This is a genomic window from Cryobacterium shii (assembly GCF_004402595.1).
Classification (GTDB): domain Bacteria; phylum Actinomycetota; class Actinomycetes; order Actinomycetales; family Microbacteriaceae; genus Cryobacterium; species Cryobacterium shii.
In genome coordinates this window covers 113793-169020 of the sequence record NZ_SOFY01000014.1, presented here as the reverse complement: position 1 = coordinate 169020, position 55228 = coordinate 113793, and the positions used below count along the sequence as shown (strand labels likewise).

The 55228-nt window shown below is 69.8% G+C and carries 58 protein-coding genes (2 of these 58 only partly in view); 24 read left to right on the top strand and 34 right to left on the bottom strand.

Annotated features, from left to right (window positions below):
- On the bottom strand, positions 1-469 hold the 5' portion of the coding sequence (locus E3O49_RS18420) for a LysR substrate-binding domain-containing protein (protein ID WP_134366391.1). Its footprint begins 428 nt before the window's first position; the window shows 469 of its 897 coding nt (coding positions 1-469); it begins with the start codon at positions 467-469; the stop codon falls past the left edge of the window.
- 115 nt (positions 470-584) lie between these two features.
- Here E3O49_RS18420 and alsS point away from each other — a divergent pair, with 115 nt between their 5' ends.
- The gene (gene alsS / locus E3O49_RS18415; RefSeq protein WP_134402382.1) at positions 585-2309 is read left to right on the top strand and encodes an acetolactate synthase AlsS; all 1725 of its coding nucleotides are present in this window, start codon (positions 585-587) and stop codon (positions 2307-2309) included.
- The gene (gene budA, locus E3O49_RS18410) at positions 2306-3037 is read left to right on the top strand and encodes an acetolactate decarboxylase (RefSeq protein WP_134366393.1); all 732 of its coding nucleotides are present in this window, start codon (positions 2306-2308) and stop codon (positions 3035-3037) included. The genes alsS and budA overlap by 4 nt, the downstream gene beginning before the upstream one ends.
- 10 nt (positions 3038-3047) lie before the next feature.
- On the opposite strand, the gene E3O49_RS18405 is transcribed toward budA, so the two are convergent.
- From E3O49_RS18405 to E3O49_RS18350, 12 genes are all read right to left on the bottom strand, one after another.
- Complete coding sequence (locus tag E3O49_RS18405; protein WP_134366394.1) at positions 3048-3278, bottom strand: ferredoxin; 231 nt, start codon at positions 3276-3278, stop codon at positions 3048-3050.
- Positions 3275-4501 carry an NADH-ubiquinone oxidoreductase-F iron-sulfur binding region domain-containing protein gene (locus E3O49_RS18400; RefSeq protein ID WP_134366395.1) on the bottom strand — a complete coding sequence of 409 codons (1227 nt, stop codon included), beginning with the start codon at positions 4499-4501 and terminating at the stop codon, positions 3275-3277. The genes E3O49_RS18405 and E3O49_RS18400 overlap by 4 nt, the downstream gene beginning before the upstream one ends.
- Positions 4498-5115 (bottom strand): ferric reductase-like transmembrane domain-containing protein, encoded by a 618-nt coding sequence (locus E3O49_RS18395; RefSeq protein WP_134451044.1) that lies wholly within the window; start codon positions 5113-5115, stop codon positions 4498-4500. Before E3O49_RS18395 ends, E3O49_RS18400 begins: the two co-directional genes overlap by 4 nt.
- The gene (locus E3O49_RS18390) at positions 5112-6083 is read right to left on the bottom strand and encodes an FAD:protein FMN transferase (RefSeq protein WP_134366397.1); all 972 of its coding nucleotides are present in this window, start codon (positions 6081-6083) and stop codon (positions 5112-5114) included. The genes E3O49_RS18395 and E3O49_RS18390 overlap by 4 nt, the downstream gene beginning before the upstream one ends.
- A gap of 1 nt (position 6084) precedes the next feature.
- Positions 6085-6411, bottom strand: coding sequence for a hypothetical protein (locus tag E3O49_RS18385; protein ID WP_134451042.1), 327 nt, complete (start codon positions 6409-6411; stop codon positions 6085-6087).
- 78 nt (positions 6412-6489) lie between these two features.
- Complete coding sequence (locus tag E3O49_RS18380; RefSeq protein ID WP_134366399.1) at positions 6490-7569, bottom strand: LLM class flavin-dependent oxidoreductase; 1080 nt, start codon at positions 7567-7569, stop codon at positions 6490-6492.
- A gap of 151 nt (positions 7570-7720) precedes the next feature.
- The gene (gene rpsO, locus E3O49_RS18375; RefSeq protein ID WP_134366400.1) at positions 7721-7990 is read right to left on the bottom strand and encodes a 30S ribosomal protein S15; all 270 of its coding nucleotides are present in this window, start codon (positions 7988-7990) and stop codon (positions 7721-7723) included.
- A 193-nt stretch (positions 7991-8183) separates the two neighbouring features.
- A complete protein-coding gene (locus tag E3O49_RS18370) occupies positions 8184-8852 on the bottom strand; it encodes a maleylpyruvate isomerase N-terminal domain-containing protein (RefSeq protein WP_244285248.1) in 669 nt (222 codons plus the stop codon).
- A 183-nt stretch (positions 8853-9035) separates the two neighbouring features.
- Complete coding sequence (gene dhaL, locus E3O49_RS18365) at positions 9036-9683, bottom strand: dihydroxyacetone kinase subunit DhaL (RefSeq protein WP_134451040.1); 648 nt, start codon at positions 9681-9683, stop codon at positions 9036-9038.
- The gene (locus E3O49_RS18360; RefSeq protein ID WP_134451038.1) at positions 9680-10504 is read right to left on the bottom strand and encodes an HAD-IA family hydrolase; all 825 of its coding nucleotides are present in this window, start codon (positions 10502-10504) and stop codon (positions 9680-9682) included. The genes dhaL and E3O49_RS18360 overlap by 4 nt, the downstream gene beginning before the upstream one ends.
- A complete protein-coding gene (locus E3O49_RS18355) occupies positions 10504-11634 on the bottom strand; it encodes an AI-2E family transporter (RefSeq protein WP_134402380.1) in 1131 nt (376 codons plus the stop codon). Before E3O49_RS18355 ends, E3O49_RS18360 begins: the two co-directional genes overlap by 1 nt.
- 78 nt (positions 11635-11712) lie before the next feature.
- On the bottom strand, positions 11713-12603 hold the full coding sequence (locus E3O49_RS18350; protein WP_134366404.1) for an LLM class flavin-dependent oxidoreductase: 891 nt from the start codon (positions 12601-12603) through the stop codon (positions 11713-11715).
- Positions 12604-12794: 191 nt separating this feature from the next.
- Between E3O49_RS18350 and E3O49_RS18345 the strand changes: the two genes are divergently transcribed.
- The 7 genes from E3O49_RS18345 (at position 12795) to E3O49_RS18315 (ending at position 16703) form a co-directional block, all read left to right on the top strand.
- Positions 12795-13970 carry a M4 family metallopeptidase gene (locus tag E3O49_RS18345; RefSeq protein ID WP_134366405.1) on the top strand — a complete coding sequence of 392 codons (1176 nt, stop codon included), beginning with the start codon at positions 12795-12797 and terminating at the stop codon, positions 13968-13970.
- Between the two features lie 27 nt (positions 13971-13997).
- On the top strand, positions 13998-14267 hold the full coding sequence (locus E3O49_RS18340) for a protealysin inhibitor emfourin (protein ID WP_134366406.1): 270 nt from the start codon (positions 13998-14000) through the stop codon (positions 14265-14267).
- 145 nt (positions 14268-14412) lie between these two features.
- Positions 14413-15291: a hypothetical protein gene (locus E3O49_RS18335; RefSeq protein ID WP_134366407.1), complete on the top strand. Its 879-nt coding sequence runs from the start codon at positions 14413-14415 to the stop codon at positions 15289-15291.
- Positions 15292-15424: 133 nt separating this feature from the next.
- Positions 15425-15850, top strand: a complete 426-nt coding sequence (locus E3O49_RS18330; protein ID WP_134366408.1) for a pyridoxamine 5'-phosphate oxidase family protein — start codon at positions 15425-15427, stop codon at positions 15848-15850.
- 4 nt (positions 15851-15854) lie between these two features.
- Positions 15855-16022 (top strand): SDR family NAD(P)-dependent oxidoreductase, encoded by a 168-nt coding sequence (locus E3O49_RS18325; protein ID WP_241975777.1) that lies wholly within the window; start codon positions 15855-15857, stop codon positions 16020-16022.
- The gene (locus tag E3O49_RS18320; protein WP_241978659.1) at positions 16019-16474 is read left to right on the top strand and encodes an SDR family NAD(P)-dependent oxidoreductase; all 456 of its coding nucleotides are present in this window, start codon (positions 16019-16021) and stop codon (positions 16472-16474) included. The genes E3O49_RS18325 and E3O49_RS18320 overlap by 4 nt, the downstream gene beginning before the upstream one ends.
- On the top strand, positions 16416-16703 hold the full coding sequence (locus E3O49_RS18315) for a hypothetical protein (RefSeq protein WP_241978660.1): 288 nt from the start codon (positions 16416-16418) through the stop codon (positions 16701-16703). The genes E3O49_RS18320 and E3O49_RS18315 overlap by 59 nt, the downstream gene beginning before the upstream one ends.
- 104 nt (positions 16704-16807) lie before the next feature.
- On the opposite strand, the gene E3O49_RS18310 is transcribed toward E3O49_RS18315, so the two are convergent.
- Positions 16808-17158 (bottom strand): hypothetical protein, encoded by a 351-nt coding sequence (locus tag E3O49_RS18310; protein ID WP_134366409.1) that lies wholly within the window; start codon positions 17156-17158, stop codon positions 16808-16810.
- A 439-nt stretch (positions 17159-17597) separates the two neighbouring features.
- Between E3O49_RS18310 and E3O49_RS18305 the strand changes: the two genes are divergently transcribed.
- Complete coding sequence (locus tag E3O49_RS18305; protein WP_134366410.1) at positions 17598-18623, top strand: MinD/ParA family ATP-binding protein; 1026 nt, start codon at positions 17598-17600, stop codon at positions 18621-18623.
- An 80-nt stretch (positions 18624-18703) separates the two neighbouring features.
- On the opposite strand, the gene E3O49_RS18300 is transcribed toward E3O49_RS18305, so the two are convergent.
- Positions 18704-19117, bottom strand: a complete 414-nt coding sequence (locus E3O49_RS18300) for a hypothetical protein (protein ID WP_134366411.1) — start codon at positions 19115-19117, stop codon at positions 18704-18706.
- 56 nt (positions 19118-19173) lie between these two features.
- Between E3O49_RS18300 and E3O49_RS18295 the strand changes: the two genes are divergently transcribed.
- Complete coding sequence (locus E3O49_RS18295) at positions 19174-19455, top strand: DUF167 domain-containing protein (RefSeq protein ID WP_241975776.1); 282 nt, start codon at positions 19174-19176, stop codon at positions 19453-19455.
- 71 nt (positions 19456-19526) lie between these two features.
- Here the strand turns inward: E3O49_RS18295 and E3O49_RS18290 are convergent, their stop codons facing one another.
- The 3 genes from E3O49_RS18290 to E3O49_RS18280 all read right to left on the bottom strand — a co-directional run bounded on the left by E3O49_RS18290 (position 19527) and on the right by E3O49_RS18280 (position 22704).
- The gene (locus E3O49_RS18290; protein ID WP_134366412.1) at positions 19527-19898 is read right to left on the bottom strand and encodes an FKBP-type peptidyl-prolyl cis-trans isomerase; all 372 of its coding nucleotides are present in this window, start codon (positions 19896-19898) and stop codon (positions 19527-19529) included.
- 191 nt (positions 19899-20089) lie between these two features.
- Positions 20090-21292: a PrsW family intramembrane metalloprotease gene (locus tag E3O49_RS18285; RefSeq protein ID WP_134366413.1), complete on the bottom strand. Its 1203-nt coding sequence runs from the start codon at positions 21290-21292 to the stop codon at positions 20090-20092.
- Between the two features lie 5 nt (positions 21293-21297).
- Positions 21298-22704 (bottom strand): FAD-binding oxidoreductase, encoded by a 1407-nt coding sequence (locus E3O49_RS18280; protein WP_134434519.1) that lies wholly within the window; start codon positions 22702-22704, stop codon positions 21298-21300.
- Positions 22705-22915: 211 nt separating this feature from the next.
- On the opposite strand from E3O49_RS18280, the gene E3O49_RS18275 reads away from it, so the two are divergent.
- From E3O49_RS18275 to E3O49_RS18260, 4 genes are all read left to right on the top strand, one after another.
- Positions 22916-24493, top strand: a complete 1578-nt coding sequence (locus tag E3O49_RS18275; protein ID WP_134434525.1) for a DNA-3-methyladenine glycosylase 2 family protein — start codon at positions 22916-22918, stop codon at positions 24491-24493.
- Positions 24494-24502: 9 nt separating this feature from the next.
- The gene (locus E3O49_RS18270; protein ID WP_241978661.1) at positions 24503-25378 is read left to right on the top strand and encodes a fumarylacetoacetate hydrolase family protein; all 876 of its coding nucleotides are present in this window, start codon (positions 24503-24505) and stop codon (positions 25376-25378) included.
- A gap of 78 nt (positions 25379-25456) precedes the next feature.
- The gene (locus E3O49_RS18265; protein WP_244285247.1) at positions 25457-25735 is read left to right on the top strand and encodes a glycosyltransferase; all 279 of its coding nucleotides are present in this window, start codon (positions 25457-25459) and stop codon (positions 25733-25735) included.
- Positions 25736-25822: 87 nt separating this feature from the next.
- Positions 25823-26194, top strand: a complete 372-nt coding sequence (locus E3O49_RS18260) for a hypothetical protein (RefSeq protein ID WP_244285246.1) — start codon at positions 25823-25825, stop codon at positions 26192-26194.
- 22 nt (positions 26195-26216) lie between these two features.
- On the opposite strand, the gene E3O49_RS18255 is transcribed toward E3O49_RS18260, so the two are convergent.
- Together E3O49_RS18255 and E3O49_RS18250 are read right to left on the bottom strand one after the other, a co-directional pair.
- Positions 26217-27143, bottom strand: coding sequence for an alpha/beta fold hydrolase (locus tag E3O49_RS18255; protein WP_134451034.1), 927 nt, complete (start codon positions 27141-27143; stop codon positions 26217-26219).
- Between the two features lie 83 nt (positions 27144-27226).
- Positions 27227-28771: an amino acid permease gene (locus E3O49_RS18250; protein WP_134367540.1), complete on the bottom strand. Its 1545-nt coding sequence runs from the start codon at positions 28769-28771 to the stop codon at positions 27227-27229.
- Between the two features lie 223 nt (positions 28772-28994).
- Between E3O49_RS18250 and E3O49_RS18245 the strand changes: the two genes are divergently transcribed.
- From E3O49_RS18245 to E3O49_RS18225, 5 genes are all read left to right on the top strand, one after another.
- Positions 28995-30362: a glutamine synthetase family protein gene (locus E3O49_RS18245; RefSeq protein WP_134367542.1), complete on the top strand. Its 1368-nt coding sequence runs from the start codon at positions 28995-28997 to the stop codon at positions 30360-30362.
- Positions 30349-31119, top strand: coding sequence for a gamma-glutamyl-gamma-aminobutyrate hydrolase family protein (locus E3O49_RS18240; RefSeq protein ID WP_134402949.1), 771 nt, complete (start codon positions 30349-30351; stop codon positions 31117-31119). The genes E3O49_RS18245 and E3O49_RS18240 overlap by 14 nt, the downstream gene beginning before the upstream one ends.
- A complete protein-coding gene (locus E3O49_RS18235) occupies positions 31116-32477 on the top strand; it encodes an aldehyde dehydrogenase family protein (protein ID WP_134367546.1) in 1362 nt (453 codons plus the stop codon). The genes E3O49_RS18240 and E3O49_RS18235 overlap by 4 nt, the downstream gene beginning before the upstream one ends.
- Positions 32478-32552: 75 nt before the next feature.
- Positions 32553-33344 (top strand): 3-oxoacyl-ACP reductase, encoded by a 792-nt coding sequence (locus E3O49_RS18230; protein ID WP_166787103.1) that lies wholly within the window; start codon positions 32553-32555, stop codon positions 33342-33344.
- Between the two features lie 66 nt (positions 33345-33410).
- A complete protein-coding gene (locus E3O49_RS18225) occupies positions 33411-34154 on the top strand; it encodes a FadR/GntR family transcriptional regulator (protein ID WP_134367583.1) in 744 nt (247 codons plus the stop codon).
- 49 nt (positions 34155-34203) lie between these two features.
- Here the strand turns inward: E3O49_RS18225 and E3O49_RS18220 are convergent, their stop codons facing one another.
- Positions 34204-35541 carry an NCS2 family permease gene (locus E3O49_RS18220; RefSeq protein ID WP_370262221.1) on the bottom strand — a complete coding sequence of 446 codons (1338 nt, stop codon included), beginning with the start codon at positions 35539-35541 and terminating at the stop codon, positions 34204-34206.
- Positions 35542-35840: 299 nt separating this feature from the next.
- Positions 35841-37439 (bottom strand): carboxylesterase/lipase family protein, encoded by a 1599-nt coding sequence (locus E3O49_RS18215; RefSeq protein ID WP_134367550.1) that lies wholly within the window; start codon positions 37437-37439, stop codon positions 35841-35843.
- Between the two features lie 59 nt (positions 37440-37498).
- On the opposite strand from E3O49_RS18215, the gene E3O49_RS18210 reads away from it, so the two are divergent.
- The gene (locus tag E3O49_RS18210; protein WP_134367552.1) at positions 37499-38779 is read left to right on the top strand and encodes a uracil-xanthine permease family protein; all 1281 of its coding nucleotides are present in this window, start codon (positions 37499-37501) and stop codon (positions 38777-38779) included.
- Positions 38780-39555: 776 nt separating this feature from the next.
- On the opposite strand, the gene E3O49_RS18205 is transcribed toward E3O49_RS18210, so the two are convergent.
- The 3 genes from E3O49_RS18205 to E3O49_RS18195 form a co-directional block, all read right to left on the bottom strand.
- Positions 39556-39885, bottom strand: coding sequence for a peptidase (locus E3O49_RS18205; protein ID WP_134367554.1), 330 nt, complete (start codon positions 39883-39885; stop codon positions 39556-39558).
- Entirely contained in the window at positions 39882-41072 is a 1191-nt protein-coding gene (locus E3O49_RS18200; RefSeq protein WP_134367556.1) for an inorganic phosphate transporter, read from the bottom strand. The genes E3O49_RS18205 and E3O49_RS18200 overlap by 4 nt, the downstream gene beginning before the upstream one ends.
- Before the next feature lie 84 nt (positions 41073-41156).
- Positions 41157-41648 carry an 8-oxo-dGTP diphosphatase gene (locus E3O49_RS18195; protein ID WP_134367558.1) on the bottom strand — a complete coding sequence of 164 codons (492 nt, stop codon included), beginning with the start codon at positions 41646-41648 and terminating at the stop codon, positions 41157-41159.
- 25 nt (positions 41649-41673) lie between these two features.
- On the opposite strand from E3O49_RS18195, the gene E3O49_RS18190 reads away from it, so the two are divergent.
- Positions 41674-41928, top strand: coding sequence for a mycoredoxin (locus tag E3O49_RS18190; protein ID WP_134367559.1), 255 nt, complete (start codon positions 41674-41676; stop codon positions 41926-41928).
- A gap of 89 nt (positions 41929-42017) precedes the next feature.
- Here the strand turns inward: E3O49_RS18190 and E3O49_RS18185 are convergent, their stop codons facing one another.
- The 4 genes from E3O49_RS18185 to E3O49_RS18170 all read right to left on the bottom strand — a co-directional run bounded on the left by E3O49_RS18185 (position 42018) and on the right by E3O49_RS18170 (position 47780).
- A complete protein-coding gene (locus E3O49_RS18185) occupies positions 42018-43046 on the bottom strand; it encodes a 6-phosphofructokinase (RefSeq protein WP_134367561.1) in 1029 nt (342 codons plus the stop codon).
- Positions 43047-43154: 108 nt separating this feature from the next.
- The gene (locus tag E3O49_RS18180) at positions 43155-45335 is read right to left on the bottom strand and encodes a DEAD/DEAH box helicase (protein ID WP_134367563.1); all 2181 of its coding nucleotides are present in this window, start codon (positions 45333-45335) and stop codon (positions 43155-43157) included.
- Between the two features lie 235 nt (positions 45336-45570).
- Positions 45571-45903 carry a DUF6804 family protein gene (locus E3O49_RS18175; protein ID WP_134402947.1) on the bottom strand — a complete coding sequence of 111 codons (333 nt, stop codon included), beginning with the start codon at positions 45901-45903 and terminating at the stop codon, positions 45571-45573.
- A complete protein-coding gene (locus tag E3O49_RS18170) occupies positions 45903-47780 on the bottom strand; it encodes a DUF2207 family protein (RefSeq protein ID WP_134367567.1) in 1878 nt (625 codons plus the stop codon). The genes E3O49_RS18175 and E3O49_RS18170 overlap by 1 nt, the downstream gene beginning before the upstream one ends.
- A gap of 85 nt (positions 47781-47865) precedes the next feature.
- Here E3O49_RS18170 and E3O49_RS18165 point away from each other — a divergent pair, with 85 nt between their 5' ends.
- Positions 47866-48141 carry a metal-sensitive transcriptional regulator gene (locus tag E3O49_RS18165; RefSeq protein WP_134367569.1) on the top strand — a complete coding sequence of 92 codons (276 nt, stop codon included), beginning with the start codon at positions 47866-47868 and terminating at the stop codon, positions 48139-48141.
- Between the two features lie 34 nt (positions 48142-48175).
- On the opposite strand, the gene E3O49_RS18160 is transcribed toward E3O49_RS18165, so the two are convergent.
- Together E3O49_RS18160 and E3O49_RS18155 are read right to left on the bottom strand one after the other, a co-directional pair.
- Entirely contained in the window at positions 48176-48736 is a 561-nt protein-coding gene (locus tag E3O49_RS18160; protein WP_241976008.1) for a GDSL-type esterase/lipase family protein, read from the bottom strand.
- Positions 48737-48805: 69 nt separating this feature from the next.
- Complete coding sequence (locus E3O49_RS18155) at positions 48806-50362, bottom strand: SDR family oxidoreductase (RefSeq protein WP_134367573.1); 1557 nt, start codon at positions 50360-50362, stop codon at positions 48806-48808.
- Between the two features lie 134 nt (positions 50363-50496).
- Here E3O49_RS18155 and E3O49_RS18150 point away from each other — a divergent pair, with 134 nt between their 5' ends.
- Entirely contained in the window at positions 50497-51402 is a 906-nt protein-coding gene (locus E3O49_RS18150; RefSeq protein ID WP_134402945.1) for a hypothetical protein, read from the top strand.
- A gap of 33 nt (positions 51403-51435) precedes the next feature.
- Here E3O49_RS18150 and E3O49_RS18145 read toward each other — a convergent pair whose 3' ends face one another.
- From E3O49_RS18145 to E3O49_RS18135, 3 genes are all read right to left on the bottom strand, one after another.
- Complete coding sequence (locus E3O49_RS18145) at positions 51436-52149, bottom strand: nucleoside/nucleotide kinase family protein (RefSeq protein WP_134451032.1); 714 nt, start codon at positions 52147-52149, stop codon at positions 51436-51438.
- A 28-nt stretch (positions 52150-52177) separates the two neighbouring features.
- Positions 52178-52909, bottom strand: a complete 732-nt coding sequence (locus E3O49_RS18140) for an SGNH/GDSL hydrolase family protein (RefSeq protein WP_134367578.1) — start codon at positions 52907-52909, stop codon at positions 52178-52180.
- 776 nt (positions 52910-53685) lie between these two features.
- A protein-coding gene (locus E3O49_RS18135) for an ATP-dependent helicase (RefSeq protein WP_134365254.1) crosses the window boundary here: on the bottom strand, positions 53686-55228 show its 3' portion. The gene runs 173 nt beyond the window's last position; the window shows 1543 of its 1716 coding nt (coding positions 174-1716); its start codon lies off the right edge, out of view — the gene reads right to left on this strand; the stop codon is at positions 53686-53688.

Below are 55228 nucleotides of genomic sequence, written 5' to 3'. Positions count from 1 at the left end.
GCGCGGGCGCGGGGCCGCTCAGCGCGAGAAAGGCCAGGTCGAGTTCTCCGCTGACCAGCTCGTCCACCAGTCCGGCCGAGCCCCGCCGGGCCGCTCGCAGCCGCACGTCCACGCCCCGGTGGCCGGTGCGGAAATGCCCGAGGAGCCGCGGCACGTTCACCAGCGTGACGGAGGTCATCAGGCCGATCACGATGGACCCGGTGATGGCGCGGGTGGTCTCCTGGGCGACGTCGCGCACCTCGTTCACCGCGTCGAGGGCGTCGCGCACCTTCGGCAGGAGCAGTTCGCCCGTCGAGGTGAGCCGGATCTGTCGGCGGCTGCGGTCGAACAGCTCGACCCCCAGTTCGCCCTCGAGCGCGCGAACCCCGGCGGACACGGCGGACTGGGCGATCGTGAGCCGCTCCGCGGCGCGGGTGAAGCTCAGCTCGCCCGCGACGGCACTGAAGAATTCGAACTGTCTGACGTCCACCGGTTAATCATCTCATTTTCAGATCGTTTGCATCACTCTTCGGCGTTGTTTCTTATCTGTTTGAGCGGGAGCATGGATAGGGAAGCCGGATCCGACGGCAAGCCGGGAGGCCAGAATGACGAACATCTCACCCGCGGTGGACAGCACCGCCAGCACCCGGGCGGCCGGCACGGCCGACCTGGCCCGCCGCTCCGCCGACCGCGTCGTGGAGTGTCTGAAGGCCTACGGCGTGAAGTGGGTGTTCGGCGTCCCCGGCGCCAAGATCGACCCCGTGTACGACGCCCTCCTCGACGACGGCCCCGAGGTGATCGTCTGCCGCCACGAGCAGAATGCGGCCTTCATGGCCGCCGCCGTCGGGCGCCTGAGCGGGCAGCCCGGCGTCGTGCTCGTCACCAGCGGCCCCGGCACCGCCAACCTCGCTACCGGACTGCTGACCGCCACGACCGAAGGCGACCCCCTCGTCGCCCTCTGCGGCGCGGTGTCCCGCGCCGACCGCCTCAAGCGCACCCACCAGACGATGGACGCGGTCGGCATGCTCTCGGCCGTGACCAAGTCGGCCGGCGAGGTCAGCGTCGCCGACAACGTGCCGGAGGCCATCGCGAACGCGTTCCGGATCGCGACGCAGGAGCCCCGGGGCGCCGCCGCCGTCGTGCTGCCCTACGACGTCCTCACCGATTCGACCGCGGTGACGATGAAGAACCCGCACTGGGTACCGCGGCTGGGCGCCGCCGCTCCCGAGAGCGTGAAGCGGGCCGCCGCGCTGCTCAAGGATGCCCGGATCCCCGTCATCCTGGCCGGCGCGCGTTCGGGCTCCGACGAGGCCACCGCCGCGCTGCACCGGTTGCTGGGCGTCGCCGGGCTTCCCGTCGTCGAGACCTTCCAGGCTGCGGGCGTCATTTCGCACGAGCTCGAAGAGCACTACCTGGGACGGGTGGGCCTGTTCCGCAACCAGCCGGGCGACATCCTGCTGCACAAGGCCGACGTGATCCTGGCGATCGGCTACGACTTCGTCGAGTACGAGCCTTCGAAGTGGAACGAGGACCACCAGCGCGTGATCATCCACCTCGACGAGCTGGCGGCCGACCTCGACGACTACTACCGCCCGACGGTGGAGCTGCGCGGGGACGTGGCGGAGACGATCGACGCGCTCGCCCGGCAGATAGACGGCCTCGTGCTGCCCGCCGCCGCGGCATCCGTCGTCGCAGACCAGCGCGCACGACTGGCGCAGGCGGACCAGCCCACCGGGCTGCGCGACGAATCGGAGGGCGTGCACCCCGCCGACCTCACCCTGCTGATGCGCGAACTGCTGCCGGATGACACAACGGTGCTCTGCGACGTCGGCTCCCACTACATCTACATGGCCCGGCACTTCCGCACCTACCACCCCCGCACCCTGCTGTTCTCGAACGGCCAGCAGACGCTCGGCGTGGCCCTGCCCTGGGCGATCGCGGCGACGCTCGTGCGCCCGGGAACGCCGGTCGTGTCGGTCTCCGGCGACGGCGGCTTCCTCTACTCGGCGATGGAGCTCGAGACCGCCGTGCGGCTCGGATCGACGTTCACGCATGTCATCTTCAACGACGGCACCTACGACATGGTCGCGTTCCAGCAGCAGGGCAAGTACGGACGCACCTCCGGCGTGCAGCTGGGCGACTACGACGCGGTCGGCTACGCCGAGTCATTCGGCGCCCACGGCTACCGCGTCACCCATCTCGACGACTTCGCCGGCATCCTGGCCCAGGCCATGGCCGAGCCGGGACCGAGCATCATCGACGTCCACGTCGACTACCGTAATAACAGGGACGACCTGATGGCCGACCTCGAAAGCGATGTGCTGCAATGAGCAAATTCACCGTCTCCCGACACGAGATCTTCCAGACCAGCCTGATGAGCGCGCTGCTCGACGGCGTCTACGAAGACGAGATGACCGTTCGCGACCTGCTCGGTCACGGCAGTTTCGGAATCGGCACGTTCAACGGGCTCGACGGCGAAATGCTGATCATCGGCGGCACCTGCTACCAGCTTCGGGCCGACGGCGGCGTCTCCGTCGCCGACCTCGGCGCACACACGCCCTACGCGGTCGTCACGAATTTCGTTCCGCACATTGAGAGCGAGCTGCCCCCCGGCCTGTCGCGCGCCGAGGTGTCCACCTTCATCGACCGGATGACGGCCTCCCAGAACTACATGTACGCCCTGCGGATCGAGGGTGACTTCGAGTGGATCCGGATGCGGACGGTCGTCAAACAGCAGAAGCCGTACCGCCCGATGGTGGAGGCGACCGACGAGGACGCCATCATCGAACTGCACGACGTCACCGGTGTCGTGGCCGGATTCCGCACCCCGCTCTACGAGCAGGGCATCGGGGTGCCCGGCTGCCACGTCCACTTCATCAACGACGAGCGCACGGCGGGCGGCCACGTGCTGGACTTCAAGTTGCGCTCCGGGCGGGCCGCCCTCTGCCTCGGCACCGACCTGCGGCTGCAACTGCCCCTGACGGATGCCTTCCGCAACGCCGACCTCTCCCCCGACGACCTGGAATGGCAGCTGCAGAAGACCGAGCAGCACAAATAGGCAGACGTCTTTACGTCCCCAGCACCAGCCTCAGCGCCTGCCGCGGGCAGAGGGCGACCGCCTCGGAGGCGGCATCCAGTAGGCGTTCCTGAACCGGAACGTCCGACCCTGCGCCCCTGGTCCGGGCCAGCGGGTAGCCCCAGTCGTCCCGGGCAAGCAGTTCGGGCAGGATTTCGGTGCAGAGGCCGCGGCCGTCGCAGGCGGTCCAGTCGATGTGCAGCAGTGAGCGCGGCGCTGTCATGAGTGCTCCTTCCGGCAGGTGCCCGCCAGGTGGGCCCGCACGTCCGCGTCGAACACGGTCAGCGTGCTCAGCACGAAACGAGCGGTTCCGTCGGGGTAGTGGCACGACCCACGACCGGTGACGAGGTCGGCGAGCCGGCGCAGCTCGGCCGGCAGCGAGGGATCCCGTTCGCCGCGGGCCAGCCGCGACAGCACGCTCGCCATCGCCGACAACCCGTTGACGCAGGGTCCGCACTGACCGGCGGTCTCGCCGGCCAGGTAGGTCGCGATCGCACTGGCCACCGTCAGCGGACAGTGCCGAGCATCCTGCCCCATCAGGATTCCGGCGCCGGGGGTGGCCCCGAACCGCGCCAGGTCTTCTCGGTCGAGCCGCACGTTTCCGGCTGAGGCGGGAACCCACGCGCCGTGGAAACCGCCCACCAGCACGCCGGAGAGGCCGGCCGGATCGATCCCGGCGAACCGGAACACGTCGTTCAGCCCCGCTCCGCCGCCGATCTCGATCACCGTCGACGGCCTCCCGCCGCCGGTGACGGTGACCAGACGGGTCCCCGGGTCGGACGCAGTGCCGCGCGAGCGGAACCAGGCCGGACCGAAACGCGCGATCAGGGCGATGTGGGCGAGGGTTTCAACGTTGTGCAGCAGGGTCGGCCGGCCAGCCAGGCCGGACTCGGTGAGCAGGAACGGTCGATCCTGCGGCACCGGGCGACGGCCGGCCAGGGCGCTGACAACGGCCGATGCCTCGCCCGAGACGAAGCTGTCGGCGGCCTCCCGCAGTTCGATTTTCCGGGCATCGCGGCGTTCCCCCAGCGCCCGCGAGACCGCTCCCAGCACGGATGACCGCACGTAGAGATAGGTCGCCGTGCCGTTCAGGGACTCGGCTACGGCCAGCAGGCCGTCGATGACCAGGTGCGGCGCCACGGTGAGCAGCGTCGCATCCTTGGAGCTGAGCGGTTCGCCCTCCGCGGCGTTGCCGATCACCACGACCCGGCGCCCGCGGGCCCGTTCACGGCCCGGCACCGCGGCGAGCTTGCGCCAGGCTGGGAAGGCCCCGCCGCCCCTGCCCTCCAGCCCCGAGTCGTGCAGGGCCGACAGGAGAACCGCCGGGTTGCTGGTCGGCAGCGGCCCGAAAGTGGCGAGGTGGGTGGCGAAATCGGCAGCGGGAGCGGACGTCAGCCGGGTCGTGCCGACCGGCGCGGTGACCGAGGATGCCACGGCGCCGGTCATCGGTTTCGCTCCACTCGGTTCGGGTCGGTCCGTTTCGGGTCTGTCCGATTTTGGTCACCCTGGGTCAGGTCGGCCCGCACCGAACCGAGTGGAGCGAAACCGCCGGTGAGGCGCCAGAGGAGGGCCGAAAGCACGGCCACCGCGCAGACGACGGCGAAGGCGATGAACCAGCCCGCTCCGGCATCCGTGCCGTTGCCGATGCCGTGCAGGAGCGCGACCGGCCAGATCAGGTAGGTCAGCCAGTGCACGGCGCGGAAGACCCGCACGCCGACGGAGGCGCGCTCCGGGCTCGTCAGCACCACGGCGATCAGGAGGTCGACGGCGACGGTGCCGAGTCCCAGCCAGAACGGCTTGTAGGCGCCGAGGAAGGGCACGACGAAGTCGACCAGTCGCAGCTGGGCGTATGAGTCGCCGAGGAGCGTGACCAGGTGCACGGCCAGGAACGCGGTCGCCAGCAGTGCCACGTTGCGGTGCACCAGGGTCAGCGCGAAGCGGGGCAGGCCGAACAGGGGCCGGCCGGATCGGGTCAGGATGCCCAGCAGCACCGACATCGTGAACAGAGCCAGGGCGACCACGCCCGTGCCGCGGCCGAGAGCCCAGAGCGCCTCGTTCACGGCTTGCCCTCCTCGTCGGGCCAGCCGACGAGGGTGACCACGGCCCCGTCGGCGGAGACGAGCCGGGCCGGCACGCCCTGCTCACGCAGCCAGGCTTCCGCCGCGGCGCCGCGCACGATCGCGGCGGTGCTGAGGGTGTTCGCGCGGTGGCAGGTGGCCGCCGCCACCGTCGCGGTGCGCCAGACCGGTTCGGCCGGGAGTCCGGTGCGGGGGTTCAGGATGTGGTGTTGCGGCCGTCCGCCCCGCAGCCACCGCCGCTTCTGCGTGCTGGAGGTGGCCAGGGCCTGGCCGGCCGCGAGGGTGACCTGCGCGCTCGGCTCGAGCGGGGCATCCTGCACCAGCACCTGCCAGCCGCCGGCCGGCGCGGGGCCGGCGGTGGCGATGTCGCCGCCCAGGCTGACCAGCACCCCGCAACCGAGGCCGGCGCTGACCCGCGCCGCGACCAGGTCGGCGGCGACGGCCTTCGCGGTCGCTCCGAGATCGAGGGCCAGGTGCCGCGGAACGGTCAGCCGGTTCGCGACCAGCGTGACGCTCCTCCAGCCGGGGGCCCGGGACGCGATGGCCCGCACGGGGACGCCGTCGTCACCCAGGAGGAGCCGGATATCCCGGTCGTAGCCGACCGCGTCGAGTGCGTTGCCGAGGGTCAGGTCGACGTCACCGTCAGTGAACCGGGCGGAGGCGAGCGCCCGGCGGACCAGGCCGGCGAGCGTGTCGTTCACCTCGACGCCGTCCGGCAACCGATCGGCCAGGACGCGGATCTCCGAGTCGTCGCGGAACCGGCTGGAGGCCGCCTCGATGTCCGCGAGCACGTCATCCGCGATCGCGCGCGCCTCCTCGGCCCGCCCGCTCTGCCCGCTCTGCCCGGTCGGCCCGGCGTTGGTGAGCACGATGCGGGCGGTGGTGCTCCACAGCTCCCAGTCCAGCGTGGTGACGTGGGCCGTGGTGACGCCCGCTGTGATGGCGGGCATGTCAGGACCCGTTGGTGGTCGCGTTCGGGGACCGGCCGTTGCCCGGGGTGATCGGGGACACGTTCTGCTGGGGCTGCGGTGCCTGCTGCAGGGGCTGGGACGACCCTTCTTCCCCGTCGCCCCATTCCCCGTCATCCGAGCCCTGGGTGTCCGCGGCCGGGGCCTGCTGCGTCGTCGGTCCCGCGGCGGTCGCCCTGGTCGCCAGCGCATCCGCCCAGCTGTGGAGACCGAGCGCCGAGGCGGCGACCACGGCCAGAACGCCGATCGTTCCCGTGACGATCCGGCTGAGCCGCTTGCCGTGTTCGCGAGCATCCATGGTCTGTTCCACCCTCCGATTGTCTACAGTGACAACGCTGGCAGGGGTCGCTATGCGTTTCCTATGAAAAAACCCCGAGCTGACAGGGTGTTAGGGACCGGTGACGGGCGCGGGCGCGGCCTCGAGGAGCTCGGCGGCGAGGAGCTCCAGCGTGCGCTCCCGGGCGGGGGACGTGGCCGGGGCGGCCGTCCCGTGCGCGGAGGCGATGGGCTGCAGCATGACCTCGTCGACCCCGAACCGGGCCGCGAGGTCACGGATGCGCGCGGCGGCGGCCACCGGCTCGTCCAGGATCCAGGTGGCGGACATCCGCTCGATCATGCCCTGTTGCGCCGGCGCCATCGTCGTGGCGGCGGCCTCCTCGAGCGTCGCGAGCGGGCCGAGCGGCTGGCCGGAACGCAGCCGAGCCATCTGCTGCATCTGCGGCAGGGCGAGGGCACGGGCCTCGGCCGCGGTGTCGGCGACCACCACGTTGAGGGTGAGGATGGTGCGCGGCGCGGCCAGGGTGTCGCTCGGAGTGAAGCCGCGTCGGTAGAGGTCGAGGGCCTGGGTGGTGCCGTCGCCCGCGAAATGGTTGGCGAAGACGTAGGGCATGCCCTGCTTCGCGGCGAGCCGGGCCGAGTAGTCGCTGGAGCCGAGCAGCCAGATCTCGGGCATCGCGTCGGCGGCGGGGGTGGCGCGCAGGGCGTACTCCTGGCCGGAGGTGAGGCTCAGGGCGGCCCCTCCGGGCTGCAGCAGCGCAGCGATGTCGTCGATGTTGCGGGGGAAGGCGTCGACCTCGCTGACGGCGCCGCTGGAGCGCAGCAGCGCGGTGATCATCGGGTCGCTGCCGGGCGCACGGCCCAGGCCCAGGTCGATCCGGCCGGGGAAGGCGGCCTCGAGCAGGCCGAACTGCTCGGCGATCACGAGCGGGGAGTGGTTGGGCAGCATGACTCCCCCGGAGCCGACCCGGATGCGCTCCGTGCGGGCGGCGAGAATGCCGATCAGCACCGGCGGGTTCGTCGACGCGACGGCCTGCATATTGTGGTGCTCCGCCACCCAGTAGCGGGTGTAACCGAGCCGGTCGGCGCTCTGCGCGAGGGCGACGGATGCCGCGATCGCCTGGGCCGAGCTCTGGGCGGTGCGGACGGGAATCAGGTCGAGCACGGAGAGGCTCAGGGCGGAAGTAGTCATCGCTTCGGGAAACCCTTCCGGGCCCGGTCTTATTCCCCGGACTCATTCCCTGGCCTGCCCGGCGGGCGAACGCGGCGGGTACGCAGAACGGGCCGCCACCCTCAGGTGACGGCCCGTTCGCAAGAAGATCGCGTTGTCTTCGAAAAGTGCCTTAGCGGCGAAGTCCGAGGCTGCCGATCAGCGTGCGGTACCGAGTGATGTCGATGTCCGACAGGTAACCGAGCAAACGACGGCGCTGACCAACCATGAGAAGCAGGCCACGACGTGAGTGGTGGTCGTGCTTGTGCTCTTTCAGGTGCTCCGTGAGGTCCAGGATGCGCTGCGTGAGCATGGCAATCTGAACTTCGGGGGACCCGGTGTCGCCTGGGTGGGTAGCGTACTTTTCGATGATCGCCTTCTTTGCATTAGCTTCGAGTGCCATAGATGGGATCCCCTTTCTCTCACTGCGCGGTGCCCGGGGCCGAATGCCTGGGCTCTCTTGATCCGCGGCCGTCAAACGGCAACCCACCGAGTTTAGCAGAGTCACGGATGCCCCGGCGCAGCGGCCGTGAATGCTTCGGCCGTGAATGCTTCGGCCGTGAATGCTTCGGCCGTGAATGCTTCGGCCGTGAATGCTACAGCACCGTGAAACCGGCCGGCAGGCTCCCCCGCCCGGTGGCCGCGAGGAGCAGGTCCGCGGCGAGGCCCTTCCGCAGCGCCAGATCCCCCAGCAGGTGCAGGCTGACGGATGCCGCGGCATCCGGAACCTGCGCCGGCACCCCCAGGCTCGCCCGGAGGTCGCAGGTGTGCACGGTGAGCTCGAAGATGCGGGTGGGCAGGTAGTCGGCCAGGCGCATGGCGCCGACCGGGGTGGCGACGACGGCGTCCCCGGCGGTTTCGGCGACGAGTTGCAGCACACGGTCGGCGATCACCGACACCTGCCGGGCCGGGTCGGGGCCGAGGGCCGCGCCGGCGTCCCGGCCGGGCCGGGCGACCGTCGCCGGATCCCCCAGCGAGGCGAGGGCCAACGGGTAGTAGTCGACCGCCGACAAAACCGCGACGGCGGCGCCGGACGCGGCGGCGCCGGACGCGGCGGCGCCGGACGCGGCGGGGGCCTGGCCGAGGTAGGTCTCCACGGTCAGCAGGGCCCGGCTGGTGTGCCCGACGAGGTCCCGCACGGTCCACTCGCCGAGGCCCGGCCGCTCCCAGTCGTTGACGAGGGATGACGTGTCGACGAACCAGCGGGCGGCCTGCCGGAAGGCCTCGCGGGTGGCGGGCCAGGCGTGCATCGAGTCGTCGTTCATGTGCCCACCCTCCACCCGTACCCCACCCGCCGTCTACCGCGGCCGCGGCTCGCGGCGCAGGTTGTGGCCGCGGGCGCAGGTTCTAACGCGCGCCCGCTGCCCGAAGGTGCGCCGCGAGACCGACGGCTGGTCGCGACCGACGGCTGGTGTGTTCGGCGACTGGTGCGTTCGGTCGGTCGCCGGTCAGAGGTCGTCGCGCGAGGCCCATTCCCGGCTGAGCCGCTCCAGGATGACCGCGACGGCGACCGCTCCAGGATCGGGCGAGCCGATGCTGCGTTCGCCGGTGTAAATGGCCCGTCCCCGGCGGGCCTGCAGCAGGCTGGTGGCGTCCGCGCTGGCCCGGGCCACCCGGGCCATGCGGGCGAGGGCCGCGGCAGGGCCGCTTGCGGTGGCCAACTCGGACTCGAGGGCATCCGTGGCCGGCACGAGGGCGTCGAGGAGGGTCTTGTCGCCGAGGTCGGACTTGCCGCGGCTCTTGATTCCCTCCGCGGACGCGCGGAGGATGGCGACCACGTCGGCCCCCGTGAGTTCTTCCTTGCCCGACACCGCGGCGGCCGCGCGCAGGAACGCCGTGCCCCAGAGCGGACCGGAGGTTCCGCCGATGCGCCCGGAGATGACCAGCGCCACCCTTTTCAGGAACGCCGACGGGCTGGAACGGTCGAGGCCGTCCCAGTCGGAGAGCACGATCTCGAATTCGCGGGCCAGGGAGAACCCGAAGTCGCCATCGCCGACCACGGAGTCGTGGTCCCCGAATTCCCGCTCGTTGTCGACGGCCGTGCGGGCGATGCTCTGCACGCCGAACGCGGTGTCTGACAGGGCTGTGCGGGTCATCGGTTCTCCAGGGCGTCTGGGGCAGTCGCGTCGGGGGCGGGAATCTCGGGGGCCGCAAGGATGGCGGCGAAATCGGAAAGGTCGACGAAGAATTCCGGCGCCAGGTGCAGCGGGTCGCTGATCGTGACGGTGGTGGGGCCGCCGGGGTCGCCGAGCGAGGACACCACGAGGGCCGCCCCGGTGAAGTCCTCCCCCGCGGCGTAGCCGCTGACCGTGATCACGGTGCGCAGCCCGGCGGCGAGCTCGGCCTTCAGACCGTTCGCACTGTCCTCGACGACCAGCGCGTCGCCGGGTCCGATCCCGAGCTCCCGCAGGGCGCGCAGGTAGACGTCCGGGGCCGGTTTCCTGGCGCCGTCGACGTCACCGGCGAAAACCCGGAACTTTGCCGCAAGCTCGGGTCCGACCGCGTGGGTGAGCACGGTGCGCACGGACTCCTCCGCGGACGTGGACGCCACGGCAAGGGTCCAGCCGGCGTCCGCGGCCTGGGTGACGATCCGGCGGATGCCCGGGCGGGCCGGCAGTGCGCCGCGGTTCACCCGCTCGGTGTAGATCGCGGTCTTGCGCCGGTGCCATCTCGCGACGGTGGAGTCGAGTGCGGCGGGGTCGTCCTGCGGCAGCCCGAGCACGGCGGCGACCGACGGGGTCAGGATGCTGCGCATCCGTTCCTTACCGCCGCCGATCTTCATCTTCACCGCGTAGTCGGGGTCGTTCCACTGCACGGGAACCGAGAACTCCGCGAAGGCCTGGTTGAAGGCCGGCAGGTGGCCGTCGCGTTCGGTGTCGGCGAGCACGCCGTCGCAGTCGAAGATGAGCGCCGGCATCACCTCACGCCTTCCGCACGCCGGCGGTGGCGCCGGAAGGAGAATTTCTCCCGGCGGGTGATCGACTCGTCCGGCCCGTCCCAGACCTTGAAGATCGCCCAGGAGACGGCCACCAGCGGCACCGCGAGCACGGCCCCGGCGATGCCGCCGAGGACCGTGCCGCCGGTGAGGGCGATCAGGATCACCAGCGGATGCAGTTTCAAGGCCCCGGCCATCACCACCGGGTTGAGCAGGTCCCCCTCGAGCTGGTTGACCACGACCACGATCGCCACGACGATCAAGGCGACGATCGGGCCGTTGGCGACGAGGGCCACCAGCGCGGCGAGGATGCCGGCGATCGTCGCCCCGATCAGGGGGATGAAAGCGGTCAGGAACACGATCACGGCCAGGGGCAGGGCGAGCGGGACCTGCAGGATGGCCAGCCCCGCCCCGATCAATACGGCATCGAACAGGGCGATGACCGCGGTGCCGCGCACGTACTGACCGAGGACCTCGGGCGCGACCGCGCCGACCCGGCGCGCGCGCTCGAGGCGTTCCCCGGAGAGGAAACGCAGGAAGAAGCCCCAGATCAGGCCGCCGTCCTTGAGGAAGAAGAACAGGATGATCACGATCAGCAGGAATCCGGTGACCAGTTCGACGGCGGCGGACACCCCGGCGAGAGCGCCGGTACCGAATTCCGCGCTCGTGATGAAGCCGACCAGGGTGTCGCGCACGGCGGCGAACTGGGCGGCGTCCAGGGACAGCGGGCCCTCGACCAGCAGCCCCTGCAGCTCGTCGAGTCCTTCGCTGGCGGCCAGGGACAGTGCGGTCCACTGGTTGCGCACCGCGAAGACGATGAGCGTGACGATGCCGCCGAGGATGAGCACGCCCGACAGCAGAGTGATCCAGGTGGAGAGCATCGCCGAAACGCCGCGCCTGCGCAGCCAGCCGACCACCGGTACCAGCGCTGACGCCAGGATCAGCGCCACGAGCACCGGGATGACCACGAGCTTCACCTGCACCAGCGCGTAGACGATCCCGCCGGCCACCAGCACCACGAGGATGATCTGGCCGCTGCGGAGTCCCCACCGGCCGAGGCGGTCGGTCAGCAGGGAGCGCGGGGGCTGTGCGGGAACGTCGTCTGCGTGCATGCCGCCACCATAGGCACCTGTGCGTCGGCCGTAAAGGCGGCGGCAAAGGCGCTGCCGGCCGACCGCGTACTGAGCGGCCTACGAAGCGTGCCGGGCGAAGGAGGCCGCCACCCGTTCCAGCACGGCCTCCGACCCGGCGTAGATGCCGTCGGGCCGGGGCCAGTGACTGATCACGTCGGTGAACCCGAGCTCGCCGGCGCGACCCACGGCATCCTCGAACGCGCCGGCGCTGCTCAGGGAGTAGGCGCCGCCGCTGTCCAGGGACAGGTAGCGGTCGATGCCGGCCGGGTCGCGGCCCGCGGCGAGCGCCGTGTCGTCGAGCCGTGCCGACAGGGTTGCCACCGAAGCCCACCAGTCCTCGCCGACCGCGCCATCCGCCCCCGTCGTCACCCAGCCGGACCCGAACGTGGTGACCAGGCGCAGTCCCTTCGGCCCGTTGGCGGCGATGACGAAGGGCACCCGCGGCGACTGCGCCGGGGTGCCGACCATGCGTGCACCCACCGCCGTGGCCCAGTCGCCGCTGAAACTCAGGCCGCCCCTGCCCGGCTCCTCGTGGCGCAGCAGCAGGTCGAGGCCGGTGACGAATTCGGCGAACCGTTCGTGCCGTTGCCGGGGTGTGAGCTCGGGCTGGCCGAGCACGCCGGCGTCGAAGCCCGTGCCGCCTGAGCCGATGCCGAGCAGGAACCGCCCGCCCGCGATGTCGTCCAGGGTCGCGATCTCCTTGGCGAAGGTCACCGGATGCCGGAAGTTCGGCGACGACACGAAGGTGCCCAGACGGATGCGGGAGGTCACGACCGCCGCGGCCGTCAGCGTAGGGACGGTCGCGTGCCAGGGCTGGTCGGCGAGGGACCGCCAGGAGAGATGGTCGTAGGTCCAGGCGTGGTCGAAGCCGAGCGCCTCCGCGCCCTGCCACTTGCGGCGGGCCTCCGGCCAGGCGTCCTGCGGGAGAATCACGATTCCGAAGCGCATGCTGAGAGTCTACGGACGGCGGCCTCCGGCGCCTTCTCGCCCGGGCCGCCCGGTGCTATTAATGGTGCAGCTCGCGGTGCCGCCCGCCCCCCACGTTACGGTCGGCGCCGCGAGTTCGCCATTCGGGCCCCTCCGCGGCGGATGCAGCGGATGCGCTGGCCAGTGTCACCGTCTGGTGCCACACTCGTCCCATGACCGGATCACCGCACGCCCACACCCGTTGCGCGATCGTGCCGCCGTACCTGCTGGTGCGGCTGGCCCGCCTGGACGATCCCCGGTTCGCTGCCGCCGCCGAGGCCGCGCGGCAGTCGCTGATGCGGGACGCGCCGATCCGGGACCTGCGCGCGGGGGCGCATCCGTCTGTGCGATCGTCGGTGCATCCATCGGTGCAGCCTTCGGGCATCGGAACCGCGGTGCGCGGGCGGATCGACCGGGCCATCTCGGATGCGGCGGGCCTGGAGCGTCTGCCGGGCCGGCTGGTGCGCGGCGAGCGGCAGGGGCCGGTGGCGGACCCGGCGGTGCAGGAGGCCTGGGACGGGCTCGGCAGCACGCACGCCCTGTTCTGGACGGTGTTCGAGCGTGACTCCATCGACGATCGCGGGCTGCCGCTGGAGGCCACCGTGCACTACGGCCGCCGGTACGACAACGCGTTCTGGGACGGGGAGCGGATGGTCTTCGGTGACGGGGACGGGCAGGTCTTCAACCGGTTCACCGCGTCGCTGACCGTGATTGGGCACGAACTCGCCCACGGCGTCACCCAGTTCACCGCCAACCTCGCCTATCAGGGCCAGTCGGGCGCGATCAACGAGTCGGTGTCAGACGTGTTCGGTTCCCTGGTCGAGCAGTACGCGAGGGGCCAGTCGACCGCCGAGGCGTCCTGGCTGATCGGCGAGGGATTGTTCACCGACCAGGTGCAGGGTGTGGCCCTGCGCTCGATGAAAGCACCCGGCACCGCCTACAACGACGATGTCCTCGGCAAGGACCCCCAGCCGGCCAACATGTCTGGCTACGTGGAGACCGAGGACGACAACGGCGGGGTGCACCTGAACTCCGGTATCCCGAACCGGGCGTTCTTCCTGGTCGCTTCCGCTCTCGGCGGCAACGCCTGGGATGCCGCCGGCCGGATCTGGTTCGACACGCTCACCTCCGGCACGCTCGGGCGGGGCGTTGACTTCCGCGGGTTCGCTCGGGCGACCGCGCGGGCGGCGCTCAAGCGGTACGGCATCGGATCCCCGGAGCACGATGCCGTGATCGCCGCCTGGACCGCGGTGGGACTCGGTGCCGGCCTCGGCTCGGTATCGAGCGCCCGCACCGGCGCCGTCACCATCCCCGGCGGCACCGGGGATCCGGTCGCGCTGCCGGAGTAGCATCTCCCCCATGAAGGTGGACGTCTTGTGAAGGTGGTCGTCTCGCGCAGCGGTGGTATCGCCGGGATCCGGCGGACCTGGGAGGTTCAGGTCGACGAGCAGCCCGATGCGTCAGCATGGATGGCGCTCCTCGACACTCTGCCATGGAACGACGTGGCCACGGAGGCGCCGCAGCCGGACCGGTATATCTATCGCATCCGCTGTGCACCCCATGAGGTGGTGCTCGGGGAGCAGCAGGTCTGCGGCCCCTGGCAAGACCTTATTGACCGGGTCAGAGGGGTGATCGAACCACGCTGAACGTTGCGTGAACGAATGGCGCGGACCGTTCCTGGACGTGGCTGCCTGAGAGTCCCCTGTTAGAATGACCTTAACTAGGGGGCCTTTCATCGTTATTCTTCCGGCTGTAAAAAATTCATGTTCTTCCATCCTGCGCCAAGCCACAGTGCTGGCCCTCGGCCTCGTTCTCGCCGGCTTTGCGCTGACCGCTATTCCGGTGGCGCCGGCCTCGGCTGCGCCGACGGGCACGACCATCGACCAGTGCAACGGCGTCCCGGGAGTCGGCGCCGGCACCGGAGCCGTGGAATGCAACGTCACCGTGACGAACAACCTGGACCTGGCTACCGGTGTGGCGAGTTCCACGGTGAGCACCGTCGTATGCGTTCACGAAGCCAACACCAAGGTCGATTGCGGGCCGGCCACGGTCGCTCCCTACACGAACCTCGTCCTGCACGTCGCGCAGTGCAACGGGTCGATCAACGTCGGCGGCGGGAACGTGCTCTGCACCGTGACCATCGTGAATAACATCACCGGCTCGGCGACTCCGACCCCCGCGACCGTGAATCAGTGCATCGAATCCGGCACCGGCGGCGGCACCGAGCCGACGACCGACTGCGACCCGACCGGCCCCACAACCGGTGCCACGGTCGACCAGTGCAACAGTTCCGGAAATGGCGGCGGCGCCACCATGCGCGTACTGTGTACCGTCGACCCGCTGTCCAGCGTGGTGCCGGAAATTCCGGTCACGGTCACCCAGTGCAACGGATCCGGCAACAATGGCGGCAGCACGGTCATCTGTGACACCGAATTGACCACGATCGTGCGGGCCGCAGCAACCACGCCGACGGCCACCCCGACCCCGACCCCGACAGCGACCGCCTCTCCGATGGTGGCTCCCCTCGTCGAGGCCGCTCCGCAGTTGGCCGCCACCGGCTTCAGCTCCGGACCGCTCCTGATCTCCACCGCTTCGGCTCTCCTGCTCGGCGGCCTGGTCGTGCTGTTCGTATTCCGACGCAACATCCGTCGCCCCGGGCGCCAGGGCTGACACGCACCAGCTCTGCACGAAGAGCGACTACGCGCCGACCGCCGTTCCCGGTGGTCGGCGCGTTTTTCGTCCCGCCCGTTGGTCGACCCGCGCGTTAGCTCGCGGAGAAGCCGACCGCGTGGGACCATTGGGCATGGAAACCAACGACCTGAGTCCGGTTCGGAACCTCACCGAAGAAGAATGCTGGGATCTCCTGATCTCGTCGAGTTTCGGGCGACTCGCGCTGAGCATCGCCGGTGAGCCGGACATCTACCCGGTGAACTTCATCGCGGTCGACAAGACGCTTCTTTTCCGTACCGCGGAGGGCACGAAGCTGCTCGAACTCACCGTGAACAACAGGGTCGCTTTCGAGACGGACGGGATCGGCCGCGACGAAGCCTGGAGCGTCGTGGCGCGCGGCCAGGCGCGCGTGCTCGACACGCAGGCCGAGATCGAGGCCGCGGACCAGCTGCCGCTGCGCCCGCTTGTCCCCACCCTCAAGTACATCTATGTGGAGATCACGCCCACGACTGTCAGCGGTCGTCGATTCAATCTCGGCCCGGAACCCGACCGGTACTGACCAGATGAACACGCAAGCGGTTCCCGGCGTTGTGCTGATCACCGGTACATCCTCCGGGATCGGCCTGCATGCAGCCGTGGCGGCGGCCCGCGCCGGACACACGGTCGTGGCCACGATGCGCAACCTCGAGGGAGCGCGCGCCCTGCGCGACGCCGCGGCCACCGCGGGGTGAGCCTCGACATCCGTCGTCTGGACGTCACCGAGCCCGACTCGGCGACGCAGGTCGTGACCGACCTGACGGAACGCTACGGCCGGCTCGACGCGCTCATCAACAACGCCGGCTCCGGCCGGGTCGGCACCATCGAGAACGAGACCGTCGACGATGTGCGAGCCGTGATGGAAGCGAACTTCTTCGGGGTCGTCGCCGTGACCCGCGCTGCCCTCCCCCACCTGCGTAAAACCCGCAGGCGCCTGATTTCGGTGTCGAGCGTCGGCGGGGTCGTCGGCCAGCCCTTCAACGAGGCCTACTGCGCCGCCAAGTTCGCGGTCGAAGGCTTTCATGGAGAGCCTCGCCCCCGTGGCTGCCACGGCCGGGGTCTCCGTGACGGTCGTCGAGCCCGGTGCCGTGGCGTCGTCGTTCATCGCCAACGTGGGTGGAGAGCTCGCCTCGTCCGGCCCGGTTGACGACCCCTACGCCGACACCCTGGCCCCCTACCTGGCCCGCGCGGCGTTCTCCTTCAGTGCTGCCCAGTCCGCTCACAGCGCCGGTGCGGTTCTCGCAGGCCTGCTGGACGGCGACCGCCCCGCGTTCCGCGTGCAGACGTCCGAAGGCGCACGCCAGTTCGTGGCTGCCAAGCTCGCCGACCTCGATGGTTCCGTCGTGCAGGGCATGACGGCAGCCTGGCTGGCCTGACCGGCTCCTCCCGGGCGGCCTCGACCGTCAGAACGGTGCGTGCTCGGGGGCGGGCTCCGGCTCGGCTACCGTCGTGGGTTCCGGCGGCGGCGTCGTCTCGGGTTTCACCGCAACGTGCCATAGCTGATCTCCCCCGCAGCCAGCGCCGCCCGGGTCGCGAGCAGCTCAACGGCCAGGGCCCGGCTCTCCGCGACCAGGTTTTCCGCCGACCGCTGCGGCACCCGGATCGTGCAGGCCAGCTCGCTCGAGAACTCCCGCTCGGCCACCTCACGTGCGTCCCAGCGGGCGCTTGGGACCCGGGCGGCGTTGTGGGCGACGGCCTGCCCGAACCGTCGGGCCGCCTCGACCCGTTCCGCCCGCCGGGCGAAGGCCGCGGCGATGTCGCGTTCGGCCTCGGCGATGGCATCGAAATGGAGGCCCATGGCCTCTCGCTCTGCGATGAATGACGGCTTCATGAGGAACACGCTACGCGCACCCACCGACACGGCCCCGGCACCCGTGGACACTGTGGATAACCTGATCAAACCCGGATTGTGGAGGACACCGCGCGCTTCCCATCTACTGCGTCCGCGCCGCCGAGGACGCTCAGTCCCGGCGAAGTATGCCGGAACGCGGCCCGGCGACCGGCCGCCCGGAATCCCCTTCCCCACCCTCGGGTGGCTAATTCAGGAGATTCGGGCCGGTCGCTCGTCCGGCGCCGCAGACCAGTGCGGATGAGTGGGCGCCAGCGGGAGAATCTCCTGAGTTAGCCCCGGCGGCGGCAGGTGGCTTTGGCTCACCGCGAAGAACCTCATACGGTTAAGGAAGTTGCGGATCTTCCCCGGTCCGGAATCAGCCGTTGTCGACGACTGAGTCCGAGCAACGCCAGCCAGCAGCGACGGAAAGAAACCGATCATGACCCAGAATGTCCCCGCGCTTCCCGGTGCCGGAGCCCCCGTTCACGAAGGCGATGCAGCCGGCGGGACCGGGGAGAACGAGGGGCCGGATGCCTCCACTCGCCTCTCGTTCCTCAGCCCGCCGCAGCGCACGACGGCCGGGCCTGCTCAGCAGGGCTGGCGAGGGAGGCTCAGCCGGCTCACCGGTGGCCTCATCGCTCTCGGCCCGGGCCGCGTCGAGCGGGCGCACCGAGAGACGATCGCCTCCGTCCAACGCAACTTCACGGAGCCGAAAACGATCGTGGTGCTCAATCCCAAGGGCGGAGCGAACAAGACGACCGCGACCCTGCTCATCGCGGCGACGCTGGGCATGTACCGCGGCGGGTACACGCTGGCGTGGGACAACAACGAGTCGATGGGAAACCTCGGGGTGAGGGTGCGCACCGCCGGGCACACGAACACCGCCCTGACCCTCCTGCGCGAGCTGGACCGATTTGACGACGGACGCACCATCCGCCTGGGCGACCTGGACAACTATGTGCACGCCCAGGGGGACGCCCAATTCGACGCGCTGGCCTCCGACCTGGACCCGGCCGGCGCCCGGAACATCGACGGCGAGGCGTTCGGCCGGCTCTACGCCATCCTCAGCCGGTTCTACCGCGTGCTGGTGATCGACACGGGCAACAACATGCGGGCATCCAATTGGGAGGCAGCCGTCGAGAAAGCCGACCAGCTCGTCGTCGTGTCGACGATCCGCGAAGACACCGGCTACGGTGCGGCCGCGCTGCTGGAGGGTCTGCGCCAGAAAGGCCACGGCGAGAAGGTGGCGCAGGCCGTCACGATCCTGGCGTCACCGGACGGGACCGTCGACGACGCCCTGTACCGGCGGCTGCACGATCACTTCGGCAAGCTCACCCGGGCCGTCCTGGACGTGCCGTTTGACCCCGCGCTGATCGGCGGTGGACCGCTGAACATCGACGCACTCGACCCGCGCACCCGCCGGGCCTGGCTGGACGCGACGGCTGTGATCGCCGAGGGACTCTGAGGCGGCGAGGGCTGCGCGTCGGGCCGGGAAGGCCCGGTAGGCCGGGAAGCCCGGTAGGCAGGGAAGGCTCGGCGGGCGCCTCAGGCATCCGCGGACAGACCGATGAGGCGGAGCAGTGCGAGGCCGTAGGCATCCGCGGCTTCGTCGGCGTCGAACGATTCCGTCGCGCCGTGGATCTCGACCAGCACCCGGTGGCTCGATTCCTCCAGCCGGTGCAGGGAGCGGAAGGTGTTGCGCAGCAGCGCCCGCAACTGGTCCTCGCGCGGGAGCCAGAGGGCGTCCTCGAGGGCGAGGGAGTCCAGAGCCCACTCGGTCGTGCCGTTGAACCCGAGGATCGTGCCGGTGTCGAATTCGTGCGGCTCGATGGTCATGTCATTGACCGTGAACACGTCGCTCTCGAAACCGGCACGTTCGATCCGGAAGGCGTCCCCGGAGACGGGGCGCCAGCGCAGACCGGCCACGGCCAGTGCGCGTGCACAGTCGATTGAGATCATGGCGGCAACTCCGCCCGCTAGCGTTGTGATGAGAACTATATTCCAGGAGGACCGGTGTGACGCGAACCGTGAATCTGACGGTGCATGTGAAGCCCGGCAGCCGCAAGGGGCCTCTGGTCACGGTCGACGACCCCGAGGATGCGCCGGACACTGCGACGAAACTCCCCACGGATGCCGCCCTTACGGTCTATCTGCAGCAGCGCGCCGCCGAGGGTGCCGCCAACGAGGCCCTGGTCAAGCTGCTCGCCAAGCACTTCGGCGTTTCCCGGAGCGCGGTCACCATCATCCGTGGGCACAGCTCCCGGATCAAGCACGTGCGGGTCGAACACGACTCGTAGCGACCGGTCGCGACTGGTTGTGACCCGCACGTGCCCTCCGGGCGGCGGTGAGTTGCAGCTGACGCCGAGTTCTAGCTGACGCCGAGCAGGTCGATCACGAAGATCAGCGTCTGGCCGGAGAGACGGTGGCCTCCGCCGGCGGGACCGTAGGCCAGGTGCGGCGGGACGACCAGCTCGCGGCGTCCGCCCACCTTCATTCCGGGGATGCCCTGCTGCCAGCCCGCGATCAGCGACCGGAGTGGGAAGTTGATCGACTGGCCGCGGTTCCAGGACGAGTCGAATTCGTCTCCGGTGTCGTATTCGACGCCCAGGTAGTGCACGTCGACGGTGGCGCCGGGGGTTGCCTCGGCACCCTCGCCGACCACGATGTCGGTAATGGTCAGTTCGGTGGGCGCGGGGCCCTCGGGTGCGTCGAGTTCGGGCTTTGAATTGAGATCAGTCATGTTCCCATCCAACCGGATTCACCCGTCCGACGCACCGTGAAAATTCCCCCTTGCGCGAACGCAACGGGGAGGCGCACCATGGAATCAGTAACTCGCCGCTCCGGGAGAGTCGTCGGCATCGCCACACCACCGGGCGGCGAGTTCATGTCTGCAGCCGACGCCGTTCACTTCCCCGCGCTCAGGTGCGACGCTCAGGCGATCACTCCGGCGCGGTCCGCCTGGATGAGGCCCAGCAGTTCCGCCTCGTCGGCGCGGTCCACGTGACCCGCCGTGCCGTTCAGCATCCGTTGCCGGGCGAATGCCAGCCGGGTGGCATCCCGGATGAAGCTCTGCATCGCCCGCTTGCGGGCGCGGGGCTGGCGAGAAGCCCAGGTCCTGGCCTGCCGCCGCCCTTCGGGGGTGGCGAGCATCGAGACCTCGGCGGCGCTGAACCAGCCCACCGCCGCGTACTCGCTGAGTCGACGTTCGGTGATGCGCTTCTCCTGCCGGCGGAGCAGGATCACGACCACGACGGCGGCCAGGAACAGCGGCACCTGCACGAGCAGGTAGTAGGTCACCAAGGAGGCGCTGTCCACCAGGTAGAAGGCGCCGTTCCAGAGCATGTGCAGCAGGATGGCGCCCAGCAGGCCGAGCAGGATCGTGCCGGCCGCCGCCGCACCGCGGCGCCGGGCCGCCAGTCCGATCGCAATCCCCGTGCAGGCGGTGAACATGACGTGCGCGAACGGGGACAGCACACCCCGCACCAGGAAGGTGAAGCCCAGGTTGGCGGCGCCGCCGTCCATCATCGCCAGACCGAAGTACTGGATGTTCTCGGAGAACGCGAACCCCGCGGCGACCGTCGCCGCGAAGACGATGCCGTCGACGGGTCCGTCGAACCGGCGGCGGAGCACCCAGAAGATCAGCAGGATGCCAAATCCCTTCGCGGTCTCCTCCACGATGGGCGCCTGGATGACGGCGGCGGTGAAATCGGCGCCGGACCCGGAGGCTGACCGGGACGCGCCGGAGAGGTTCAGGGCGATCTGCACGCCGAGGTCGAAGATCAGGGCCGACGCCACCGAGACGCCCGCGCCCCAGAGCAGGGCGAACCAGAGCGTCGGGCGGGGCTCCGGCTCCCAGCGGTCGATCCAGCGCACGGCCAGCAGGATCGCCGTCAACGGGATGAGGGCGAGGATCAGGCAGATCAGCAGCGCTCCGGGGCCGAGGAACGTGGCCAGGTACACCAGCACCAGCAGCACCGCCGTGCCGCCCACGACCAGGCCGACGCTGGTCAGGGCGATCAGGCCCCCACTCGTGCGGCGCACCGGGGCGGACCACACGGGCTGAACGGGCTGGGCCGCCGGTTGCACACCCGGGGCGGCAGCGGCTGGGCGGGACTCGGGCGACTCAAATGTCATGCCGATCAGGATACCGGGGCGAACATGGTGCCCGGGTTGAGGATGCCGAGGGGATCGAAGACGGACTTGATCTGGCGCTGCAGGTCGAAGCTCGTGTCGCCGACTTCCTCCGCCAGCCAGCGGCGTTTGAGCACGCCGACCCCGTGCTCGCCGGTGAGGGTGCCGCCGAGTTTCAGGGCCGCCCGGAACAGTTCTCCGGCCGCCTCCCAGATCGCCTCCGGCACCACCGGGTCCCCGGCCGGCCGGCCCGGGTCGGCGGGGATCACGAAGTTGGGGTGCAGGTTGCCGTCGCCGGCGTGGGCGACCGTGGGGATCGGCACGCCCGTGCGGGCGCTGATCTCCGCGATCCGTTCGAACATTTCCGCCATCCGGGAACGGGGCACACAGACATCCTCGATCAGGACCTCGCCGTGGGCGGCCAGCGCCGGGTGCGCGGCCCGCCGCACGGCCAGCAGCCGGTCGGCGGTGGCGCCCCCCGCGGCATCCGCCAGGCGGACCTCACCGCCCGCGGCCCGCAGCACGGCTGCGGCCTGTTCGGCCTCGGCGAGCGCGCCCGGCCCATCCGTCTGCAGCAGCAGGAACGCGCCGCGGTCGATCGGAAGGCCCGCCGTCTGGTCCGGCCCGAGGTAGGCCGCGATCATCGCCAGGGCAGCCGAGTCGATCAGTTCCATCACGGCCGGGCACAGGCGGGATGCCGTGATGAGGGCGGATGCCGCCGCCGCGAGTGCCACATCGGGGAACACGGCTCCGAGGGTGACGGTCTCCCCCGCGGTGATGGCCCTGGCCCGCACGGTGGCCTCGACGATCACGCCGAGGGTGCCCTCCGATCCGGTCAGCAGAGCGGTGAGGTCGTAGCCCGTGACGCCCTTGACGGTGCGGCGGCCCGTCTTCAGCAGCCGCCCGTCGGCCAGCACGACCGTCAGCGCGAGCACCGCCTCGCGGGTGACCCCGTACTTGGCGCAGAGCAGGCCGCCGGCATTCGTGGCGATGTTGCCGCCGACGGAGGCGAAGCCCTTACTGGCCGGGTCGGGGGCGAACCACAGCCCGTGTTCGGCGAGCGCGTCGTTGAGGTGCTGGTTGATCACGCCCGGTTCGACCACGGCCAGCTCGTCCTCGGGGCGGATCTCGAGGATCCGGTTCATCCCCCGAACGTTGAGCACGATGCTTCCATCCGTGCCGCACGCTCCCCCGGACAGCCCGGTGCCGGTGCCCCGGGTGACCACGGGGATGCGGAACTCCGTTGCGATCCGGAGCACGGCCTGCACCTCCGGGACGGATGTCGCCCGCACCAGGGCCAGCGGCATGCCCGGGGCCACCCAGCCGGACTTGTCGGTTCGAGTCGCCGCCAACTCGACCGGATCGATGCTGACGATGCTGCCGAGCTCGGACTGGAGACGTTCCACTGCGGTCATGCCGCCAGAGTACCGGACCGGGCACCCACCCGACCGCCGCGCCGGGCACCCACCGGGGGCAGCGCCGAGCGTCAGCGATGGCCGATTCCCGCTAGCGTCCCCGGTCGCCCGGTGACAGGCTGGACCAGTGACCACCACTTCGACCCGGACGAACGTCCTGCCCGACCCGGACGATATTCCCGACCCGATCTTCGCGACCCGCTACCGGGCCATGTCCTCGCGGGACGCCCGTTTCGACGGTCAGTTCATCACGGGCGTGCACTCCACCGGCATTTACTGCCGTCCGAGCTGCCCGGCGGCGACACCGAAACCCGCCAATGTGTCGTTCTACCTGACCACCGCGGCCGCCCACGAGGCCGGACTGCGGGCGTGCAAGCGCTGCCTGCCCGACGCCGTCCCCGGGTCGCCGGAGTGGAACATCCGTGACGACCTCGCCGCCCGCGCGATGCGCCTGATCGCTGACGGCGCGGTCGAACGGGACGGGGTGCCCGGCCTCGCCCGCCGCCTCGGCTACAGCGAACGGCACCTCACCCGGGTGCTCGTGACCGAGCTCGGCGCCGGCCCGCTCGCACTCGCGCGGGCACACCGCGCGCAGACCGCGCGGCTGCTGCTGCAGGGCAGCGAGCTGTCGATCAGCGCGGTGGCGTTCGCCGCCGGGTTCGGCAGCGTGCGCCAGTTCAACGACACGATCGCCGCCGTCTACGAGCGCACCCCCACCGAACTGCGGCGCACGCTGCAACGCCCGACCCGACCTGCCCGTCCCCGTTCCCCGTCCCCCGAGAGCGCACAGGCCGTCCCTTCAGCCGCCACCGGCATCAGCCTGCAGCTGCCGGCCCGCGCGCCGTTCGACGGACCTGGGCTGTTGCGGTTCCTCGCCGTGCGGGCCCTCGCCGGCGTCGAGCGGGCCACGGCGCAGGTCTATTCCCGCACGTTGCGCCTGCCCCACGGCCCGGCGTGGGTCGAGCTGACGCTGTTGGGAACGGATGCCGCGCCATCCGTGGCCTGCCGCGCCGGCCTGGCCAGCCTCGCCGACCTCGCACCGCTCGTCAGCCGGGTGCGGCGCCTGCTCGACCTGGACGCGGATTCCCGGGCGATCGACCTGGCCCTCGCCGCGGACCCGGCCCTGGCGGCCGGCGTCGCGGCGACCCCCGGCATGCGCCTGCCCGGAAGTATCGACCCCGAGGAGACGTTGTTCCGTGCGCTGATCGGGCAGCAGGTCTCCGTGGCGGCCGCCCGCACAGCGCTCACCCGCCTGACCGCGGCGCTCGGCGACGCGTTCCCGGGGGCCGCCGGCGCCCCGGCACCCGGGGGCGACCAGCCCGGCACCGACCAGCCCGGCACTGACCAGCACGGCTCCGACCAGCCGCTCCGGCTCTTCCCCACCGCCGCGCGGATCGCCGCGGAGGGCCGCAGCGTGCTCCGCGGCCCGGCCGCCCGCATCGACACGATCATGCGGGTGGCCGAGGAGCTGAGCACGGGCGCCCTCACGCTCTCCTTCGGCGATACCAGGGCGGACCTCGAGTCGCGGCTCACCGCCCTCCCCGGGATCGGGCCCTGGACGGCCGGCTACGTCGCGCTGCGCGTGCTGGGCAGTCCCGACATCCTGCTGACCAGCGACCTGGCCCTGCGCCAGGGCGCCGCCCGACTCGGACTGCCCCCGGATGCCCGGAATCTCGCGCGCCACGGGGAGGACTGGGCGCCGTGGCGCAGTTACGCGGGCATGCACCTGTGGCGGGCCGCGGGCACCCCGGCGGCGGACCTGCCCCGCACCCCTTCTTCGGGCAGGTAGCCTGAACAGGTGAAATTCGCCCATCTCAGAGTTGACGGCCAGTCCACCCCGCGTCTCGCGGCGGTCTTCGAGGACGCAGCGCTGTTCCTCGACGAAATCATGGAGGAGGCCCCGCGCGATCTGCAGGACCTGCTCGAAAAGGGCGATGACGAGTTCGACCGGGTGCGCGCCCTGAGCATGCACGCCGCGGCACAGGGAGCCACGCTCACGCCGCTCTCCGAGCTGCGCTACTCCTCGGCGGTGCTGCGACCGCCGCAGATCATCGCGATCGGCGCCAACTACGCCGCCCATTCCTCCGAACTCAAGCTCCGGTCCGAGACCGCGGCGACCGTGTTCTCGCTCTGGCCCAACTCGCTGACCGGGCACGAGTCCACGATCACATGGTCGACCGACCAAACGCAGCAGGTCGACTACGAGGCCGAGCTCGGCGTGATCATCGGCCGGGCCGCCCATAAGGTGTCCGTGGCGGACGCCCTCGACCACGTCTTCGGCTACACCGTCGTGAACGACATCACCGCGCGTGACCTGCAGTTCTCCGAGGCCCAGTGGTCGCGCTGCAAGTCCTTCGACGGCTTCACACCCACCGGCCCCGTCGTCATCACGGCAGACCAGATCGCCGACCCGCAGGACCTGTGGCTCACCACCCACGTCGACGGTCGCATCCTGCAGGACGCCTCGAGCGGCGACATGGTGCGCTCGGTCGCCGAGATCATCTCCTACCTCTCCCAGACATCGACCCTGCTGCCGGGCACGCTGATCTCCACCGGCAGCCCGGGCGGCGCCGGCTACAGCCGCAAACCGCCGGTCTTCCTTCGTGACGGGTCGACCGTGACCATCACGATCGACAAGATCGGTTTCCTGACCACGCACTGCCGCGCAATCTGATTTCCAGCCGGGCGTAAGCTCGGCACCAAATCGTTGTTCCAGGCCCGGGGCGCCGATGCGAACGCGAGGGAGGACGCCATGACAACGATCTCTGTCGTCATCCCCTGCTTCAACGACGCCGGCCTGCTCGCCACCTGCCTCGCTGCCCTGGCCGCCCAGGACCGCCCGGCCGACGAGGTGATCGTCGTGGACAACGCGAGCACGGATGCCACGGCCGCCACCGCCCGCGCCGCCGGAGCGCGCGTCGTGTACGAGCCCGTGCAGGGGATCTGGCCGGCCGCCGCGGCGGGCTACGACGCGGCGACGGGGGACGTGATCGCGCGCCTCGACGCCGACTCCGTTCCTGCCCCCGACTAGCTGGCGCGGCTCGAGTCCGGCCTGGCCCGGTCTCCCGAGGCGGACCTCATCACCGGGACCGGTGACTTCTACGACAGCAGTCCGCTCGTGGCCTGGCTGGGACAGACGTTCTACCTCGGCGGCTACTTCTTCTGGGTCGGCCTCTGGCTCGCGCACCACCCCGTGTTCGGGTCGAATTTCGCCATGCACCGGGATGTCTGGCTGAGAGCCCGTGACCGGGTGCACCGGGAGCGGAGCGACATCCACGACGACCTCGATCTGAGCATGAACCTGGATCCGGCAGTGCAGGTGCGGTACGAGCACACCCTGAGGGTGGGCGTCTCCGGACGCCCGTTCGCCACCTGGAGCGGCTTCGCCCGCCGGGTGCGGTGGGGATTCCGCACCCTCCTGCAGGACTGGCCCGAGGACACCCCCTGGCGCCGGCGCGCCGCCCGGCACCGCCTCCGGGTGCGCACCTGATCAGTCCGACCGACCCGGTCTGCTAGCCAGGTTCGGCCGACCGGTACAACGCGAGCATGTCCCGCGCCAACTGGTGCGGGGTGGTCTCGCACGGGCTGTGTCCGGTGGGGTAGACGCGGAATCGCGCCCCGATGCTGTTCGCGAAGGCGCGGTGGACATCCGTCGACCACAGGTCATGATGGCCCACGGCGACGAGCACGGGGATGGCCGAGTGCCGCAGCAGTGCGCTCAGATCGGGCACGTGCATCAGTAGCCCGACGATCTCGTCAACGCTGCGGCGGTTCGTGTAGGCGAACCGCAGCCGCACCAGGGCGAGGCGGCCGGGCGGAACCCGGTTCAGGTTGGAGACGATGCCCCAGACGATCAGGGAGGCGATCTGGCGCGGACGCAGCACGTAGCTCAACGCGCCGATCCAGCGCACCCGGCGGAACGCCTGGCCGGACTGCGGCGGCACGCCGAGCAGCACCAGGCTCCCGAACAGTTCGGGCCGATCGGCGAAAGCCAGCTCGGCGACGATTCCGGCGAAGGAGTAGCCGAGCACATGCACCGGGGTGCTCCCCGCCGCCAGGAAGGCGATCAGGTCGGCGACGAAGAGGCCGTACTCGTACGGGCTGCCGTCGACGGGGCCGGCGGCGGCCGATTGGTACTGTCCGGCCAGGTCGTAGCTCTCCACCAGGAAGCCGGGGTCGGCGAGCAGGGGCCCCAACAGCACGAAATCTTCTTTGGACCCGGTGGCGCCGGGGAGCAGGACGACCCGCGGATGCCCCGGGTCGCCCACCGCGAAAGCGGCGAGCGCGCCGCTCGGAGCCGGAAAACGGAAGGCCCGGCTACCGGCAGGCAGCACGTTCCAGCCCCGGTCGGGCAGGGTGCGGTCGCGGACGCCGGGGTCCGACGGAGCCGCCCAGCCCGGTTTTCGGCGGTGCGCGGAGCGGTGTTCCCGGATGGACATGGCGTCACAGTAGCGCCGGTGCAGCCGCCCCGCGAGGGGACGTTCGCTCCGCTGCTCGGCGCCCCGCCCCAGGCCGCATCACGCTACTCTGTGGGAGCATCCCGCCCGTCCAGCGCGAGGATTTCCTCCTCCACCGGCCCTCCGTAACCTTCCTTCTGCGGGTCGCCGTGCAGTCCGCCGGAAACCGCATACTCCTCTTCCGGGGAGAGGACGAGCCGCTTGCGCCCGTACAGAGCGAAGACGAGGAGCATGACCACGTAGACCACCGCGATGGCCGCGATCGCCGGTCGGGCCGGTTCGTTGATGAAGAACCCGAAGAAGATCGCCAGCGAGAGGATGCCGGCGACGACCGCACCGGGCACGCCCCACGGGCTGCGGTACGGGCGGTTCGCGTTCGGGAACTTGCGGCGCAGGATCACGAACGAGATCATCTGCAGAATGTACGCGATCACGGCGCCCCAGACCGCGATGTTCAGCACGATGGCTCCTGCCACGCCGCCCGTTCCGCCGAGCGCGTCGACCAGGATCAGAGCCACAAAGCCGATGATTGCCCCGACGAGAAGGGCGACCCCGGGGGTCTGCCGTTTGCCGGTCAGGGAGAGGAACTTCGGGTAGTAGCCGGCCCGGGACAGGGAGTACATGTTGCGTCCGTAAGCGAACATGATGCCCTGCAGGGAGGCGAGCAGGCCGACCAGAGCGAACAGGGCGAGCACCGCGGCAGCCTGGTCGCCGACGATGGCGCGGAAGCCGTCCAACAGGGGCTCCCCCGCGGTGGCGATGTTGGAGGCGCCCACGATCCCGGTGTTCAGGAACAACACGAGCAGGCCCGTGACGATGAGGGTGGTGCGGGCGATCAAGCCAGCCCGGGGGATGTCGCGCACGGGGTTGTGGGCTTCCTCCGCGGCGAGCGGCAGTTCCTCGATTCCGAGGAAGAACCACATGGCATACGGCAGGGCGAACAGGATCGGAATCACCCCGTGCGGCAGGAACTCGGACTGGCCGGCATCGGGCACGATGTCGAAGAGGTTGTCCACGCTGAACAGACCTGAGAAAGCGGCCATGGCGGAGAACACGAGCAGGATGACGATCGAGATGATCGAGACCACGATCGCGAAGGTGAACGAAATGGCCGCGCCGGCGGCATTAAGGCCGATGAACACGGCGTAGAGGATGGCCCACCAGGCCCACGAGGGGAGGGAGAAGCCGAGGAGTTCACTCGTGATGCCATCCGCGTACGAGGCGGAGAAGTAGACGATCACTGCCGTGGTCGCGACGTACTCAATCGTCTCGGCGAGCCCCGTGACGAATCCGCCCCAGGGTCCCAGTGCCGCGCGGGCGAAGGAGTACGCACCGCCGGTGTGAGGCATCGCCGAGGCCATCTCACCGATGCTGAAGATCATGCCGTAGTACATGACGACCAGAAGGGCGAACGCAATCAGCATGCCGCCGAATCCGGCGAAGTCGATGCCGAAGTTCCAGCCGGAGAAGTCGCCCGAGACGACCGCCGCCACAGCGAGGCCCCACAGCCCCCAGATCCCGGCGCTCCGGGTCAATCTGCGTTTCTCGAAGTATCCTGCTTCCGCCGTTGTGTACTGCACGCCTGAGACTTTCAAGGTGTCTTTGGACATCCTGGTTCCTTTGCGCTCTGGTCATGCGCGTCGACACTGTCGACCACACAACGCCGTGAGTTTTTCTTGGCCTGACTATAAGGCCCCCAATGGTTGCGTGTACATACCTTTGCGAGAAAGTTTCGTCGCACCCGGCCCGAAAGTTCTCCCCTGTTCTGGTTCTGATCTGTGGTCTAATGGTCGGGAAGTTGACCATTCAGCCAGGCTCACTGAGGAGATGCTCATGACACCCCGATCCGGAAACCTATCGTTTGAGGACCTGACCGCGCTCGTGGGCTCGGGTGAGATCGACACGGTCGTCGTCGCCTTCACCGACATGCAGGGGCGGTTGGTGGGCAAGCGGGTCTCCGCGCGGCTCTTCCTCGAAGATGTCGCGAGCCATGGCGCGGAATGCTGCAACTACCTGCTCGCGGTGGATGTCGAGATGAATACGGTGGACGGCTACGAGATGTCGAGCTGGAGGCGTGGCTACGGCGATATGGCGATGATCCCCGACCTCGCCACGCTGCGCCGGGCGCCGTGGCTCCCGGGCGCCGCGCTCGTCACAGCCGACCTGCAGTGGCTGGACAAGACGCCGGTCGTGGCCTCCCCGCGTCAGATCCTGAAAGCGCAGCTGGCGCGTCTGGCCGAACGTGGGCTCGTGCCCTACGTGGGCACCGAGCTGGAGTTCATCGTCTTCGACGACGGTTACCGGGAGGCGTGGAAGAAGGGTTACCGAGACCTGACCCCGGCCAGCGATTACAACATCGACTACGCGCTGCTCGCTTCCACTCGGATGGAACCGCTGCTGCGGGACATCCGGAATGCCATGGACGGCGCGGGGATGTACTGCGAAGGCGTCAAAGGCGAGTGCAACCTCGGCCAGCAGGAGATCGCCTTCCGTTACACGGACGCCCTCGCCACCTGCGACAATCACTCGATCTACAAGAACGGGGCCAAGGAAATAGCGGATGCGCACGGCAAGAGCCTGACCTTCATGGCCAAGTTCAACGAGCGTGAGGGCAACAGCTGCCACATCCACATCAGCCTGCGCGGCACGGACGGGTCGGCGGTCTTCGCCGAGAAGGGTGCGGATCACGGCATGTCGAAGCTTTTCCGCCACTTCCTCGCCGGCCAGGTGGCCGTCATGCGCGAACTCACCCTCTTTTCCGCCCCCAACATCAACTCCTATAAACGTTACGTCGCGGGCAGCTTCGCGCCCACGGCGATCGCCTGGGGGCTGGACAACCGCACCTGCGCACTGCGAGTGGTGGGAGCCGGTTTGGGCCTTCGGGTGGAGAACCGGGTGCCCGGCGGCGACGTGAACCAGTATTTGGCCGTGGCCGCGCTGATCGCGGCCGGCCTCCACGGCATCGAGAACGAAATGGAGCTGGACGATGCTTTCGTCGGCAACGCGTACGAGAGCGATGCGGAGCGGGTGCCGGCCTCGTTGAGGGAGGCCACCGCACTGTTCGCGACCTCCGCGGTCGCCCGGGAAGCCTTCGGCGACGAGGTCGTCGACCACTACCTCAACAATGCCCGGACCGAACTGGCTGCCTACGACGCGGCGGTGACCGACTGGGAGCGGGTGCGCGGCTTTGAACGACTCTGAGCTCTCGAGGCCTCGACCCGTCATCGGCCTGACCACCTATCTCGAACAGTCACAAACCGGAGTCTGGGATGTGCCGGCCGCTTTCCTCCCCCAGGTCTACTTCGACTCGGTGACCCGGGCCGGCGGGATCGCCGTGCTCCTACCCCCGCAGCCGGCCAGCCCCGCCATCGCCGCTGGGGTCCTCGACCGGCTGGACGGCCTGATCATCACCGGGGGCAAGGACGTCGACCCGGCGAGATACGGCCAGTCGTCCCACGCTGCCACCGATGAGCCCCGTCCCGACCGGGACGACTGGGAGCACGAGCTCCTGCTCGAGGCCATCGCCCGCGAGTTGCCCTTCCTCGGGATCTGCCGGGGTGCCCAAATGCTCAACGTGGTTCTCGGCGGTACCCTGCACCAGCACCTGCCTGACGTGGTCGGCCACGGCGGCTACCAGGCCGGCGGCGGCGTTTTCAACGCGGTGGAGGTTGAACTCCACCCGCAATCCCAGTTGCACGGGCTGCTCGACGGTGGCACCGCCCCGCTCGCCGTGCCCGTTTACCACCACCAGTCCATCGACCGCGTGGGCGAGCGCCTCGTCGTCACCGCCCGCAGCCTCGAGGGCGTCGTGCAGGCCGTCGAGCTCGACGGCGTTCCCTTCGGGGTCGCGGTTCAGTGGCATCCCGAACAGGACGACGCGGACATCCGTCTCTTCGCGGGCCTCGTCGACGCGGCCGCCCAATACCGGGCCGACCGGCAGAGAGAGGAACGATCGTGAGCAGTTACACCGTCATCAACCCCGCCGATCAGACCGAGGTGTCGATCGTCGAGCACGTCGATCTCGCGGGCACCGACGAGGCTGTACGCCGCGCCGTAGCAGCGCAGCGGCTCTGGGCCCAGGTGGCCCCCGCCGACAAAGCACTGGTGCTGAGGCGGTTCGCCGACGCCGTGGACGGGGACCGGGAGAACCTGGCCCGAATCGAAGTGATGAACTCGGGGCATCCGATCACGCAGGCCCGCTGGGAGGCCGGCCACGTGCGTGATGTACTGACCTACTACTCTGCTGCGCCCGAGCGCCTCTTCGGCCGGCAGATTCCCGTGGCGAACGGACTGGACGTGACCTTCCACGAGCCTCTCGGCGTGGTGGGCATCATCACGCCGTGGAATTTCCCGATGACGATCGCGGCCTGGGGCTTCGCGCCCGCCCTCGCGGCCGGAAACGCGGTGCTGCTCAAGCCCGCGGAATGGACGCCGCTGTCCAGCATCCGTTTGGGCGAACTCGCCCAGGCGGCCGGTCTGCCTGACGGCCTGTTCCAGGTGCTGCCGGGGCGCGGCTCCGTGGTCGGTGAGCGTTTCGTCACCCATCCCTCGGTGCGGAAAGTCGTCTTCACCGGGTCGACCGCCGTGGGCAAACGCATCATGGCGGGGTGCGCCGACCAGGTCAAACGGGTCACCCTCGAACTCGGCGGCAAGAGCGCCAATATAGTCTTCGCCGACTCGGACCTGGAGAAGGCCGCCGCGACGGCGCCCTACGGGGTGTTCGAGAACGCCGGCCAGGACTGCTGTGCACGCAGCCGAATCCTGGTAGAGCGGAGCGTCTACGACCGGTTCATGGAACTGCTCGAACCGGCCGTGACCGGAGTGCGCGTGGGCGACCCGGCCGATGAGGCGACCGAGATGGGTCCGCTGGTCTCGGCCGCTCACCTCGCGTCGGTCAGGAGCTATGTGCCGGTGGGTTCCCCCGTCGCCTTCCGCGGCAACGCACCGACCGGTCCCGGCTTCTGGTTCCCGCCCACCGTGTTGACCCCCGATTCCCGCTCCGACCGCTGCGTGACGGACGAGATATTCGGCCCCGTGGTCACCGTGCTGCCCTTCCAGGACGAGGCGGATGCCGTGCGGCTGGCCAACGACACCGAGTACGGGCTCTCCGGCTCGATCTGGACCAGGGACGTCGGCCGAGCCCTCCGGGTGGCGCGCTCCGTCGAATCCGGAAACCTCTCGGTCAACTCGCACTCATCCGTGCGGTATTCGACACCGTTCGGGGGCTTCAAACAGTCCGGGCTCGGCCGCGAATTGGGCCCGGACGCCCCCCTGAGCTTCACCGACACCAAGAACGTCTTCATCGCCGTCGATTGAAGCGGCGATCCCGAAACAACCTTCTTTCCAGTCGATCCCGCCCGCCAGAACCTCACACCAAGGAGAACTCCAGCCATGAGCAGCCTCACCCCCATCGATCTCACGCAACGGCTCGCGGGCAAGGTCGCCGTGATCACCGGCGGTGCCAGCGGCATCGGACTGGCCACCGCAAAACGATTCGCCGCAGAGGGGGCGACCGTCGTGATCGGCGACCTCGACGAAACATCGGGCCTCGCTGCCGCGGAACTGGTCAACGGACTCTTCGTCAAGGTGGACGTGACTGACCAGGACCAGGTCGACACACTCTTCGACACCGCCTATCTCACCTTCGGCTCGGTCGACGTGGCCTTCAACAACGCCGGGATCTCACCGCCCGACGACGACTCGATCGAGACCACCGAGCTGCCGGCCTGGCAGAAGGTACAGGACGTCAACCTGAAATCCGTCTACCTCTGCTGCCGGTCCGCTCTGCGATACATGGTCAAGCAGGGCGGTGGTTCGATCATCAACACTGCCTCGTTCGTGGCGGTGCTCGGCTCGGCCACGAGTCAGATCTCCTACACCGCGTCGAAGGGCGGCGTGCTGGCGATGAGCCGTGAGCTCGGCGTGCAGTTCGCCCGGCAGGGCATCCGGGTCAACGCCCTCTGCCCGGGCCCGGTGAACACTCCCCTGCTACAGGAACTGTTCGCCAAAGACCCGGAACGGGCGGCCCGGCGTCTCGTGCACATCCCGGTCGGGAGGTTCGCGGAGCCGGAGGAACTTGCCGCCGCTGTCGCGTTCCTGGCCAGCGACGACTCCTCGTTCATCACCGGATCCACGTTCCTCGTCGACGGCGGCATCAGCTCGGCCTACGTGACGCCGGAATGACCTGACTCAAAACCGTGATGAACTAGATGAACTAGGAGTCTGCATGGAGGGCGGAGACAGACCGTGATCGACGAACAGCCGGGCCTGGACAGCGGCCTACTGCTGCGCCCCGTCCACGGCGGCAACGCTTTCGAAGAGACTGTGCAGCGCCTGCTGCAGACGGTGCGGCTGGGATTGATCGCACCGGGCGAGCGCCTGCCCGCCGAACGCGAGCTCGCCGCCATGCTCGCCGTCAGCCGGGACACCGTCCGGGACGCCATCGCGTCCCTCGCGGAGGCCGGTTACCTGGTCTCCCGGCGCGGACGGTACGGCGGCACCTTCGTCAGCGACGCCCTTCCCAGGCAGACACCCGGGGTCGACCACAGCGGCGAGCTGGTGACCCGCCGGGACATCCCTCCCACGGAAATCGAGGATGCACTCACCCTGCGAGAGATCCTTGAGGTCGGGGCCGCTCGGCACGCCGCCGCACGCACTCTGTCCCCCGCCGAACGCGAGGTGCTCTGGCACAGCCTGAGCGATTCGATCGGCGCGGCCGGGGAGGACTACCGCCGCCTCGACTCTCGGCTGCACCTCACCATCGGAGAACTGGCCGGATCCCCCTCCCTCGTGCCACTACTGGCCGAGGTCCGGATGCGCGTGAACGAGCTGCTCGACCAGATCCCCTCGCTCGGCCCGAACATCGCTCACTCCGACCGACAACACGAACAGATCGTCACCGCGATCCTGACCGGAAGACCTGACGCGGCGGCGCACGCGATGGCCGAGCACCTGGCCGGTACGGCACTGCTCCTGCGCGGCTTTCTGGAATAGAAAACGGGGCAGGGGTACGGCTCGCCGCACCCCTGCCCCACGTGTCTGCCTACGCGCCGAGCAGCGCCTCGATCGGGCCGCGCACGAAGAAGACCAGGAACCCGGCCGCGACGATCCAGAGCAGCGGGCTGATCTCGCGCGCCTTGCCGGAGAACGAGCGCACCAGCACCCAGCTGATGAAGCCGGCCCCGATGCCGTTGGCGATCGAGTAGGTCAGCGGCATCACGAGGATGGTCAGGAAGACCGGGAGCACGATCGAGAAGTCCGAGAAGTCGATGAACCTGATCTGGGACACCATCATCGCGCCGACGATCACGAGGGCGGCCGCGGCCACCTCGAGCGGAACGATCTGGGTGAGCGGGGTGAAGAACATGGCGGCGAGGAACAGAAGCCCCGTCACCACGTTGGCCAGGCCCGTGCGCGCCCCCTCGCCGATGCCGGCCCCGGACTCGATGAACACCGTGTTCGAGGAGGCGGACGTGGAACCACCCATGACGGCGCCGACGCCCTCCACGATCAGGGCCGACTTCAGACGCGGGAAGTTGCCCTTGTCGTCGGCGATCCCGGCCTCGTTCGCCAGGCCGGTCATGGTGCCCATCGCGTCGAAGAAGTTCGTGAAGACGAGCGTGAAGACCAGCATCAGCGCGGCGAGCACGCCGATCCGTTCGAATGCGCCGAAGCTGACCTGGCCGACCAGGCTGAGGTCAGGCAGGGACACGATGGAGGTCGGCACGACCGGCGCGTTCAGGTTCCAGCCGTTCGGGTTCTGGCCGAGCGACGGGCCGACCTTGAAGATGGCCTCCAGGATCACGGCGATCAGAGTGGTGGCGACGATGCCGATCAGGAGGGCGGCCTTGACCTTGCGGGCGACCAGGATGCCGAGGATGATCAGGCCGATCACGAACACGGTCGTCGGCAGGCTCACGACGGAGCCGTTCTCGCCCAGCTGCACCGGCGGCGAGGCCGTGCCGCTCGAGCGGACGAAGCCGGAGTCGACCAGCCCGATGAACGCGATGAACAGGCCGATGCCGACCGTGATGGCGATCTTCAGCTGGCGGGGAACGGCGTTGAAGATGAGTTCGCGCAGACCGGTCGAGGCCAGCAGCACGATGATCAGGCCGTTGATGACCACGAGGCCCATGGCCTCTGCCCAGGTCACCTGGCCCACGACACTCACGGCCAGGAAGGAGTTGATGCCGAGGCCGGCGGCGAAGCCGAACGGCAGCCGGGCGATGACGCCGAAGAGGATGGTCATGACGCCGGCGGTGAGGGCGGTGACCGCGGCGACCTGCGCGTTGGGCAGCCATCCGCCGGCCACGTCGACCGCGGCCTGGTCGGCGCTGAAGCCGCCGAGGATGAGCGGGTTGAGGATGACGATGTAGGCCATCGTGACGAACGTCACCAGGCCGCCGCGGATCTCCCGGCCCCAGGTGGAGCCGCGCCCCGTGATCTCGAAGTACCGGTCGAGCCGGGCGCGGGTGCCCGATTTCTCGGCGCTTGATTTCTCGGAGCCCGATTTCTCGGCGCCCGTGGCCGGGGTGTCCGGCTTCGGGGCAGGGTTGGATGACGTGTGGGTCTCTGTTTCAGAAATGGGGTTCTCCTGGTGGCCGACTCAGCTGATTCTCAGTTCTCCAGTTTACGGCCCCGGAGACCGTCCGGATTCCCGCGAGTCCGCCGGCCGGCGGCTCAGATGTGCGGGACGAAGGCGCCCCAGGCGCGTCGGCGGCCACCGAGCGGGTCGGACTCGATCCGGTCGACGGAGTCGATGATCAGGGTCTGGCGGTCGACCTCGTCGTAGCGGGGCCAGGCGGCATCCGGACTGCCGGTGGCCGCGAAGGCCAGCCACCAGTCCTGCATCCGTCTGCCCACCGCCTGGAACTGGCGCCGCCCGCCGAGCGCCGTCATGCCGCGGCCGGGCCAGCCGTCGAGCCGGTCGAACAGGGGGAACAGCTCGAGCCCGTGGGTGGCGTCGAGCCCCATCGCCCGCAGCAGCCGCGGGGCGGCGTCGAACCGGTAGAAATGCACCGGCGCATAGCGCGAGTGACGCTCCCCCACCCGCACGCTCGGGTACCAGAACGAGAAGTCGCCGCCGAAGTCCAGCGCGGGGCGGAGGGCCGGGATGCCGGGGTACTGCGCCTTCAGGGCCTTCCGCGCCTTCTTGCGGGTGTTGCCGAAGACGGCGCTGATTCGCTTCGGCGTGGTGGCGAGGATGTCGATCCGCCCGCTGAACAGGGATCCCTCGCGGGCGTTCGTGCCGATGATCAGCGGAACCCGGTGCGCGCGCCCGTCGCGGAAGGCGTCAAGCGGGCGTTCGGGCAGGAAGTCGCCGTCGATGACGGGCGAGAGCGGGATGGTGCCCGGGTACCGGTCGGGCGCGCGCCGGGTGAGGTCGGTGGTCGCCTCGGCCAGCCGCGCCGGATCCGCCGCGATGAGCAGGGCCGCCGGGTCCGGCGCCGGCTGCCCCGGGTCCGCCTGTCCGGCCGCGCCGCTCCGCCGGGCCAGGAGGCTGACGAAGTCGCCGGCCCACTCGGCGGTGATCTCCGGCGAGTAGACGGCGTTCGGAGGGGCGCTCTGGGCGATGGCGCGGTGGAACAGCCCGGCGGCGGCGGGAACGGTCATCAGGGTGGTCACGGCGTTGCCGCCGGCCGACTCGCCGAAGAGAGTGACGGCATCCGGGTCGCCACCGAAGGACGCGATGTTGTCCCGCACCCATTCGAGGGCCGCCACCTGGTCGCGCAGCCCGAGGTTGCTCTCGAACGGCCGTTCCGGCGTGGAATACCGACTGAAGTCGAGGTAGCCGAGCGCGCCCAGGCGGTAGTTGATGCTGACGTAGACGATGCCGCCCCGGCGCACGAGGCCCTCGCCCTGCCGGGGCACTTCCCGCGAGGACCCCACGCTGTAGGCCCCGCCGTGCACGAAGACCATCACCGGCCGCAGCGGGCGGCGGCCTGCCGGGCCGGCCTGCTTCACCGAAGCGTCGGGCTCGTCGGGTGCGAGCACGTTGAGGTTCAGGCAGTCCTCGCTCTGCGGGATGCGCGGGTGCGCGCCGATGAACTGGCCGCGGTGGCTCTGAGTGGCAACGGGGCCGAAGGACCCGGCGTCCCGCACGCCAGGCCACGACCCGGCCGGCTGCGGTGCCCGGAAACGGAGTTGCCCCACCGGGGCCGCGGCATACGGAATCCCCCGCCAGGCCCGCACGCCGCGCTCGCGGACCCCCCGCACCACACCGGCCCCTACTCGTACCTCGAGGGGGTCGGTGCGAGTCGGTTGTGCGCTTGGTATCACCGTCCGATCCTATTTCTTCACTACGATCGGAACTACGAACGACATGGAAACGAGAAACAATGGCTCTGCCCTGGACCCTGCACGGCGACGGTAAAACGGTCGGAGCCACCGATGTCGTCGGCCCCGGTGAGCGCCTCAACTGGCCGCTCACCATCGGGATCGGCGCCCAGCACGTCGTGGCCATGTTCGGAGCCACCTTCCTGGTGCCGCTGCTGACGGGCTTCCCGCCCAGCACGACCCTGCTCTTCTCCGGCATCGGCACCCTGCTCTTCCTGCTGATCACGCGGAACAGGCTGCCCAGCTACCTCGGCTCCTCCTTCGCCTTCATCGCCCCGATCACGGCCGCCACCGCCACCGCCGGCATGGGCAGCGCCCTGTTCGGCATCATCGTGGTCGGTCTGCTCCTGGCCCTGATCGGTCTGGTCGTGCAACTGACCGGAACCGGCTGGATCGACGCGTTGATGCCCCCCGTGGTGTCCGGCGCGATCGTCGCCCTGATCGGTTTCAACCTGGCCCCGGTCGCGAAGTCGAACTTCGCCCTGGCCCCGCTGACCGCGATCATCACGCTCGCGGCCGTCATCCTCTCGACCGTGCTGTTCCGCGGCATCCTGGGCCGGCTGTCGATCTTCATCGGCGTGGTCGTCGGTTACATCGCCGCCGTCGTTGCTGGCGAGGTCGACTTCAGCGGCGTGGGCGAGGCGGCGTGGATCGGCCTGCCGCAGTTCACCTCGGCCATGAACCCGCTCGACAACCCCGCCGCCGCGCTGGGCATCCTGCCCGCCTTCCTGCCCGTCGTGCTCGTGCTGGTGGCCGAGAACGTGGGCCACATCAAGGGCGTCGCCCAGATGACGGATGCGAAGGTGAACCACCTCACGGGCCGCGCCCTGATGGCCGACGGCCTGGCCACGATGCTCGCCGGTTTCAGCGGCGGGTCGGGCACCACCACGTACGGCGAGAACATCGGCGTCATGGCCGCCACTCGGATCTACTCCACCGCCGCCTACTGGGTGGCCGGCCTGGTCGCGATCCTGCTCGGCCTCTCCCCCAAGATCGGGGCGGTCATCAACACCATCCCGGCGGGCGTCCTCGGCGGCGTGACCACAGCCCTGTACGGACTGATCGGCATCATCGGCGTCAAGATCTGGCTCGACAACAAGGTCGACTTCAGCAAGCCGGTCAACCAGTTCACCGCCGCCACGGCGCTGATCATCGGCATCGCCGACTACACCTTCACGGCCGGCACCCTCAGCTTCAACGGCATCGCGCTCGGAACGGTGGCCGCGATCGTGATCTACCACCTGATGACGTGGGTAGCCAGGGTGCGCGGCACCACGAGGTAGCCGCCGCCGCAGCTGCCGCGGCAGCCGCTGCCGCTGCCGCTGCCGCAGTCGCAGTCGTCTCGGTTCCCCGCGCACATGCTCGTGCTCCGGTGCGCGTGCAGCGCCGCTACGCGCGTGGCACACCACCCGCGAAGGGGCGCACCTCCCGCGCGCGTCCAGAGTGCCCGTTCCGGTCGAGAGTGACCGGCACAGTAGGCACTCTCGACCGGAACGGGCACTCTCACACGGCAGCGAGTGTCCACCGCTCGAGCTCAGACGGATGCGACGGGCTCCGGTCCGGCTCGCGGCTCACGGCTCACGTTCCCGCTCGCGGCGCAGGCTCCACCGTGAGCCCCGAGCCCCGGGGTGCGCCGCGAGCAGCACACCGGGGTCGCGGCGGCATCCGTTGCCACGAAACCGGTCCACGGATGCCGAGAGCCGTCCTCCGGCCAGGACCCGAGAGTCACCCTTCGGCCGGTCGGCGCCGGCACCCACGCGCGTGCTGNGGCCAGGACCCGAGAGTCACCCTTCGGCCGGTCGGCGCCGGCACCCACGCGCGTGCTGCGCCGCTTCGCGCGCGGCGTGCCACCAGCGAAAGGGCGCAGCTACCGCGCAGCTCCCGCACGACGGTGCGCAGCTACCGCGCCAGGCCCCGTGCGGCACGCGACAGTGCCCGTTCCGGTCGAGAGTGACCGGCAGAACGGGCACTCTCGACCGGAACGGGCACTGGGGCGGGGACAGCCCAGCGCGGGGCGGAGCGCGGCAGCGAGGCGGAGCGCGGCAGCGAGGCGGAGCGGCTAGCCGTGCAGGGCGGGCACGATCAGGTAGACGCCGAAGATGACCGCCCCGGCGCACAGGACGAAACAGGCGTAGGCGCCCAGCACGGCGGCCTTCTTCTGGCCTCGGGTCAGCGGGGTGGCGGCGGCCTTACGCGCGCGCTTGGCCTCCTTCGCGGCCCGCTTGGGGGTGAGCACCGTGATGGCGCCGGTGAACTCGGCCGGTTCGACGACCGGAACGCGTCCGGCGGTGGTGAGCAGCCGCAGGCCGAGCGAGTAGAGACTCACCACGACCGCGGACGAGACGAGGGACGCGAACGCCACGACGAAGAATGCGGCCCAATCGATCACAGCGCGACCTTCTTCCGGTCCGTGCGGGAGACTTTGCGGGGGGTCTTCCGGATTTTCACGACGCGCCCGGCGTCGTCGATGTCGTGCAGGTTGTCGTGTGTGACCCGGGTGGCGCGGGACCGGCGGAACAGCAGGGCGACGAGGAGGGAACCGAGGACCAGGTCGAGGACGATGCCAATCGGGCCCAGCAGAGCCAGCCCGGCCGCGAATGCGCCCATAATGGCCGAGGCCGGCAGGGTGAGCACCCAGCCGAGCACGATCTGCCCGGCCATACCCCAGCGCACGGTCGAGCCGCGTCGGCCCATGCCGGACCCGATGACGGACCCGGAGGCGACCTGCGTGGTGGAGAGGGCGAAACCGAGGTGGCTGGACGCGAGGATGGTCGCGGCGGTGCTGGTCTCCGCCGCGAAGCCCTGGGCCGGCTTGATCGCGGTGAGACCGCGACCCATGGTGAGAATGATGCGCCAGCCGCCGCTGTACGTGCCGATCGCGATCGCGACGGCGCAGGCGATGATGACCCACGGCTGCGGGCCGGTGCCCACGTCCTGCATCCCGCTGGCGATCAGGGTGAGGGTGATGACGCCCATGGTCTTCTGGGCGTCGTTGGTGCCGTGAGCCAGGGCCACCAGGGAGGAGGAGAAGATCTGGGCGTAACGGAAGCCGCCGCGGCCATCCGCTTTGCCGCTGTCACGGCGGGTGATGAAGTAGGCCAGCCTGGTGGCCAGGAACGCCACGACACCGACCGTCAGCGGGGCGATCAGGGCGGGCAGGATGACCTTGGCGAGCACGACGTCGTAGGCCACGGCCTGGGAGCCGATGCCGATGATGGTGGCGCCGATCAGGCCGCCGAACAGGGCGTGGCTCGAACTGGACGGCAGACCGCGCAGCCAGGTGAGCAGGTTCCAGACGATGGCGCCGATCAGGCCGGCGAAGATGATCTCCGGGGTGATCTGGACGCCGCCGTCACCTTCCTTGATGATGCCGCCGGAGATCGTTTTGGCGACCTCCGTGGACAGGAACGCGCCGACCAGATTGAGGATGGCCGCCAATCCCACGGCGACCCTGGGCCGCATGGCGCCGGTTGCGATGGGGGTGGCCATGGCGTTCGCGGTGTCATGGAAACCGTTGGTGAAGTCGAAAATCAGGGCCAGCGCAATGACGAGCGCGACAATCAGGGTGAAATCCACCGGCGTCTTTCTCTGGGTGTACGACAGCCGGGGTTATCTCAAGCTGCAAAGCAGGAACAATCCTGACACTCGGGGGCAGGCGGGTCAATTCAAAGCGCAAACCAGGCCCTGGTCCACCACCGTCGCGAGGTCTGCCCCGAAGGTGAAGGTGGCCCGCACCGGAATTCCGGCGAGCACGCCCGGCAGCCAGTGCCGGGCGTCGTCCCACATCTCGTCAACGGGCAGGGCCGCCACATCGAACCACTCCGGGTTCAGCTCGTCCGACTCACGCGGGGTCCCCGTCCACTCCGTGCAGACGAACACGCTCGACTCCTGGCTCCAGGCCTCCCGGTGCGGGAACAGGTAGGTCAGCAGACCCATCGGGGTGAGCACGGATGCCGTCACGACCAGGCCGGACTCCTCCTCGATCTCCCGGACCATCGCCTGCACGGCCGTCTCCCCCGGCTCGAGCTTGCCGCCGAGGCCGACGATGTTGCCAAGGCCCAGACCCTTCTTCTTGCGGCCGAGCAGCACCTGCAGGTCTCCCGCCGGGGTGCGACGGGTGAGATAGCAGACGCACACCTGGGGAAGGGACATGATTCCATCGTATTAGGCTGCTGAGATGAACTTCGTGCCCGCATCCGGAACCATCACCATGTTCACCACGACCTGGTGCGGCTATTGCTCGCGCCTGAAGTCGCAGCTCGACAAGGTGGGCATCGGCTACACCGAGGTCAACGTGGAGGAGGTCGAGGGCACCTCGGAACTCGTGATGAGCCTGAACAACGGCAACCGCACCGTGCCGACCATCCTCTTCCCCGACGGGTCGAGCGCCACGAACCCGTCGCTGGCCCAGGTGCAGGCCAAACTCGCCTGACGTCCGGCATTCGCTGAATCCCTGACCACGCCTTAACGAGCTGAGGGGCCCCGGATCAGATCCGGGGCCCCGCAGCTCGTGGTGCGGGTTTAGCCGAACAACACAGCGGCCTCGTCGTACCGCGCCTGCGGCACGGTCTTCAGGCCGATGGTCGCGTCGGCGATGCTGACGATCTCGATGTCGGTGCCGCGCAGCGATACCATGGAACCCCACTGGCCGGCGAAGACGGCGTCGACCGCGGCCATGCCGAGGCGGGTCGCGAGCACGCGGTCGTAAGCCGACGGGGCCCCGCCGCGCTGGGTGTGGCCGAGCACGGTGGCGCGGGACTCGATGCCCGTGCGCTCCTCGATCATCGGGGCGATCATTTCGCTGATGCCGCCGAGGCGCGGACGGTCGAACGCGTCCAGGCCCTTGGTCGAGAGCGCTTGTTCCATTCCGGCGAGCTTGAAGCCCTCGGAGACGACCAGCACGGGTGCACGACCGCGGTCACGCACGTGCAGCACCCACTCGCAGATCTGCTCGATGGTCTGCGGCTGCTCCGGGGTCAGGATGGCGTGCGCGCCGCCGGCCATGCCGGAGTGCAGTGCGATCCAGCCCACGTGGCGGCCCATCACCTCGACGATCATGCACCGGCCGTGCGACTCGGCGGTGGTGCGCAGCCGGTCGATGGCCTCAGTGGCGATTTCGACCGCCGTGTTGAACCCGAACGAATAATCGGTGGCCTCGAGGTCGTTGTCGATCGTCTTGGGGACGCCGACGATCTTGATGCCGGCATCCGTCAGACGACGCGCGGCGGTAAGGGTTCCCTCGCCACCGATCGCGATGATCGCGTCGATGCCCTCCGCGTCCATCGTCTTCTGGATATTAACGGGACCGCCGCGTTCACCCTCGAAGGGGTTCGTCCGGGAGCTGCCCAGGATCGTTCCGCCCTGCCGGGAGAGACCACGCACGCTGTGGCGGTCCAGGGTCATAAAGTCGCCCTCTACAAGGCCTTTCCAGCCGTTGCGTATGCCAACGAATTCGGCGTCGAGGACGCGGACTCCCTTGAGTACGGAACCGCGGATAACGGCGTTGAGTCCGGGGCAGTCTCCACCGCTGGTGAGGATACCTATTTTCATTTGTGGTTACTCCTTGTTGCGAGCGATCATGTTCGGCGCCTTCACCGCCTCCTCATGATGGACCCGAGGTGGGCCCGGTTTCAAATCAACGCCGGTGAGGGGCGCTTCCTACAGCTCCCCGTCGAGCGCCTGGGTGAGCAGGTAGATCAGTGCGCTGGCCTGCACGGAGTCAGCGGAAGAGATTTCTTCCTCGGCGCCGTCGAGGGCTCGGGCGGCGAGGCCCTGCTTGCTCCCGATCAGCTCGGCAATGCGCGCGTCGATCGTGTGCGCGGCGATGATCCGCCAGGCCGTGACCGGCTCGTCCTGGCCGATCCGGTGCACCCGGTCGATGGCCTGGGTCTGTTCCGCCGCGGTCCAGCTGAGCTCGGCGAGCACGACGTGGGATGCGGCCTGCAGGTTGACGCCGACGCCGGCGGCGGACAGGGAGCAGACCACGACGGCCACCCCCGGGTCGTCGTTGAAGGCGTCGATGGCCGCCTGGCGAGCCAGGGCGGTCTGGTCCCCGCGCAGGGACACCGTGCGCAGGCCGCGCCGAGCGAAGATGTCTTCCGCGGCATCCATCACATCGATGTGCTTGGCGAAGAACACGACCTTGCCGACCGAGTGTGCCAGCTGCACGGCGTAGTCCGCCGCGAGGGCGGCCTTGGCCTGGCCGATCTTGCGCACCATGGTGAAGACGTTCTCCCCCGTGCTCTGCCCCTTCGATTCCTCGAGTTCGGCGTGCGCGACGGCGCGGACGAAAGCGGCCCTCTGCTCGCCGTCGAGCACCGGCGGCGTCTGGCCCGGGTGGCGGGCGGCCACGAGCGAGTGGTACCGGGTGACCAGGCGGGCGGCGAGCTCGCGTTCGGCCTGGCGGATGGAGCGCCCGAGGTCGTCGTCCAGCTCGACCGGCAGGTCGGCGATGCGCTTGGCCGGCAGGTCGGCGGCGACATCGACCTTGCGGCGGCGCACGATGCCCATGTCGATCACGGCGGCGCGCGCCGCGGAGTAGAAGCCGGAATCCGCCGGGGTCAGCCCGATGGCTTCGAGCCTGGCCATCAGCTTGGCGGTGGGCTTGTCGCCGTCGATCCAGCCCAGGAACTGCCAGATCGCACGGAAATCGTCGACGTCGTTGATCAGCGGCGTACCGGTCAGGGCCATCAGCAGCGGGTTCCCTCCCGGGGTGCGGCGGCGGATCTGCTCGGCCAGGGCCAGCACGTGCTTGGACCGCTGGGACTGGAGGTTCTTGATGAAGTGCGCCTCGTCGACGACCATGCCTTTGAACCCGAGGGTACCGAGCCAGGTGCGGTGCCGGTCGAGAACGTCGTAGTTGACGATGACCACGTCGGCGAACGCGTCGAGGGTGTCGCCGTCACCGTGGATGACGGTGGCCCGGCGGTTCGGCGTCCACAGTTCCACCTCACGGACCCAGTTCATCTTGACGACGTTGGGGACGATGGCGAGCAGCGGGTATGACCCGCTGACGGATGCCGCGAGCAGGCTCTGCGCCGTCTTGCCGAGTCCCGGCTCGTCGGCGAGCAGGTAGCTGCGGTGGCCGAGGCGCGCGCTTTCGACGAACCGGGCCTGGTGACGCATCAGCTCCATGCCGCGAGGCGAAAGCCGGTCGACGCGGGGCGCCTCGGGCAGGTCCATGCTGGCGGCCTGGCCGCCGGAGCCGTACTCGAAGGATTTGAACAGCGAGCCGATCAGCTCCCAGTTGGCGAGACGGCGGCCGGAGACGACCGGCGGAGCCTGCGCGGCACTGAAATCGGGCGCGAGGAACGGGTTGGCCAGCTGCCGGGCCTTGACCGACTGCGGGATGACCTGGTTGACCGGCATCTCGGGCTTGGCTTCGGGCTCCCGGGTGATGATGAGCTCGTCCGGGGACAGCTCGGCGCCGGATTCGATCAGCCAGTCGCGGCGGAACCGCTGCGCGACCGTGGACACCCCCGCGTCGGGTTCGAGCAGGGTGATCAGGCTGGTGTCGCGTGCCGCGGTCTTCGCCAGGATCTGCGCGATCCCGTCGAGGCGCTTGAGGAGTTCGGCGCGGTTGGCGTCGGTGAGTTCCTTGTCGCCCTTGACCCGGGCGCGCTCCTCGCGCATGAGCAGCGCGATGACCTGGTACTTGGTGCGGTTGGTCGGGCCGAGCTTCGCGCCGGTCTGCGCCTTCGCCTCGACCTCGCGCACCTTGCGGGCGAGGATCGGGATGATGGGGGCGTCATCGTCACGGGAACGGGGTCGCTGCCGCTGGCGACCTCCGGCGGCGGCACGGGTATTCGAACCGGCGGCCTGGTGGCGGGTGTATGCCATTCTTCTCCAACTTCACAGCAGCGCGGCAAAGAGAACCGTGCTCGACGTGGTGCGGCATCCGTGGATACCGGTGCGATCGATACGCCGAGGCCTGATCAAGCATCGTGTCACCGACATTAGTGGCACCGAGATTCGTGCGCCCGCATTCTCGATGTGGCAGCCGGTCAGTGTGGCAGCACGGTCGAGGCGGTCAGCGGGCTTTCGCGGCGTGGGGCCAGTCTACGCCCGCGGGTCCCTACTGATGCACCGGCACCTTGGTTCTGACGCCGACGATGATGAAGACCAGGGCGGCGATGAACTGGGCGGACACCCAGCCCTGGCCGTGCAGCTCGATCACGACGATCGGGTTCCACAGCACGGCGATCGGCACGAGCGCGATCAGCCACAGGTACGCCTTCGACTGGACGGCGAAGACGCAGATGATCAGCGCGAGGATGCTCACCGCGTACCGGATGATGATGTAGCTTTCCGAGTCCAGCAGGGCCAGCCCGCCGAGCAGGATGACGGCGCCGAGCAGGCCGGGCGCGAGCGCGGAACGACTGAATGTGGGTTCGACCGGGGTGCCCATCAGACTCCTCCTCCTCCGCCACCGCCGCCGCCCCCGCCGACCGAGCCTCCCCCGCCCGAACCGGAACTGGAGGAACTCGAGGCGCTCCCCGACCAGGATGCCGAGGTGGAGCTGGAGAACGAGTTCAGGCCGGCGGCGAACCAGACCGGACTGAACGGGGCGGAGCCAGCGTACCAGTCCGGCTCCAAGCCGCTCCGGGCGTAGTAGTCGCCGAGCACCTGCGACCACGCGGTCTCCTGGCCGAAGAGAACCGCGAAGGGCAGCAGCCGCTCGTAGAGCTTGAGCACCTGCAGCGGATCGGCCGGGTCGAGCGCGGCATCCCGGACGACGTCCGGGCCGAGAACGGATGCCGCATCCGGCCGGTAGGGCGACCGCAGCGCTCCCTCGGGGCTCTGCAGCACCCGCAGCCGTTCGGTCTCGGCGACGCCGATGTACAGCCGCACGCCCGCCAGGTAGTCGCGGAGTTCGGCGCCGGCCGGGGTGAGCGGCCGCACGCTGGCGGCGAGCGCGATGGTCGCGATGGAGACCAGCGCCCCGAAAATCAGGATCACGGCCGGCCAGGCCCCGCCGACCTCGGTCACGAGGCCACCGATGCTGCCAGCGACGCAGATGACCCCGGTCAACAGGGCGCCAGTGAGCAGCCAGCCGCGGAGCCGGCCGCCCTTCTTCTCCCGCAGCCCGTCCGTCAGCACCTGCTGTCTGACGGCCTGGAGCTGCTTCGTCAGGCCCTTGCCCAGCACGGTGTCCTTCGATTTGAGGTCCCGGCGCGTGCCCTCGTGCAGCCCCGGGAACAGCAGCCGGAGCACCGCTTTCTCGGCCGGGTCGAGCCCCTGCGCGTGCCGCAGCTCGAGCAGGTAGTGCTTCTTGCCCGTTCCTTCGAGCACCCGCAGATTCCCGCGCACGGCGAAGCTGAGGAACTGGGCCGTAATCGCCTTCGCCGACGCTCGGGCCACGTCGCCGCATTGAAGCAGGTTCACGCCCTTCGGCGGCAGGTACTCCGCGATGATGGTGGGCCGCCCCGGCGCGGAACGCCACCGGGTGGCCCGGGCGACGGCCGCCACCGCCGCCAGGACCAGACCGAGCAGCAGCGCGCCGAGGCCGATGCCGGGGAACGGGTTCGCCGTGAACGACTGGTCGCGGGGCACGAACGTGCCGGGCTCGAAAGCGACCGACACGGTGAGCCCCTGGTAGGGGCCGAGGCTGCCGGCGGAGGCGTCGATCACCGTGGCGCCGTCGACGCTGGTCTCGGTCAGGTCCGCGCAGGGCTCGCCGGAGTCGACGCCGCCCTGGTAGCACGCCGACTGGCCGGTCAAGCGGGGTGCCAGGTCCGGGGCCACCGTGAGGGTCGCCGAAACGTCGCCGAAGGGTTGCGTCCAGCCGGTGCCGTTGGCCTTCCAGTAGAACTCCGGGGCCGCGGCATCCGTCGGCAAAAGCGTGACGTCGACCTGCCGGTACTCGATCACGTAGGTGTTCGCGCCGTGCACGTAGTCCTCGGCCGCGATGGTCACCTCGAGGAACTGGTCACCGTCGACGTCGGTGGTCTCGGTCTCGGTCGCCCGCGGGCGCCCGTTCTCGTCGGTCACACTGACCAGGGTCAGGTCGGTCGGATGCCCGTCGTAGTGGGTGGGGATGGCCCGGCGGATGCCCCGGTTCTGGTCGGACTCCGGGAAGCGGGCGACGATCGTCTCGGTGGTGGTCAGCGCGGAGTGGCCGTCGCCGGTGAGCCCGAGCCGGAAATCGGCGTGCCACGAGTCGAACGTGAAGTCCGAGGTGTCGGTGGCCACGATGGCGGGCGCGGCAGCCGCCGGAGCGGCGAGGCCGCCCAGGGTGAGGCCGCCGAGCGCGGCAATGAGCAGGAAACGGACCGATCGGCGCATGCGCCCACTCTACTCAGCGGCCCCGCATCCGCGACGGCACAAACATACCCCTCCGGGGTATGCCCCATCACGGTACTCTGAACGCATGATCAAAGACATCAAACGGCGTGCCCTGCACCGTGCCCGCATCCTGGAGGGACAGATGCGCGGCCTCGAGAAGATGATCGAGAACGAGGAGTACTGCATCGACATCCTCACCCAGTCCCTCTCGATTCAGAAGTCTCTGGGCTCGCTTAACAAACTCATCGTCGACAACCACCTGCAGACCCACGTCACGCAGATGTTCGAAGCCGGCGGCGAGGAGCGGGACACGGCCATCGCGGAGCTGCTCAAGGTGTTCGAACTCAACAACAACAGGTGACGCCCGTCCGCGCCGGTGCTGCCACCCGGTACCGTCACACGTGCGAGATCGGGATCGCCGTGCTCGACGGCGGCCGTTCGAAGATCGCCTCGAGCGCCGCCTGCAGTTCACTGGCCCAGGCCGCGTAGCCGTCGGCGTTGAGGTGGAGGCGATCGTCGGAGAAGCTGACGTCGATCTCCCCGTCGGGCTGGGCCAGCCGGGGCCAGAGGTCCAGGAAGGCCGCGTGCTGAGTCGGCACGAACTGGCGCAGATGGCGGTTGATCGAGCGGAGGGTGTTTGCGAAGTCGCGTTCCCGCGGCGGGACCGAGACGACCAGGAGGCGCGCGCCCGGCAACCCCTTGCGCAGCGCGCAGATCACCGTCTCCAGGTTGCGCACGATGTACTCGTCTGACCGGCGCCAGCCCAAGTCGTTCGTTCCCGCCCCGACCACGACCGCATCCGGCTCAAGCTCGATGACCGCGTCGACGCCGGCCACGACCTCGTCGGTGGTGTACCCGCTGACGCCGAAATTGCGCACCTCATACTCGGGGAGCCACTCCGCCCACTGGCCGCTCGCGGTCAGTGCGCCTCCCATGAACACCACAGATCCCGACATGGCTGCCTCCCTCGCACCCCTTCCATCATGCATCCGCCGGGCCGAGGCGGCCAGCCCCTGCGGGTGATATCAGGGTTCGACGGGCAGCGCGGCAACGGATGCCGGGTCCGCCCTGCTCCGGGCATCCGTCTGGACGGCGTCGGTCGTGACGGCTTGCGCCGCTTCCCCGAGCGCGGCAGCGGTGATGCGGTTGGCCATCCCGCTGAACACCACGCCGTGGAACGGGAGAACGGAGAACCAGTACAGGCGTCCGCCCAGGCCGCGCGGGAAGAAGACCGCTCGCTGCCGGTAGATCGAGCCGCCGTCCGGTGCCGGCTCGGCGGTCATCTCCAGCCACGCCCGACCGGGAACCCGCATCTCGGCCCGCAGGCGCAGAAACCTGCCTCGGTCGATTTGTTCGACCCGCCAGAAGTCGAGCACGTCCCCGGTGTGCAGGTGGTCGGGGTTGCGGCGGCCGCGGCGGAGGCCCACGCCGCCGACGATCTTGTCCATCCAGCCGCGCACCGCCCAGGCCAGTGGGAAGGAATACCAGCCGTTGTCGCCGCCGATGCTCTCGATCACACGCCACAGGTCGGCCGGCTTCGCGTCGGTGTGCTTTTCTCGCAGGTCGGTGTAGACGAGGTGTCCGGCCCAGTCCGGGTCGCTCGGCAGCGGGTTGCTGGACGCGCCCTCGATCGACGCGTTGCGCCAGCTGGTCTCGACGTCACCGTCGCGCATGCGTCCGAGGGCAAGCCGAACGGCCGTGCGGTAGGGAGTGAGGCCATCCTTCGGTCGCGGAATGTACTCATCGATGTCGCGCTCGTGGACGACGCAGTCGTTCTGCAGCGACGCGATGATGGGCACGGCCAGGCTGCGCGGGATGGGGGTGACCAGGTTCACCCACTGCGAGGCCAGCCACGGAGTGAAGACGGGGAGCGAGGCGATCGGGCGCTGGCGCAGGCCGGCCTCGAGGGCGTAGCCGTTCATCATCTGGCCGTAGCGGAGAACGTCGGGGCCGCCGATGTCGAACGTGCGGTTGACGTCCGCCGGCAGGTCCACCGAGGAGACGAGGTAGTAGAGGACGTCGCGCACGGCGATCGGCTGGATCTTGTTGCGCACCCATTGCGGTGCGGGCATATACGGCAGCACGTCGGTGAGGTGGCGGATCATTTCGAACGAGGTCGAGCCGGAGCCGATCACTACGCCGGCCTGCAGCGCAGCCGTGGGCACACCGGATTCCAGCAGAATACGGCCGACCTCGGCGCGCGAGCGCAGGTGCTGGGAAAGCTCGGCGGTGTCGGGGTGCAGCCCGCCGAGGTAGATGATGCGGGACACGCCGGCCTCGGCGGCGGCGGTCGCCACATTCCGGGCCGCCGTGCGCTCGGTGCGCTCGAAATCGCCGCGCGTGCCCATGGAGTGCACGAGGTAGTAGAGCACGTCGCTGCCGGCGCACGCGGCCCGCATCGAGTCCAGGTCCCCGAGGTCACCCTCGACCACCTCCACCTGCCCCGCCCAGGGCACGTCCTTGAGCTTCTGCGGCGAGCGCACGAGAACTCGCACCTCGAACCCGGATTCCAGCAGCATGGGAACCAGACGGCCACCGATGTATCCGGTGGCGCCGGTGACGAGAATGCGACGAGGCTTCATCCCGCCAGCCTAGGTGCCTCTACGGCCCGGGAGCCGGGGATTCGGGAGATTCGGAGGCGCCTCCCACGGAGCGCCTGCGGACCCGGCTGTGGATGATTCGCGCGCCGGCTGCGGGAGTGGAGCATCATCGCCGGATGACACTTCGACTAGACCCGCGCTACCCCGTCGTCTGGCGCTCGCCCGACACCATCCAGGTCGGAATCGACCGGCCCCTCGTCGTGCTCTCCGCCGTGGCCGACGGACTCGAACGGGTGATCTCCGCCCTCTTCGTGGGTATCCCCCACTCGGGGGCGCTCATGCTCGGCCGGCAGGGCGGGGCCTCCGACGAGGACATCCTGGCGCTGCTCCACGCCCTGGCCCCGGTGCTGCTGGTCACGGGGGAGAGCCGTCCGGCAGACGAGATCGCAGGGGAATCCGTGCCGGGGTCTGTTCCCGGGTCCGCGCCGGCCCGGGAGCCGGCTCCCCCGGCGATTGTTCCGGGCCCGGTCTTCGTGGGCGGGAACGGCCCGACCGCCGAGCGAATCAAGAGGCTACTCGAGGATCTGGGCTTCCGGGTGACCGAGCGGGCAGACAACGACGGTGCGGCCCTGGCCGTCGAGGTGGCCCACTTCGCGCTCGAACCCGACCGGCACGGACGCTGGCTGCGCCGGGACATCCCGCATCTGCCCGTGGTGTTCAGCGACTGCCAGGTGCGGATCGGGCCGCTGGTCGAACCCGGGACCGGCGCCTGCCTCTCCTGCCTGGAGCTCGCCCACATCGATGCGGACCCGGCCTGGCCCGCCATCGCCTGCCAGCTGCTCACCCGCCGGGCACCGACGGAGACCCCGCGTCAGAGCATCGATGTGTCCACGCGCGTCGCCGGTCTCGTGCACGACCGGCTGGCGTCGGGCCGATCGGTCCTGACCGGCACGTCGCTGGTGATCGACGCGGAGAACAGTCTGTTGCGGCGCCGCGTGCACCAGCCGCATGAGCGGTGCGGCTGCCTCTCCGTGCCGGGAAGCCTGTCCGCCTCGACTGCACTCGGCGCCGACCGGTTGTGACGCGTGCCGGGGTCGGCCTCAGACGAGCCGGCCTCAGCCGAGCCGGATCTCGTGATCGGCGCGGGCCCGGGTGAGCTCGATCAGGCGCGCGTTGGCCTCGTCGGGGCCGAGGGCCCAGGCGCGGGCATCCGTCGCCGACTTGCCGTAGCGCTCGTGCCGGGCGACGAGCCGGGCCAGGTGCAGCGAACGGTCCACTCCCACGAACAGGCTCAGGTTCAGTAGCGGCGCTACCCGCTTCCAGCCGGCCCGGTCGTGCAGCAGATAGTTGCCCTCGACCACCAGGATGCGCCGGTCGGGGTCGATCTGAACCGTGCCGGGGGTCGCCTCCTCGGTCTCCCGGTCGAAGCCGGGCGCCGTGACGGGGCCGTCGGTGGACCGCAGCCGGCGCAGCAGGTGCACGAAGCCGTCGACGTCGAGGGTGTCCGGCGCGCCCATGCGGTCGCGGCGGCCGAGCTCAACCAGCCGGGCCTGCGGCAGGTGGAAGCCGTCCATCGAGACCAGTTGCGCGCGCGACACCGGCGTGTTGAGCCGCGCGACGAGGGCCTCGGCGAACGTCGTCTTGCCGGTCCCGGGGGAACCGGTGATGCCGATGATCGTGCGCGCAGGGGCGTCGGCGCGGGATGCTGCGGCCGGGGAATGCGGGCGCGGGCCGGCATCCGTGGGGGCCGTGACAGCCGTGGCGGTCGTGATAGCCGTGGCGGTCGTGACGACGGCGATGATCTCGTCGAGAGTGCGGAGCAGGGGCATGGTCCCAGTATGAAACCGGGCGCGCCGGTCAGTGGCCGAGGTCGAGGCCCGGCGCCGAATCGAACACGAATTCCGCCCAGAGCCGGTAGCCGAGCGCACTCGGGTGGAAGCCGTCGCTCGCGAAGAACCCGTCGACATAGGGCGGCGGCGTCGGGATCGCCACGACCCGGTCGAGGCCCTGCACCGCGAGGCGGGCGCCGGTGTCCAGGCTGGCCGCGTGCCGGGCGAGAGTGGCGCGCAGCGGTTCGGGCAGCAGGTCGAACCGGTCGAACCGCGGCATCAGCGAGACGAGAACATCCGCGTGCGGGGCCGCCGCGCGCAGGGTGCGCACGATCGACCGCACGTCGCGGGTGAACGCGGAGCGGGACCGCAGGCCGAGCGCGTCGTTCGCGCCGATCGTGAGCAGCGCCAGGTCGAAGGGAACCGCTGCCGCCTCCGCCACGAACCGCTCGCGCACGTCCTTGGCCGTCGCTCCGTTCTCCCCGATCGCACGCCAGCTGGCTCCGCGGCCCCAGCGCACGGCGACCTCGTGCGCGATCCAGCCCGGAAGCGCCTCGTCCTGGGTGAGGGCGCCGACCCCGGCCGCGGTCGAGTCACCGAGCACCAGAATCCGCAGCGGGTCGGGGCCGGGGCGGGACCCGGTCCAGGGCAGGGCTGCGTCGGGTAGCCGCGGGGTGTCGCGCCGAAGCGCCCGTGCCTGGGTCACAAGCAGCGGCGCCAGCGGGACCGCGGCAAGTCGCGTGTACGGAAACGGATTCACGGGTCGAGGTTACCCCGACGCCCCGAGGAGCCGCCCGCGAGGCGGCCTCGCCGGCGCCCGCACCACCACCACCACCACCACCACCACCACCACCGTCAGCTACAGCCGCAACCACAGCTGCAGGCAGGCCGGGCTCCCGTGCATAACTCCTGCAATCTGCTCGGCCGGGGTGCGCTGCAGCCCGAATTCACTGGGCGGCGCCCCGGCCCCCTCTGAGAATCTGCAGGAGTTATGCTCAGGCCGCGCGGTCCACACACCTCGTCCCCCACCCCGCGTTCCTCGTTCCTCGTCTCTCGTCCCTCGTCCCTCGTTCGCCACTGATATCCCGTCGGGCGATCGGGCGAGGCCTACCAGGTGCGTAGGTGCCCAGGTGCGTAAGTGCCCAGGTGCGTATGTGCCCAGGTGCCGCGGCGCCCCGATGCCGCGGTGCCGCGGTGCCGCGATGCCCGGAGGCCCAATGACCGACGCCGAGTGTGGCTAATTCAGGAGAAGTCGGCCGGCCGCCGGACCTCGGCGCCGAAGCAGTGCGGCGGAACCTGCGATTCCGCGCGGATCTCCTGAATTAGCCACCGTGGCCTCGGGTGCTGCTGGTGGTGGTGCTAACCAGGTCGAGGGCGAGGCGGGGGTAGAAGCGAGCGGGCAGACCGGTAAGCAACGTCAGGCGCGGCGGACGCGGCCAGGTCAGGCGCGGCGGACTGGGCAGGCAGGTCAGGCGGGCAGGGCGGGCAGGCGCCGCGGACGCGGCCAGGTCAGGCGCGGCGGACTGGGCAGGCAGGTCAGGCGCCGCGGGCGCCGGCCGCACGGGCGGTGCGGAGGCCGATCTCGCCGAGGAAACGGGACCGCTCGCGCGGGGCGCGCTGCTGGTGTCCGGCCGCCGACCAGCTCAGCGCGAGCCGGCGACGGGCCCGGGTGATGCCCACATAGAGCAGGCGGCGTTCCTCGTCGATCTGCTCGAAGGTGCCGGCGTAGCTGATTGGCACCAGACCCTCCGACAGCCCGATCAGGAAGACCGCCTCCCACTCGAGACCCTTCGCGGAGTGCATGGTCGCCAGCGTCACCGCGGACACCGTCGGCTCGTGCTGGCCGGCCTGGCGCTCCATCAGCTCGTCGGTGAACTGGCGGAACGTGGTCCCCGGGGCCGCCTGATCGACCAGGCCCATGATGGCGTTGAGGGACTCCCAGCGATCGCGCACCGCCCCGGGGGCCTCCGGCGCGCTCTGGCTCCAGCCGAGGGAGCGCAGCACATCGCTGACGGATTTGAACAGGGGCTCGCCAATGATCGACACGGATGCCGCCCGCAGCTGCATCACCGCCTGCTTGACCTCCGCGAGGTCGAAGAACCGCTTGGAGCCCCGGATCTGGTAGCTCACCCCGACGTCGCCGAGGGCGGTCTCCAGAAAGGCCGCCTGCACGTTCACCCGGAACAGGACGGCGATCTGCTCCGGCTTGGTCCCGGCCTCGATCAGGTCGAGGATGCTCTGCGCGACGCCGCGCGCCTCGGCCATGTCATTGGCGTACTCGCGCACGCTCGGCTCGATGCCGGCCTCGGCGGCGTTGGCCTGCAACGTCAGGGCCCCCGCCCGCCCGCGCATCAGCTGGTTGGCGGTGGACACGATCGACGCGGTGGAACGGTAGTTGCGCTCCAGCCGCACCACGGTCGCGTCCTCCCACCGTTTCGGGAAGTCGAGCAGGTAGTCGCTGCGGGCGCCGGTGAACGAGTAGATCGTCTGGCTGGCGTCGCCCACCACGCAGAGATCGCGCCGCTCCCCCAGCCAGAGCGAGAGCAGGTCGTGCTGCAGCGGCGACACGTCCTGGTACTCGTCGACGACGAAGAAGCGGTACTGCTCGCGCACCTGCAGGGCCACGGACGGCTCCGCCTCGATCATCCCCGCCATGGCCAGCAGCACGTCCTCGAAGTCGATCTGCTTGCGTTCGTCCTTGAGCCGCTCGTAGGTCTCCTGCATGGTCAGGACCTGGTCCACGTCCAGCCGCCCGGGCAGGCTCCGCCGGGCGATCCCGGCGCCGTAGGCCTCGATGCTGAGGCCGGAGGTCTTGCGCCACTCGATCTCGGCGGCCAGGTCGCGCAGGGTGGCGGTGTCCAGCTTGAGTTTCAGGGTTTCGGCGGCGTGGCCGAGCAGACGGCCCTTGCCGTCGAGGATGCGGGGAGCCTGGCCGCCGACCACGTGCGGCCAGAAATAGTTCAGCTGGGACAGGGCGGCCGCGTGGAACGTGCGCGCGGCGACGCCGCCCGCGCCCAGCTGGCGCAGCCGGCCGCGCAGTTCCGCGGCGGCGCGCGCCGTGAACGTGAGCGCCATCACC

Excerpts from the sequence above, each read along its gene's own strand:
- E3O49_RS18330 (WP_134366408.1), top strand. The coding sequence starts at position 15,425 with ATGGAAACCAACGACCTGAGTCCGGTTCGGAACCTCACCGAAGAAGAA.
- E3O49_RS18230 (WP_166787103.1), top strand. The coding sequence starts at position 32,553 with ATGAGCAGCCTCACCCCCATCGATCTCACGCAACGGCTCGCGGGCAAG.
- E3O49_RS18370 (WP_244285248.1), bottom strand. The coding sequence starts at position 8,852 with ATGAACGACGACTCGATGCACGCCTGGCCCGCCACCCGCGAGGCCTTC.
- E3O49_RS18150 (WP_134402945.1), top strand. The coding sequence starts at position 50,497 with ATGACACTTCGACTAGACCCGCGCTACCCCGTCGTCTGGCGCTCGCCC.
- E3O49_RS18325 (WP_241975777.1), top strand. The coding sequence starts at position 15,855 with ATGAACACGCAAGCGGTTCCCGGCGTTGTGCTGATCACCGGTACATCC.
- E3O49_RS18155 (WP_134367573.1), bottom strand. The coding sequence starts at position 50,362 with ATGAAGCCTCGTCGCATTCTCGTCACCGGCGCCACCGGATACATCGGT.
- E3O49_RS18355 (WP_134402380.1), bottom strand. The coding sequence starts at position 11,634 with ATGCACGCAGACGACGTTCCCGCACAGCCCCCGCGCTCCCTGCTGACC.
- E3O49_RS18190 (WP_134367559.1), top strand. The coding sequence starts at position 41,674 with ATGAACTTCGTGCCCGCATCCGGAACCATCACCATGTTCACCACGACC.
- E3O49_RS18305 (WP_134366410.1), top strand. The coding sequence starts at position 17,598 with ATGACCCAGAATGTCCCCGCGCTTCCCGGTGCCGGAGCCCCCGTTCAC.
- E3O49_RS18180 (WP_134367563.1), bottom strand. The coding sequence starts at position 45,335 with ATGGCATACACCCGCCACCAGGCCGCCGGTTCGAATACCCGTGCCGCC.
- E3O49_RS18275 (WP_134434525.1), top strand. The coding sequence starts at position 22,916 with ATGTCCTCGCGGGACGCCCGTTTCGACGGTCAGTTCATCACGGGCGTG.
- E3O49_RS18250 (WP_134367540.1), bottom strand. The coding sequence starts at position 28,771 with ATGTCCAAAGACACCTTGAAAGTCTCAGGCGTGCAGTACACAACGGCG.
- E3O49_RS18360 (WP_134451038.1), bottom strand. The coding sequence starts at position 10,504 with ATGCCGGCGCTCATCTTCGACTGCGACGGCGTGCTCGCCGACACCGAA.
- E3O49_RS18265 (WP_244285247.1), top strand. The coding sequence starts at position 25,457 with ATGACAACGATCTCTGTCGTCATCCCCTGCTTCAACGACGCCGGCCTG.
- E3O49_RS18290 (WP_134366412.1), bottom strand. The coding sequence starts at position 19,898 with ATGACTGATCTCAATTCAAAGCCCGAACTCGACGCACCCGAGGGCCCC.
- E3O49_RS18185 (WP_134367561.1), bottom strand. The coding sequence starts at position 43,046 with ATGAAAATAGGTATCCTCACCAGCGGTGGAGACTGCCCCGGACTCAAC.
- E3O49_RS18165 (WP_134367569.1), top strand. The coding sequence starts at position 47,866 with ATGATCAAAGACATCAAACGGCGTGCCCTGCACCGTGCCCGCATCCTG.
- E3O49_RS18380 (WP_134366399.1), bottom strand. The coding sequence starts at position 7,569 with ATGACTACTTCCGCCCTGAGCCTCTCCGTGCTCGACCTGATTCCCGTC.
- alsS (WP_134402382.1), top strand. The coding sequence starts at position 585 with ATGACGAACATCTCACCCGCGGTGGACAGCACCGCCAGCACCCGGGCG.
- E3O49_RS18285 (WP_134366413.1), bottom strand. The coding sequence starts at position 21,292 with ATGACATTTGAGTCGCCCGAGTCCCGCCCAGCCGCTGCCGCCCCGGGT.
- E3O49_RS18175 (WP_134402947.1), bottom strand. The coding sequence starts at position 45,903 with ATGGGCACCCCGGTCGAACCCACATTCAGTCGTTCCGCGCTCGCGCCC.
- E3O49_RS18310 (WP_134366409.1), bottom strand. The coding sequence starts at position 17,158 with ATGAAGCCGTCATTCATCGCAGAGCGAGAGGCCATGGGCCTCCATTTC.
- E3O49_RS18170 (WP_134367567.1), bottom strand. The coding sequence starts at position 47,780 with ATGCGCCGATCGGTCCGTTTCCTGCTCATTGCCGCGCTCGGCGGCCTC.
- E3O49_RS18195 (WP_134367558.1), bottom strand. The coding sequence starts at position 41,648 with ATGTCCCTTCCCCAGGTGTGCGTCTGCTATCTCACCCGTCGCACCCCG.
- E3O49_RS18405 (WP_134366394.1), bottom strand. The coding sequence starts at position 3,278 with ATGACAGCGCCGCGCTCACTGCTGCACATCGACTGGACCGCCTGCGAC.
- E3O49_RS18345 (WP_134366405.1), top strand. The coding sequence starts at position 12,795 with ATGACCGGATCACCGCACGCCCACACCCGTTGCGCGATCGTGCCGCCG.
- E3O49_RS18350 (WP_134366404.1), bottom strand. The coding sequence starts at position 12,603 with ATGCGCTTCGGAATCGTGATTCTCCCGCAGGACGCCTGGCCGGAGGCC.
- E3O49_RS18145 (WP_134451032.1), bottom strand. The coding sequence starts at position 52,149 with ATGCCCCTGCTCCGCACTCTCGACGAGATCATCGCCGTCGTCACGACC.
- E3O49_RS18220 (WP_370262221.1), bottom strand. The coding sequence starts at position 35,541 with ATGGCCTACATCGTCATCCTCAACCCGCTCATCCTCGGCGGCTTCAGC.
- E3O49_RS18390 (WP_134366397.1), bottom strand. The coding sequence starts at position 6,083 with ATGCCCGCCATCACAGCGGGCGTCACCACGGCCCACGTCACCACGCTG.
- E3O49_RS18255 (WP_134451034.1), bottom strand. The coding sequence starts at position 27,143 with ATGTCCATCCGGGAACACCGCTCCGCGCACCGCCGAAAACCGGGCTGG.
- dhaL (WP_134451040.1), bottom strand. The coding sequence starts at position 9,683 with ATGACCCGCACAGCCCTGTCAGACACCGCGTTCGGCGTGCAGAGCATC.
- budA (WP_134366393.1), top strand. The coding sequence starts at position 2,306 with ATGAGCAAATTCACCGTCTCCCGACACGAGATCTTCCAGACCAGCCTG.
- E3O49_RS18160 (WP_241976008.1), bottom strand. The coding sequence starts at position 48,736 with ATGTCGGGATCTGTGGTGTTCATGGGAGGCGCACTGACCGCGAGCGGC.
- E3O49_RS18280 (WP_134434519.1), bottom strand. The coding sequence starts at position 22,704 with ATGACCGCAGTGGAACGTCTCCAGTCCGAGCTCGGCAGCATCGTCAGC.
- E3O49_RS18210 (WP_134367552.1), top strand. The coding sequence starts at position 37,499 with ATGGCTCTGCCCTGGACCCTGCACGGCGACGGTAAAACGGTCGGAGCC.
- E3O49_RS18400 (WP_134366395.1), bottom strand. The coding sequence starts at position 4,501 with ATGACCGGCGCCGTGGCATCCTCGGTCACCGCGCCGGTCGGCACGACC.
- E3O49_RS18245 (WP_134367542.1), top strand. The coding sequence starts at position 28,995 with ATGACACCCCGATCCGGAAACCTATCGTTTGAGGACCTGACCGCGCTC.
- rpsO (WP_134366400.1), bottom strand. The coding sequence starts at position 7,990 with ATGGCACTCGAAGCTAATGCAAAGAAGGCGATCATCGAAAAGTACGCT.
- E3O49_RS18300 (WP_134366411.1), bottom strand. The coding sequence starts at position 19,117 with ATGATCTCAATCGACTGTGCACGCGCACTGGCCGTGGCCGGTCTGCGC.